The organism is Brevibacterium pigmentatum (assembly GCF_011617465.1).
GTDB classification, from domain to species: Bacteria; Actinomycetota; Actinomycetes; order Actinomycetales; family Brevibacteriaceae; genus Brevibacterium; species Brevibacterium pigmentatum.
The window spans coordinates 171,912-228,941 of the sequence record NZ_CP050153.1; the positions used below are offsets into that span (position 1 = coordinate 171,912).

Here is a 57,030-nt window from a genome sequence, read left to right on the forward strand (position 1 = left end):
AAACCCTCACTCACACGTGGAAGCAGACGAACCTGCAGGACAAGGCCTTCGTCGAACTCTGCCAGCAGGGAGCGGCGAGCCCGTTCTATGAGCAGGGACCGTATATGAAGAGCGAGTACCAGGTCGAAGCCTTCATCAACTGGTACGTGCAGCGGATGCGGGAGCACGTCGGATGAGATCCTCCGCTGTGCCCGCGCTGCCGCTGGCCCAGCGGGTGCGCGGACTGGAGATGCCCTGGAACCGCGTGCTCTCGAGCGCCTCGGAGCCGGCCGGAGCCGCCACCGCGCTGGGTCCGTGGCACCCGCAGGAATTCGCCGCCGAATGCGTGGAGACCATCCCCGAGGCGGGAGGGATGATGGTCTTCGTCTTCCGTCGCATGGACGGGGCGCCCCTGGCGTTCCGGTCGGGGCAGTACATCAACATCGACTTCCCCATCGACGGACCCGATGCCGAGCCGGTGTCGCGCAGCTATTCGATCTCCTCGGCCCCGACCGAGCCGTGGACGTTCTCGATCACGATCAAACGCGACCCCAATGGCAAGGTGTCGCCATGGGCGCATGACCACCTCCGCCCCGGCACCGTCCTCGACATGCTCGGCCCGGTCGGTGCGTTCCACCTCGCAGATTACGACCGGAGGGCACGGTTCCTGCTGCTCGCGGCCGGAGCCGGGATCACCCCGCTGATGTCGATGATCCGCACCGTGCATTCGCTGCCCGGCCAAGCCGATGTCGTCCTCCTCTACCACGGAGCCGCACCCGACTCCTTCGCCTTCTCCGAGGAACTCGACTTCCTCGCGAACGTGGATTTCCGGATCAAGGTCATCTACTGCCTCGGCGATCGGGAATGCGGCGACGAATGGGAGGGACGGACGGGACGCCTGTCGACGTCGCTGCTCGAGGAGCTCGTCCCCGACGCCAACGGTCGGCAGGTCTTCGCCTGCGGTCCGGAAGGTTACCTCAACACCGCGACCGAACTGCTGCGCGAAGTCGGCGTCGACGACACCTCGGTGTTCATGGAGTTCTTCTCCGGCGATCGTGAGATCCGTGCCGAATACGCCGAGGAAGTCGCCATCGCCGGTGAGATCGCCGAGGAGATCGCGGCGACGACCGAGGAGTACTTCGAGTCCCAGCCGGCCGCGCTCGACATGTACGAACCCGAGTACGACGCCGACGGACCGGTCGAGGCGGTCGGCGCACCGACCGAAGCCGTCGACGCCGAGGCGGTCGTGCCCGTCGACGACGATGTCGAGATCGAGGTCGTCGGCGTCACCGATGAGAACCTCGCCGAGGCGGGTCCCGATTCTTCGTCCGACGCTGGGTCCGCGGTCCCGGCTGGGGATGGGGCGGCCGCCTCGGCGAAGGATGCGGGCGAAGATGACGAAATCGCCGTCGTCGACCCGGCCGCACTGCCTACTGTGGGGCAGGGTGAGCACACGATGTCGTTCGTGCGCACCGGCCTCAACGTCTGCGTCGGGGAGGACGAAACGGTCCTCCAGGCCGCGCGGAAGGCGGGGGTGAAGATCCCCGCGAACTGTCAGGAGGGCATGTGCGGATCCTGCAAGGTCGTCAAGCTCGACGGCGACGTCGAGATGAACCACCAGGGCGGAATCCGCGCCCGCGAGATCGACGCGGGCAAGTTCCTGCCGTGCTGCTCGACGGCGAAGACCGACCTCGTCATCGACTCCTGACCCGCGGCTGAAACCGCGACATCCTCTGCAAAACAGTCCCCACAATCTTTGTAATTAAGGAGTACTCAGTGCCGATCTCATCACCACGAGTCGTCATCATCGGAGCCGGCATCGTCGGCGCCAACCTCGCCGACGAACTCGCGCAGCTGGGCTGGACCAACACCCTCGTCATCGAACAGGGCCCGCTGAACATCCCCGGCGGATCGACTTCTCACGCCCCGGGACTCGTCTTCTCCTCGAACGCGTCGAAGTCGATGACCGAATTCGCGCAGTACACGATCGAGAAGCTCACCGCGCTCACAGACGCCGACGGGCGCGGCTCGTTCCTGCCCGTCGGGGGCCTCGAGATCGCCACCACCGAGGATCGGCTGCAGGACCTGCACCGTCGAGCCGGATGGAACCGGTCGTATGGCGTCGAAGCCGACGTCATCGACCCCGAAGAATGCGCGAAGCTCTTCCCCATGCTCAACCGGGACATGGTCCACGGCGGACTGCTCACCCCAGGTGACGGGCTCGCGTTGGCGGCGAAGGGCACTCAGCTCGTCATCGACCGCGCCCGTGCCGCGGGAGTCGAATTCCGCGACCGCACCACGGTCACCGACATCGAGACCACCGGCGGGCGGGTCACCGCGGTCATCGCCGGTGAGGACCGGATCCCCGCCGATATCGTCGTCTCCTGCGCCGGCTTCTGGGGACCGAAGATCGGTGAGATGGTCGGCACTCCGATCCCGCTGCTGCCGTTGGGTCACCAATTCGCCTGGACCACCGAGGTGCCCTCCTTGGTGGGTGCGAACGAACTGCCGGCCGGGGCGAAGCGACCCATCCTGCGCTACCAGGACAAGGACCTGTACTACCGCGAATGGGGCGAGCGGATCGGCATCGGTTCCTATGCCCACCGCCCGATGCCCGTCGATCTCGATACGCTGCAGACCTACTCACCGGACGAGATCACGAGTGAACGGATGCCCTCGAGCCTCGACTTCACCCCGGACGACTTCGCCCCCGAATGGGAAGCGACGAAGACTCTGCTGCCTGAACTCGCACAGACGCAGATCCAGCGCGGGTTCAACGGCATCTTCTCGTTCACCCCGGACGGCGGTTCGCTCGTGGGACAGTCACGTCAGGTCGACGGATTCTTCGTCGCCGAGGCGGTATGGGTGACCCACGGCGCAGGCATCGCCCGCGCCGTGGCTGAGCTCATCGCCGAAGGACGGTCGAAGACCGACCTGTCTGGAATCGATCTCAATCGCTTCGAGGATGTGCAGACGAACGCCGACTACGTCAGCGAGACCTCGCAGCAGAACTTCGTCGAGATCTACGACATCATCCATCCTCTGCAGCCGCGGGTCTCGCCGCGTGACCTGCGGTCGAGCCCGTTCCGGCGGCAGCAGGAGGAGCTCGGGGCGTTCTTCCTCGAGACCTCCGGCTGGGAGCGTCCGCACTGGTTCGACGCGAACGCTGCTCTGCTCGCGGACATGCCCGCGGAATGGGCGGCACCGGAACGAGACGCCTGGGCGGATCAGTTCCATTCGCCCATCGCCGCGGCCGAGGCCTGGAAGACGCGCACCTCGGTGGCGATGTTCGACATGACCCAGCTCAAGCGCTTCGAAGTCACCGGCCCCGGTGCCGGCGAACTGCTGCACGGGATGACCACCTCGTCGATGCGGCGCTTGCCGGGAGCGGTCAGCTACACGCTGCTGCTCGATGAGGTCGGCGGAATCACGAGCGACATCACGGTCGCGATCCTCGACGAGGAGACCTACCAGGTGGGCGCGAACTCGAACATCGATCTCGCGTACATTTCGCGGGCGGCCAGGCACCAGTCGGCCGCTGACCCGTCGAAGTGGGCGACCGTGCGCGAGACGACGCCGGGAACCTGCTGCATCGGTCTCTGGGGCCCGTTGGCCAGGGACGTCATCGCCAAGGTCACCGATGAGGACTTCAGCGATGCCGGACTCAAGTACTTCCGTACGAAGCCCGCGGTGGTCGGCGGTGTGCCGGTCACAGCGATGCGCCTGTCCTATGTCGGCGAACTCGGCTGGGAGATCTACACCTCGGCGGACCTCGGTTCGCGACTGTGGGACGTGCTGTGGGAGGCCGGTGAGGAGTTCGGCATCATCGCCGGCGGACGTGAAGCGTTCAACTCGATGCGCCTGGAGAAGGGCTTCCGGTCCTTCGGCACCGATATGACCAGCGAACACGAACCGGTTCAAGCCGGCCTCGGATTCGCCGTGAAGGCTTCCAAGACCGACGACTTCATCGGCAAGGCTGCGCTCGAGTCGAGGGCGGCTGCAGCGACGACGAAACTGACCTGCCTGACTCTCGACGTGCCCTCGGACGTCGTGCTCGGCAAAGAACCGGTGTACGTAGTCAGCGGGGAACGCTCGGGTGACGCGGATGGCGGGGCCGCCTCGGCGAAGTCGGACGGATCGGCCGGGACGGTCGGCTCGGGTGTCGCGGATGGGTACGTCACCTCGGCGGCCTACGGCTACTCGATCGGGAAGTCGATCGCCTACGCGTGGCTGCCGAACACCCTGGGAGTCGGTGACGCCGTGGAGATCGAATACCTCGGGCGCCGGCTGCCGGCCACGGTCACCGCCGAGCCGCTCTTCGACCCGGAGATGACTCGCCTCAAAGGCTGAGCGGGTACGTCTTCCGGCCGGAATTCATCGACAAACGCACGGAGCGTCGAGACACGGGGGAGCGCACCCGTGCCTCGACGCTCAACGCGTTTTTCGACGGACTGGGCCTGTGGTGGTGTGTCGAAGGCCGACACCAATGTTCCATATGGTGGATTTTTTTTGACCAACTGGTGGGACCGGGAAAGTATGAGAGGACAGTGCTCGTTGTGCAGAGCCCAGTACCCGAAGGAGTGTCCATGTCCTCACCTGCGATCATCGGCTGGTCCCACGGAAAGTTCGGCAAGTCGGAATCCCCGTTGCCGCAGATGATGGCCGACGTCGCCCGCGACGCCATCGCCGAGGCGGGACTCGAACCGTCCGACATCGACGTCATCCACGTCGGCGTCTTCAACAACGGACTCTCCCGCCAAGGCTTCGAAGCCGCTCTGACGGGCACTGTGTTCCCCGAACTCGCCCGCACACCGGCCCACCGGCACGAGAACGCCTGCGCCACCGGCTCCGCCGCGATCTTCTCCGCCCACGACTCCATCGCCGCCGGCCGCCACCGCACCGCGCTGGTCATCGGTGCCGAACGGATGACTCAGGCCTCCGGTCACGACGTCAACGAGGTCCTGCTCAGTGCCAGCTACCGGGAAGAGGAAGAGCACTATAAGTCCTTCGCCGGAGTCTTCGGCGAGATCGCCCGCCAGTACTTCGACCGCTACGGCGACCACTCGGAGACCCTCGCGAAGATCGCCGCGAAGAACCACGCCAACGGCGCCCAGAACCCGCTCGCCCATATGCAGAAGGACCTCGGTTTCGACTTCTGCAACACCGTGAGCGAGAAGAACCCGTACGTCGCCGAACCCCTGCGCCGCACCGATTGCTCCATGGTCTCCGACGGAGCCGCGGCGCTGGTCCTGGCCGCCGAGGACGTCGCCGCCTCCGCGCCACTTGCCGTGACCTGGCGAGGCATGGGCAACGCCAACGACGTCCTGCCGCTGTCCCAGCGCGACCCGCTCGAGATGGCCGGAGCCCGTGCCGCCATGGACCAGGCGCTCAAGGCCGCCGGCATCGGCATCGACGACCTCGACTTCCTCGAAACCCACGACTGCTTCACGATCGCCGAACTCCTCGAATACGAAGCATTCGGCCTCGCCGCCCCGGGCCAGGGACACACCCTGCTCGACGACGGTGCCACCGAGGTCGGCGGTCGCCTGCCCGTCAACCCCTCCGGCGGTCTCAAGGCCAAAGGCCATCCCATCGGCGCCACCGGTGTGTCCATGCACGCCCTGGCCGCCGCCCAGCTGACCGGCCGCTCACCTGGCATCCAGATCGATTCCCCGGAACTCGCCGGAGTCTTCAATATGGGCGGTGCCGCCGTGTCGAACTTCGCCTCCGTGTTCGAACGCGTCCGCTGATGCGCGCCATCTCCCAGACATCCCCGGCGAAGGACTTCACGCCCACACCTCGGCGCGGGGTCAACGTCTCCCACTTCCTCACCCAGACCGCCCGCCGCATCCCCGACCGCCTCGCCGTCGTCGACGACGATCACGGGCAGCGCTGGACCTGGGCCGAACTCGACGCCCGCGCCGAAGCGCTCGCCGCCGCCCTCCAGGCCGGTGGCGTCGACCGTCGCGACACCGTCCTCCTCGTCTCGGCCAACCACGCCGAGGTGATCCAGTCCTTCTGGGGAATCCTGCGCTCCGGCGGGGTCATCGCCCCACCGAACGCGGCCCTGTCGACCGAGGAGCTGCTCGGCATCAGCGCCGAGGTAGCCCCCGCCGCCGTCATCGCCGACCGCGCCTACGCCGACTTCGTCACAGCCCTCAAAAACACCGGCTTCACCGGTCCCGTCTTCTGGATCGGCGACCTGCCTACGGCTCAGGCGGCAGCGGCACCGGCAGAGGCCGTCGACTCGGCAGTCGACGAGGACGACCCCTGCTGGTACTTCTTCACCTCCGGGTCGACCGGGCGACCCAAGGCTGCGACTTTCACGCACCGCCACCTCGGCGCGGTGCTCATGAATCACCGCTGCGACCTCTTTCCCAACGAGGACGAGACGGGGGCGTCCCTTGTGCTCGCGCCGCTGTCGCACGGCGCGGGCATCCACATGCTCGGGCAGGTCTTCGGCGGCACTCCGTCGGTCATCCACCCCGGTGGCAAGCCCAGCGTGGAGTCCCTGTGGCCGGCCATCGATGCCTACGGGATCACGAACGCCTTCACCGTCCCGACCATCCTCAACCGCATCGCCGCCGGCTACCCAGAAGGCCGCGGACCCGAGGATCACACCCTCGAGCGGGTCATCTACGCCGGAGCCCCGATGCTCGCGACCGACCAAGCCCGGGCGCTCGAGAGGCTCGGGCCCTGCCTCGTCCAGTACTTCGGACTCGCCGAGGTGACCGGAGCGATCACGATCCTCCGCCCAGAGGACCACGGAGCCATCCCCGTCGACGACGCCGGAATCGGCACCTGCGGCCGCGCCCGCACCGGAGTCGAGATCGTCATCGTCGACGAGACCGGCGCACAGCTGGCCGCAGGCGTTCAGGGCGAGGTCTGCGTGGCCGGACCGACCGTGTGCGCCGGCTACCTCGGCCGCCCCGATGCGAACGCCGAATCCTTCGCCGGAGGGCTCTTCCACACCGGTGACGTCGGCTACCTCGACGAACGCGGGTACCTGTTCCTCACCGGCCGCAAGTCCGATATGTACATCTCCGGCGGTTCGAACGTCTACCCCCGCGAGATCGAGGAGCTCCTCCTCACCGACACCGAGGTGGCCCAGGCCGTCGTCGTGGGCGTGCCCGACCCGCAGTGGGGCGAGATCGGCGTGGCCGTCATCGAGCGAGCGCCGGCGAACGGGAACGACGGAGTCGGTGTTTCCGATGCCGACGCGGATGACCTGGCCGAGCGGCTGACCGCTCTCTGCAGGTCGGGTCTGGCGAAATACAAGGTGCCCAAGGAGATCCACTTCGTCGAGACCATGCCGGTCACCGCCTACGGCAAACTCGCACGCAAGGAACTCAAGGCCGAATACTCCCAAGGACGGGGCAGCGCACGATGAACTCGACTGAGACGGCAGCCGTGTCAGTGCCGACAGGTAGGTTAGTCGGCACGACGATCATGGCCATCGGCTGCGGCACTCCGGACGGGGAGGTGAACAACGGCTTCGCCGCTGCGATCGGATTCCTTCGCGAGGGAGCGAAGGTCTGCATCGTCGACCGTGACCCAGGTGCGCTTGACGAAGCGACACGGGCCCTCGCCGAGGCAACTGCCCAGGTCGACTCGTACGGCGCGGTCACGTCTGAGCGGGGCCACCTCGGTGCGGTCGACCTCGACTCTCAGCTGACCACGGTCGTCGCCGACGTCGGCGACGAAGACTCCCTGGCTGCGGCGTTCGCGCACTGTGCCGATCGCCTCGGCGGGCCAACCGTGCTGCACTACAACGTCGGCATCGTCGTCAACGGGGGAGTCGACGAACTCGAGACCGACGGCTTCCGTCGTGCCCTCGACATCAACCTCACCGGGGCGTTCTCCGCGATCAAGCATGCGCTGCCGCATATGCGCGCGGCCGGACACGGGTCGATCATCACGGTGTCCTCGGTCGCCGGCATGCGCTACATGGGGTATGACTACCCGGCGTATGCGGCATCGAAGGCCGGACTCATCGAACTGACGAAGGTCGTCGGCGCGCAGTACGCCTCCGAGGGCATCCGCGCGAATTCGATCGCCCCGGGCCTCATCGAGACCCCGCTCATCCATCGTTCGATCTCGGGCCACTACGGCTCGGTCGAGGAGATGCTCGCCGCTCGGCATGCGCAGTCGCCGACAGGGAAGATGGGTCGGCCCGAGGATGTTGCGGACCTCGCGGTGTTCCTCGCATCAAGCGAATCGGCCTACATCAACTCCACGCTCATCCCCGTGGATGGAGGACTGACCCATTACGCGGGGATGCCGAAACGATGATGCGGACGGACGTGCACAGGGTGCGCGCCACCGCGACGAGGGAGAGCCCAGCCGAGACGGCCGGGCACGTGAACGCAGACTCGAGCGTCGCCTCGGCGAGGGAATCCACCGCGGTCGGGGCCTGACCCCGCCGAACTCAAAGACAGTGAAATAACGGAAATCAAGGAGGCAATGGTGCCGATAATACGGACGACGAGGACCATGCTCGTCTGGTCCGCCGTACTGATGGTGTGCGCCCTGCTGCTGGCAGGGTGCGGAACGAACTTCGGCACCACCGACGACGGCAAGCAGCGCTACCGGTGGAAGATGACGGTGACGACCGGATCGACCTCGACGTGGTACCTCGCGGCGGAGAAGTTCGCGAAGGACCTCGACGAGGAGACCGACGGACGGATCACCATGAAGGTCTTCGCCAACGAACGGCTGTCGGCCGGTGAGGCCACGGCCGGAGTCGAACAGCTCATGGACGGGGCGAAGGACTTCTCCTACAACTCGCCGATCATCTACGCCGGCGTCGACCCGCGCTTCGGCGCTGTCACCGCTCCCTTCATCTTCGACTCCGTCGAGGACGGCCAGAAGGCGCTCGCCGGCAAGGGTGGCGACGTCTACGCCGACTACCTCGCCGAACGCGGCGTGCATCTGCTCGGCTTCGGCGAATCCGGCATGCGGCAGCTGACGAACACGCACCGGCCCATCCACACGCCCGACGACATGAAGGGCATGAAGTTCCGCATCCCCGGCTTCGGCATGTACACCGACCTCTACCGCGGACTCGGCGCGAACCCGACGACGATGCCCTTCGGTGAGGTCTTCACGGCCCTGCAGCAGGGAGCCATCGACGGTCAGGAGAACCCGATCGACGTCATCTACTCGGCGAACCTGCAGGAGGTCCAGCCGTACCTGACGCTGTGGAACTACTCCTATGACCCGCTCGTCCTCGGCATCAACAAGGACCTCTTCGACTCCCTGACGCCTGAGGACCAGAAGCTCGTGACCCGCCTGGCCGGCGAGGCCAACGACTTCCAGATCAAGAAGAACCGCGACGGCGAAGAGAAGCTCATCGCCGAACTCGCCGACTCCGGCATGGAGGTCAACGAACTCAGCGACGAGGAGAAGGACGCCTTCCGCGCCAAGCTGGGGCCGATCTACAGCGAATACCGCAAGGTCTGGGGATCGGACATGTCCCAGGCGTTCATCCCGAAAGGACTGTGAGATGAGAGCCATCAGATTCTTCGAGGACTGGGTCGTCATCGCCTCATTTATGGTGATCGTCGTCGTCACCTTCGTCAACGTCCTCTCCCGCTACATCTTCAAGGCCTCATTGGCCTTCTCCGAGGAGATCACCATCAACCTCCTCGTCGTGCTCACGATGATGGGAGCCGTCGTCGGGATCCGCCTCGGCGCGCATCTCGGGTTCACCTATCTCGTGGAGAACGCAAAAGGCAGCGTGCGCCGCGTCCTCCTCATCACCGGCACCACCCTCATCGTCGTTTTCCTCGCCGTCCTCCTCATCTGGGGCGGGGAGATGACGATCGCACAGGGCCTGCGCGGCCGGGCGACCCCGTCGCTGGGCATCCCGCAGTGGCTGTTCACCCTGTCCATTCCCTTGGCCGGTCTGCTCGGAATCATCCGCAGCCTCCAGGCTCTGCGGACGGCTCTTCATGAGGACACCTCCGTCGAGGCGGTCGTCGAACGGCTCGCCAGCGAAGCCGCCCCGACCATCGACTCGTCCGAATTCTCCTCTGACCTCGAAGGAGGCCGGAAATGATCGCGCTCCTGCTCTTCGGCAGCTTCTTCCTCTTCCTCGGCCTCGGAATCCCTGTCGCCTTCGCCCTCGGTCTGTCCGCCGTCGTCACCCTGGTGACCACCGACGGATTCCAGGTCCTCGACGTCGTGCCCTCGGTGGTGTTCCCGTCGATGAGTTCGGGCACGCTGCTGGCGATCCCGTTCTTCATCCTCGCCGGCATCGTCATGCAGTACACGGGCATCTCGCAGCGACTGGTCGACCTCGCGTTCCTCATCTTCGGACGGCTGCGCCACGGCCTGGCCGCAGTGACGATCATCTCCGCGTTCTTCTTCTCCGCCATTTCCGGATCCGGTCCTGCCACCGTGGCCGCGATCGGTGCGATCCTCATCCCCGCGCTCGTGCGCAACGGGTACCAGAAGAAGCACGCGGTCTCCCTCGTCGCAGCCTCCGGATCGATGGGCATCGTCGTGCCGCCGTCGATCGCGTTCATCATCTTCGCCGTCGTCGCCGCCGAGTTCGGCAAGATCTCGATCTCCCGGCTCTTCATCGCCGGCATCGTGCCCGGCATCATCATGGCGCTCGCGTTCTTCATCGCCGCACTGTTCGTACCAAGGGTGCGTGAGCTCGCCGGTCTGCCGGTGAGGAAAAAGTCCGCCGCCGAGGCGGTGCCCGGGTCCACATCGACCGGAACACCGGCGTCCGGTTTGGTCGGTATTGACTCCGTTGGGAACGGCGGTTCGGGTGATGGTGCGGCAGCGGGGAAGACTCAGCTGCTGACGACGGAGGGGAAGGCCACCTCGGCGAGTTCCGGGGTTTCCGGGACTTCGGGGTCGGTCGGGTCCGGGTCGGTCGGATCGGCGGATCCGACGGTCACGGTCAACCCCGAGGGCGGGTTCGGCGAGATCATGGCCGCACTGGTCAAGGCGATCCCGGGCCTGCTCATTCCGGTGATCATCCTCGGCGGGATCTACGGCGGAATCTTCACCCCCACCGAGGCGGGAGCCGTCGCATCCGTGTACGCGCTCATCGTCGGGGTGTTCGTCTACCGGGAGCTGGGTTGGAAGGACATGCCGAAGGTGTTCCTCGAGTCCGGGGTCTCGACCGCGGTCATCATGTTCATCGTCGGCGTGGCCAGCCTCTTCTCCTACGTCATCACCGTCGAAGGCGTGGCCGACCGGATCTCGACGGCCGTGCTGGGTGTGACGGACAACAAGTACCTCATCCTCGCGGCGATCACGATCATCCTGCTCATCGTCGGCGCCTTCGTCGACGTGATCAGCGCGTTCTACCTGTTCATCCCGATCCTCGTGCCGATCCTCATCGGCGTGGGTGTGGACATGACGACGATCGGTGTGTTCATGACCGTCAACCTCGCGATCGGCCTGTTCACGCCGCCGGTCGGGCTCAACCTCTATGTGGGTGCGGGCATCGGAAAGGTCAAGCTCGAGGAGGTCGTGCGCGGGATCATGCCGTTCATCATCTGCGCGATCATCGCCCTGCTGCTCATCACCTACATCCCGGCGATCTCGAACTGGCTGCCGGACCTGCTCGGGGTCGGATAGTCGGGGCTGTTGGGGTCGGCGCCTGCGAGCACTTGTCGGCGCCGCTTCGGTGCCGGCCCGGGCAGGTCCCGGCCGTACGGTCGGGCCGGGGAATTCACGCCTTACTCAACTCTGTCGAAGGAGAATCATGGAACCGTATCTGCTCACGAACAAGACGGCCCTGGTCACCGGTGCCGCGCAGGGCATCGGCCTGGCGATCGCCACTGCACTCGCCAGGCGGGGTGCCTCGGTCGGGATCGTCGACCTCAAGGGCGCCGAAGAGGCAGCCGCCGGGCTGGCATCGGAGTACCCGGACCAGCGGTTCGCCGCGTTCTCACTCGATGTCCGGGATCTCGCCGAGGTGAGCGCTGCGGTCGGATCGTTCGTCGAGACGTTCGGGGGACTCGACATCCTCGTGAACAATGCGGGCACGGCCGCACGCATCGGCATCGACGAGATCACCGCCGAACAGTGGCAGCGCGACATCGAGACCAACCTCGGCGGGACGTTCAACTTCATCAAGGCCGCCGTCCACCCCCACATGATCGAGGCGGGCACCGGGTCGATCATCAACATCTCGTCGATCTCTGGCATCAACGGCGGAGCGGTCTCCGACGGGGAGGCCGGAGCCCGGTCGGGACCGGCGTATGCGGCGAGCAAGGGCGGGATCATCGCCCTGACGAAGTGGGTGGCCAAGGAGTACGGACGCCAGGGCATCCGCTGCAATTCGGTGGCACCCGGTCCGGTCGAATCCGCACTCACCGCCGGTCAGGACTACGACACCTCGGGACAGGCGCTCGACCGGATGGGTCGGCCGGATGAGATCGCCGAGGCGGTCGCCTACCTCGCCACGGACGGAGCCGCGTTCACGACGGGGCAGATCCTGCGTGTCGACGGCGGGGCCGTGATGTCGTGAGTCGCTGACGCAGTCGGCCGCAAGCAGACGATCCCCGCATCATCCTCAGGACGATGCGGGGATCGGTGTCTCTGCTGGCCTGTTTGTGCTGGTGCGTCTGGTCAGGGTTGGCTTGTCTGTGCTGGCATGTCTGTGTTGGCTTGTCGGGTCAGGCGAGGCGGCGGACGAAGAGTTCGAAGGTCACGGCCACGGCGTTGGCCCCGGCCTTGAGGGTGCCGGCGCAGACCTCTCCGGCGACGTCGACGACTTCCCCGGAGAGGTTGGTCTGTGGAGATCTGCCCTGTGTCCCGATCACGGTGCCGCTCAGATGGGTGAACTCGACGGCCGGCCACGGGGCGGTGCCATCGGTGAACACGGCTCCGGTCGTACTGCCGAGACTCGCGAGAACCTCGGCGGAGTCGAAGCCTACGTTGCGGCAGACAGCGAGGACCGCCTCGTCGAGGATCTCACCGGGACGGATCCGGGAGATGACGGCATCGGGGAAGTCCGGGGTCTCAGAGCGCTTTGGCGTTTCAGGAGTTTCCGACATGTCGCCTGCGCGGTCGGTGGGCGTCGGAGCGAAGGCCGAGAACCCGGTCTCGGGGTCGACCTCGCTGATCAGACGCGCATCGTGAAGGGTGAAGAGTCGGATCGTCAGCCCGGCCGGCCCCGCTAGAGTGCCCGGCAACAGGTGTCCGCCTTTGGTCTGGCCGTCCGCACCGGTCCATGAGGCGTGGACGTGGCAGAAAGGTGTGCCCTCACGAAAGCCGATCGTCGCAGATGCGTGGCGAAGTTCCGTGGTGTTGTCGACGCTGAATGCTTCGGTGAAGGACATCGGGTGATCGGCGTCCGGACCAAAGGCGGGGTGGACATAGTCGATGCGACCGAATTGTCCGGAGACGAACTCGGCCATGATGCCGTCCACTGCGAAGTCGGTCAGGGATGCTTCGAGGGCGTTGAACAGGTCCGCGCCCTCCGGCAGTTCGAGGACGTGCTCGGTCCAGCGGGTCGGGACGGAGACGATGCGGGGGTTCTGCCGTGGACCCGCATGGACGACCGCAGTTCCAGGTGCTTTCAGCGGGAAGGTCGGCTGTTGCAGTGCTGTCGTCTCGGCTCCATTGCTCATGGCTCGATTATCGTCGGCGGCCGGCGTCGGTGTCGCCGACGATCCACGTGGTGGAACGTGGGCTCAGGCGTTCGAGGCAACGGCGGCGGCCGCCTCGGCGCGGGTTCGTCTCTTCTTCTCACCGAGGTGGCCGATCACGGCTGCGGCGGCGATCATAACGGCGACGAGGGCGATGCCGATCCACTGATTGAGCATGAGCGTGGCGGCACCGGCCAGCGCACCGGTGAGGATGAGGATCACGGCGAGGAGCCGACGGACCCAGCGGACGTTGTCACCGCCGGCCAGGCTCGAATCGGCCGCGAGACCGACGATCGTCGAGGTCACGACCACGGTGGTGACGTCGGCGATCTTCATCTTCCGGGCGGCCGCGGCCTGCGCGCCCATGAGTGCGGACAGGGCTGAGGTGAAGATCGTGCCGGCGAGGCCGATCTCGGGGTCGGGGACGATCGCGACGTAGACGGACAACGCGGCACAGCCGACGGCGACGCTGGAGAAGATCACGGTCGTCCGGTGGTGCCAATTCTCGCCGATGTCGCCGAGGATGCGACCGGACAGGGCCGCGCCGACCATGAAGAAGACGAGCGCGAGGGCCGGCCGGAGGACTGGAACGCCCTCGGTGCCGGCCAAGCCCATGCCGAGGATGACGACGTTGCCGGTCATGTTGCCGGTGAAGACCTTGTCGAAGCCGAGGTAGCCGATGGCGTCGACCATGCCGGTCGAGAATGTCAGCAACAGCAGCATGGCCAGGTCGAGGCGACGTGTCATGGCATCCCTTCCAGAGTGCGAGAACGACGGAGAGCCAGCCGACTCTGGCGCCTCAGGTGTCTTCCGGTCGCGCAGCTGTCGCAGGCGAGGAGGTCCGGCAACGGCGACGAACGATCCCCGTCGATCATTTTGTATACAAACTGTACTGAGGTGGCGTTTGGTATGCAAAAAGACGCTGTCGGCCGATGCGCGGGTATTGTCGATAGCGACTGCCAACTCAGTGCCCCACGTGACACAGCGCCCGCGTGACATCGCCGAAGGACTTCGCCTCATGCCCTACACCTCGCCACCCGCCTTTACGACTCGGCCCACCCTCGAAGGGCACTTCGGAATGGCCGCCTCGACGCACTGGTTGGCGACCGCGGCAGCGCAGGCGGTGCTCGAACGCGGCGGCAATGCGTTTGACGCGGCCGTCGCCGGAGCCTTCCTCCTCCACGTCGTCGAACCCCACCTCAACGGACCCGGCGGCGATATGACCGGTATCTTCGCCACCGCCGACGAGCCCTCGAAGCCACAGGTGATGATGGGACAGGGACCCGCCCCGGCCGCCGCGACGATCGAGCACTACCGCAGCGAAGGCCTCGACATGATCCCCGGATCCGGGGCGCTGGCCGCAGCCGTGCCCGGGGCCGTCGACTCCTGGCTCAACCTGCTCGAGCACCACGGAACGTGGGAGCTCGCCGACGTGCTCGACTTCGCCATCGACTACGCCGATAACGGACACCCGATCCTCGCCCGGGCCGCCGGAGCGATCGGGAAGGTCAGCGAACTCTTCACCGAGCACTGGCCGAGCTCCGCCGAGCGGTGGATGCCGGAGGGGCGGATTCCCGAGCCCGGCGAACTTGTTTTCAACCATGCCTACGCCGAGGTGCTGCGCGGTCTCATCGCTGCTGGCGACGGACTCGACTCGCGGGAGGAACGGATCCAGGCGGCCCGGAAGGAATGGACGTCCGGGTTCGTCGCGAAAGCCATCGCCGACTTCATCGCCGCCCCTCACCGACACTCGACCGGCGGCGACCATGCCGGGGTGATGACACTCGAAGACCTCTCGTCCTTCTCCGCAGGTTTCGAAGACCCCGTCACCACCGACTTCCGCGGATATCAGGTCGCGAAGATCGGCGCCTGGGGTCAGGGTCCCGTGCTGCTGCAGGCGCTGAAGATCCTCGAGGGGTTCGACGACGAACGACTGGACCCCTCGACCGAGATCGGAGCGCACACGATCCTCGAGGCACTCAAGCTGGCCATGGCCGACCGCGACACCTATTACGGCGATGCTGACGTCGATCTCGATTGGCTGCTCAGCGAGGACTACGCGGCCGCCCGTCGGGACCTCATCACCGAGGCGGCATCCCCCGAGTTCCGGCCCGGGGCCTCTCGGGATGGTGCCGCGCCGTCGTTCACCACCCCGCTCATCCCCGAAGGAGCGGACAAAGAGGCACTCATCAAGGCCGGGATCGGTGAGCCGACCGTGCAGAAGAACGGTGTCAACAATGGTGACACCTGCCACCTCGACGTCGTTGATCGGTGGGGCAACATGATCTCGGCGACCCCGTCTGGGGGCTGGCTGCAGTCCTCGCCGACCGTCCCCGAGCTTGGATTCTGCCTCGGCACACGCCTGCAGATGATGTGGCTCGACGAGGCAGCCCCGTCGGCACTGCGTCCGGGCCGGCGCCCGCGCACCACGCTGACCCCGACGCTGATCTCCAAAGACGGGCAGCCGATCATCGCTCTCGGCTCACCCGGCGGCGACCAGCAGGAACAGTGGCAGCTGCTGTTGATCCTGCGCATGCTCGTCGGCGGATACGCCGCTCAGGAGGCCATCGACGCACCCGCACTTCACACGACATCGGTGGCGGGCTCATTCTGGCCGCGCACCTGGGTGCCGGGCGGAGCGGTCGTCGAGGACCGCCTCGGCGAGGCTGTCATCAGCGGTCTCATTGCCCGCGGTCACAACGTGACCCGGGCGGGGGACTGGGAGCTCGGCCGGCTGTCGTGCGTGACTCGCGATCCGGAAACCGGGCGGCTGAGCGCGGGCGCGAATCCGCGCGGCGCGCAGGGCTACGCGGTAGGAAGATGACGATGACCGATTCGAATGATGGCAAACCGGATGTCGGTACGCAGATCCGCACCGACATCATCACGGGAAAGCTCGAGCCGGGAAGCAAGCTGCGGGAGGTTGCGCTGGCCGAACGGTACGAGGTGTCGCGGATTCCGATTCGGGAGGCTCTGCGTGCGCTCGAGGCCGACGGGCTCGTCGAGTCCCGGAAGTACAGCGGATCGGTCGTCGCACCCTCACCGGTCGAAGACGCCGAGGACCTGTTCGAGATCCGCATCGTGCTCGAGTCGGCGACCGCGAAGCGTGCGGCACGCAGGGTAGCCGAGCGCACTGCCGGGCAGGATCCGGACTCTCGGTGGGCGGATGTCCGTGCCGAGATCGACGCCATTCTCGACGCCGGTGACGTCGTCATCGAGCAGGAACGCTTTGAGGACCTCGCAGTGCTCAACATGCGTTTCCACTTCGCGATCGCCGAACTCAGCGGCAGCCTGTCGTTCATCAGCCTGCTGCGACAGATCTCGGGCAAGATCGAGTGGCTGTACTCGCTCAACCTTATGCGCCGAGGCCCGCAGGCGTGGCCGGAACATCGCGAGATCATCGCCGCCATCGACGCCGGTCAGGTAGAGCAGGCCGCCGAGGTCATGGCCCGACACGTGCGCCGCAGCCGCGATTCCTACTTCGCCACAATGTCCGAACGCCCCCGCACTACCTGACGGCGCCCCAGCGTGGTGGCGCCACGTTGCTGGGGCCCGTCGGGTAGTTCCGGGCGCGGGAAATCATACTTTTAGGGGAGAGACCCCGATTGGATCGCTAGCTATCGTTGAGTGGTCTCACCTTGGTTTTCGACGGTATGCGCAAGCAAGAGGTGCGACGGGCAAGACAACTCGATTCGCGATCAAGGTCGGTGATCAACACGGTGCAGGAACCTGCCCATCGTTCAATTCTGCTCACAAGTGTGAGCTACCCGCTCTTCGTCTCGGGAGTCGTTCTGCTGTTCGTATCGATCACCATCCCGGGAGCCGTGCTGCTGGGGTCCGGCGTCTTCCTCATCGGCGTCAACGAACTGTGCTTCTACATCGCGAAGAGCGGCATGACACGGGATCGTGCCGCCACATAGTGTCTGCGCGTCTTCGATTCCCCGGAACTACCTGACGGCGGCTCAGCAACCTGGCGCCAGGTTGCTGAGCCGCCGTCAGGTAGCAATTAAGCTTCGGCGAGGAGGCGGTCGAGTTTGTCGTAGCCCTCGACGATGCCGTGCTCCATGCCCGAGGCGACCATGCCGTCGCGGGACTCGACCGAGTCGAAGATCGAGGTCGACATCAGTCGTGTCCGCCCGTCACCGAGGTCGGTGAGAGTGAGGATCTCGAGGTTGACCGCGTCCGCGAACCCCTCATAGGTGAAGGTCTGGACGATGCGCTCGTTCTCCCGCACCTCGTGGAACGAACCGAAGAACGCGTACTCGCCGCGGTCATCGGTCGAGACGTAGCTCCAGTTCCCGCCCGTTCTCGCATTCCATTCGCGGATCGTGTTCGTGATCGAGTCGGGCCCGCACCACTTGACGAACAGCTCAGGGTCGATGTGCGCCCGAAACACCTTGTCTGGTGTGGCGGCGAAGTCGCGGGTGATCGATATGCTCTGTACGCCCTCGGGGACGTCGAGTTGGAGAGTCGAAAAATCGGCTGCGGTGTCTGTGGTGGTCATGTCATGCTCCTTTGCGTGATTTTCTATGGGGTGACTTATCTTCGGATCCCGTCGCCGAGGCGGCGCTCGAGTCCGAATTGTTCGCTTCCTCGTCCGCGTCCATCTGTTCGAGGACAGCGTCGAGGCGTTGATAGCGTTCCTCTGCCTGTTGTCTGTATCTTTCGATCCATTTCGTCATCAGATCGAACACATTGTCTTCGAGGTGGACCGGTCTGCGCTGGGCGTCGCGAGTGCGGGAGACCAGTCCGGAGTCCTCGAGCACCTTGAGATGTTTCGATACGGCCTGCAGGCTGACGTCGTAGGGTTCGGCGAGTTCGTTCACCGTCGAGTCCGCGACGCTGAGGCGGGCCACCATGTCCCGACGGGTCGGGTCCGCCAGTGCCGCAAAGACCTTGGACAGCTGATCGGCCATGGAGCCTCCTGCATTTCGAATCCCATATTTAACCAATTGGTTGATACGGTACTGCGATCAGGATCTTTATTCAACCCTTTTGTTGAATAAAGATCTCGTTGCTTCACTTCACCGCTTTCACCTGCGGCGATGATCGCAAGGGCTGGACAGCCTCGGCGAGATTCGACGGATTTCGTACCGAAGATTTCCAGTTCTGAACGATGATTGCGGAGCTGGCTGTCGTATTGTCTCAGTAGTGGCGGACCCGGAAGGGCGTCCGATGGATGCGAGTTCGGGGCCCGTCGGCAGGTCAGTAAGACGATGATGTCTGGAGAAGAACATGCCCACATTGCGCCAGCAGCTGTTCCGGATCAAACCGGTTCCGCGGCAGAAGGAAGATGTCGAAACCGATCTCAAGCGCACCATCGGTCTGTTCTCGCTGACGATGGTCGGCGTGGGCTCGACCATCGGCACAGGCATCTTCTTCATCCTCTCCGAATCCGTTCCGGTGGCAGGCCCCGCCGTGATCTGGTCCTTCGTCATCGCCGGAGCCGTCGCTGGTCTCGCAGTCATCTGCTATGCCGAGCTCGCCGGATCCGTTCCCGTCTCCGGCTCCTCCTACTCCTACGCGTACGCGACCCTCGGCGAACTGCCGGCGATGGGTGTGGCCGCCTGTCTCCTCCTCGAATACGGAGTCGCGGGAGCCGCCGTCGCCGTCGGCTGGTCGCAGTACGTCAACCAGCTGCTGTTCAACCTCTTCGGATTCGAGATCCCGCACGCCCTGGCCTATGCGCCGGAAGAGGGCGGAATCGTCAACCTGCCAGCCATCCTGCTGCTGGCGATGTGCTGCTTCCTGCTCGTGCGCGGCACCGGCGAATCCATCGTCGTCAACGCGATCATGGTCTGCCTCAAGGTCGGCGTGCTCATCTTCTTCGTCTGCGTCGGCGTCACCGGTTGGGACTCGAACAACTTCGCCGACTTCGCCCCCTTCGGCATCTCCGGAGTCGTCGCCGGCTCGGGTCTGATCTTCTTCAGCTACGTCGGCATGGACGCCGTCGCCACGGCCGGCGATGAGACGAAGAACCCGAAGAAGACGATGCCCCGCGCCCTCATCGCCGCCCTCATCATCGTCACCTCCGTCTACGTCCTCGTCGCCGTCGCCGCGCTGTCTGCCCAGCCCTGGGAGGAATTCGAGGGGCAGACCGCTGGCCTGTCCGCCATCCTCGAGAACATCGTCGGCTCACAATGGCCCGGCACGGTCGTGGCGGCCGGCGCGGTGATCTCGATCTTCTCCGTCACCCTGGTCTCGATCTACGGCCAGTCCCGGATCCTGTTCACGATGGCCGGCGACGGAATGATGCCCAAGCTCTTCCGCGAGGTCAATCCCCGCACCCTCACCCCGGTCAAGGGCACGATCGTCGTCTCCGCCGTCATCGCGATCCTTGCCGGCTTCATCCCGCTGAACTTCCTCGCCGAGATGACCTCGATCGGCACCCTCGTCGCCTTCGTCGTCGTATCCCTGGCCGTGATCATCCTCCGCGTGCGCGAACCGAACCTCGAACGCGGATTCAAGGTCCCGTTCTATCCCGTCCTGCCGGTGCTCTCGATCGTCGGCTGCTTCTGGATCATCTCGAGCCTGCAGATCATCACGATCGTCGTCTTCATCATCTGGACCGCCTTCATCCTGGGCCTGTACTTCATCTTCGGCCGCAAGTCCTCCGTCCTCGGCAATCAGCTCGCCGAGGCGGGGCCCACCAATCCCGAATCCGCCGGAACGGACTCCACAGGAGGAGCCAAATGAGCATCGTCGTCGGTCTCGCCCCAGGTCAGGACAACCGCGCCGCAGTCGAGCTGGGTATCGTCCTCGCCCGCACCTATCGGCGCCGGATCGTCGCGACAGCCGTCGACTCCGCCGCGTTCCCGATGGCACCCGTGCACTTCGAGAGCCAGTACGAGAAGAGATTCCGCACCGTCGCCGAGGCGGCCCTCGACGAAGCGCGTGCGCTCATTCCCAGCGATCTTGAGTCCGAATGCGTCCTCCACTCCGCGCGGTCGTCACGGCGCGGACTGCTCGAGATGTGCGAGAAGACCGATGCCTATCGCCTTGTCGTCGGACCGTCGTCGGAGGGGAAGCCGGGCAAGATCGCGCTCGGATCGGTGTCGAACGGTCTGCTGCACAGCGCGAGGCTGCCGGTGGCTCTGGCTCCGGCCGGATTCGAAGCGTCGGAGGGCGCGCGGCTGAAGCGGATCACGGCCGCGTATTCCGGGTCGTCCACCTCGGCGGATCTCATCCTCGGCGCTGCGATGGTCTCGGCGGAGTCGGACGTGCCGTTCCGCATCGCCTCGTTCGCCCCGCGTTCCCGAGTCGTCGCGTCCGCGAACGTCCCCTTCGATATGGAGTCGCGCGTCATCGACGAATGGACGAAGACCGTCCAGCGCGACACGGACAAGATCCTGTGTTCGATCGAGCAGCTGCACATCAAGCCTGGTGAGACGGACGTCGTTGTGGGAACCGGCGCCGACTGGGCCGCGGCTCTCGGGGCCGTCGAGTGGAAGCACCCGGAAGTGATGATGCTCGGGTCCTCCGGACTGGGTGCGCTCAAGCGAGTGTCCCTGGGCAGCCATGCGATGCGGATCCTGCAGAACTCTCCGGTGCCGATCGTCATCGTGCCCCGCCGCGCGAAAGCCGATTACATCCGCCAGCAGACAGTGTGAGTGCTGTGTGAGCCCCGCCGGCTGAACATGCGCCGAGGGGCTTTCGGGCATCACTCACTGTTAGGGCCACAACCCCCTGCAAGTGGCTCGTCCTACAGGCTGCGAGGTATCCCTCACCCGTGGTGGCATAACCCCCTGCAGGAATGGGGTGGTGTGGCACTGCGAGTGAGGGATGGTCCTGATACGTCGTGTCTCTGCGGGGCTGCGATTGTCCAATACTTGAGCGGTTCCAAATTGGCCTCGGCAGTTTCGCTAGCGTGGCGGCAGGTCACAACGACGTGGCCTGGAGCTAGTAGAGAGGAACCGCATGGAACTGCTGCGACTGGGACCGATCGGACACGAGATTCCGGCAGTCCGCCACGATGGAGTCTGCTTCGACCTCCGTTCACTGTTCGATGACATCGATCCGAACTTCTTTGCCGCCGACGGCATCGGACGCGTACGAAATGCGCTCGCCGCCGGCAAGCTCAGCACGCTCGACGGTGCCGATGAGATGCGCATCGGCGCGCCGCTGACCAGGTCTTCTGCCATCGTGTGCGTGGGCATGAACTATGCCGCGCACGCCCGCGAAGCCGGAGCAGAACCTCCCGAGCGCCCTGTCATCTTCTTCAAGATGCCTTCGACCATCGCAGGTCCCAATGACCCGATCGAACTGCCGCCGTATGCGACGAAGGCCGATTGGGAGGTCGAGCTCGGAGTGGTCATCGGCACGCGGACCTTCAGGGGCGCCTCGGCGGAGGAAGGACTCGATCACGTCGCCGGGTACGTGCTCGGCAACGATCTGTCCGAGCGCCGACTGCAGATCGAGGAGTCCGGGGGCCAGTGGTCGAAGGGGAAGAATCTGCCCGGCTTCACTCCGCTCGGGCCCTGGATCCGCCCCGCCGCCGAGGTGGACCCCGGTGACCTGCGGCTGCGCAGTTGGGTCAATGGCGAAGCCAGGCAGGATTCGTCGACGAGTGACCTCATCTTCTCCGTCGGCGAGATCATCTTCCAGCTCAGCCAGGCGATGGCCTTCGAGCCGGGAGACGTCATCCTCACGGGTACCCCGCAAGGTGTCGCGCTGTCGGGAAAGTACCCGTACTTGGCCGACGGGGACGTCGTCGAACTCGAGCTCGAGGGCCTGGGACGGCAGCGTCAGGTCGTGACCGTCACGGAGTGAATGCACGAAGCGGCGCACCGATGACTGGTGCGCCGCTTGTGCATGTGGATCGGCGTCTCAACGACGACGGCCGATCATGTGAGGGCTGAGATCAGCGGTTCTCGTCGAATCCGCCCTGCTCGCCACCGAAGCCACCCTGGCCCTGATCCCGGCCGCCGAAGCCGCCCTGTTCCTGGCCGCCGGGCTGGCCGCCCTGTTCGCGGTCGTAGTCTCCGCCGAATCCGCCGGACTGCTGGCCTTCCTGGGACTGCTGGCCGCGGTCGTCTCCGCCGAACCCGCCGTCGTTCTGACCGCCCTGAGCCTGCTGGCCGCGATCATCGCCGCCGAAGCCGCCCTGTCCCTGGCCACCGGGCTTGCCGGCCTGCTCGCGGTCGTTGCCACCGAATCCACCGGACTGTTCCTGGCCGCCGCCGAGGCCGCCCTGCTCCTGCTGTTCCTGGCCGCCCTGGGCCTGCTGTTCCTGGCCGCCGAAGCCACCCTGCTCCTGCTGACCCGACTGGCCCTGCTGGCCGCCCTGGTCGCCGAAGCCGCGCTGCTGGCCCTCGGGACCGCTCTGCTGCTCATTGCCGAAGTCGTTCTGACCGCTGTCGTTGTTGCCTGCGAAATCGTTCGATTCCATGTCCAACTCCTCATTCGGTGACGAATCATCGCTGTCTGCGACTCGATTGCCAGTCTTCGGTACCCAGAGCCTGGCTGACAATAGAGTTCAAGGAATGTTGCGCGAAGTTCACTCAACCCGCAGCTGATGTTCAGCCAAGGCAGCTTTTCAACGCGACTTTGCTGTCAGCGGCATTTCGTCACCGTCCAGCACCGATTGTGGAGAGAAGATGGACGTGGTCGTGACCATGGTGGTCGGACCGCCGGCCGAGCAGACCGGCCGAACGAGTGCGGGAGGCACAATGAGTACACCCGATTCCGACACACGACGGGTGACGAAAGGTCGCGTCACGGTCTGGGCGGTTCTCTGTCTCATTCCGGTGATCGCCGCCTTCGTCCTCCAATGGCTGCCGATTCTCAATGGCCCACATCTGTTCCTCGGGCTGCCGACCATTTTGTGGTGGACCTGTGTGCCCGGCAGCCTCCTCGTCACCGGCATCCTCCTGATCATCGAGAAGACCCGCCCCGATCTCGAACGGCAGGGCCGCCTCGACGACCTTGCCCTCGAAGAAGCCGAGAGGCTCGAATCGGCCCAAGTCGGAGACCGACCGGAAGTGCAGGCACGCCCCGACAACGGTCGGGAGGGCTGAGATGAGCACTATCGAGATCGTCACCCTCGGCGGAATCGTCCTCGTCGCGATCCTCGGCTTCATCGGACGCAAGAAGCCCAATGCCGACCTCTCCGAGTGGACCGTCGGCGGCCGACGCTTCGGCGTGGCCACCACCTGGCTGCTTCAGGCCGGCGAAACCTTCACCACTTTCACTTTCCTCGGTACCGCGGGGCTCGTGGTCTCGGGAGGCGCCGCCGCCTTCTACTCGATGCCCTACGTACCCCTCGGCTACCTGGTCCTCTACTTCATCGGCCCGAAGATCTGGCGCATGGCCAAAGCACGCGGACACCTGACACAGGCCGACTTCCTCGAACACAGCTACTCCTCGCGCACCCTCGGAGTCATCGCCGGCATCTGCGGAGTCATCTTCCTGCTGCCCTACCTGCAGCTGCAGATCACCGGACTCGGCCTCATCGTCCAACTCGTTACCGGCAACCGAACGACGGGCGTGTGGTCAATGGTCATCGCCTTCATCCTCGTCGTCGCCTTCGTCCTGTGGTCGGGCCTGCGAGGCGTAGCCACGACCGCGTACTTCAAAGACGCGCTCATGCTCGTCATGCTCTTCGTCGTATGCATCTCGATCCCCATCCATTTCACCGGCGGATTCACGAACGTCTTCGACACCGTCGCTGCCACTATGCCCGACCTCCTGAGCGTCCACGGCACAGAGGAATACGGCATCCCCTGGTACATCTCGAACATGGCGATCAGCGCCATCGGCGTGGCCTTCGTGACTCTCCCGCACATGTGGCCGCCGATCCTCGCCGCCCGCAGCTCCGCGGTGCTTCGCCAGAACTACCTGTGGCTGCCGATCTACAACACCTTCATCGTCCTGCCGCTCATCGTCGGCTACGTGGCCGTCGTCATCCTCGGTCGGAACACCGATGCCGACTCGGCTCTGCTCCACCTGTCCGGCCAGATGTTCCCCGATTGGGTGATCGGAGTCCTCGCCGTCGCCGGAATCACCACTGCGATGGTGCCCTCGGCCGCGCTGCTCATCGGCATCTCGACCCTGGCTTCACGCAATGTCTTCCGGATCAGATCCGAACGGCATCAGTTCACTGCGACTCAGATCATCGTCGTCGTCGCCACTGCCCTGTCGCTGCTGCTGGCCATCGTCATGCCCGACCTGCTGGCGAACCTCCTGCTGCTGACTTTCTCCGGCCTCGACCAGCTCGCTCCGGCGATCGCTGCGGCTCTCTTCTTCCGCGGTCGTCTCAGTGTTCGCTCGATCATCGCCGGTCTCGCGGCGGGGCTGATCGTCGTCATCGCCTACACGTTCTGGCTGCCGTTGCCGTGGGCGATCAGCGAAGGCATCATCGGCCTCGGCGTCAACATCCTCGTCGTTGCGGTCTGTGAAGCCGTGCGTGCCGGGGTCGGTCGGTCGCAGGCTGAGATTCCGACCGAATCCATCGGTCAACGCGCGTAGGTCACGTTGCGGAACAGCTGAGCACCGCCTCGGCGAGGTGGACCGTCCGACCGCCCGGACGTCGGATATCCGCGCCGATCGCGCCGACACCTGGCACCATGGGAGAACCGAACCACGCACAACTAGGAGCATCGTCATGAGCACGCACCGACTTCCCCTTTCCGGTGTGCGAGTCCTCGAACTCGGCAACTACATCGCCGCACCCACCGCCGGGCGGATGCTCGCGGACTTCGGCGCCGAGGTGATCAAAGTCGAACGCCCCGGCACCGGCGACGAACTGCGCAACTGGCGGCTCAAGGCCGGCGACACCTCGATGCTCTACCGCACGATCAACCGCAACAAGAAGTCCGTCGTGCTCGACCTGCGCAGCGACGAGGGACGCGAGGCCGTGCTCGAACTCGTCCGCCGCAGCGACATCCTGCTCGAGAACTTCCGCCCCGGCACCCTCGAGAAGTGGGGACTCGGCCCCGACGTGCTCGAGGAGGCCAACCCCGACCTCGTCTTCGTGCGCATCTCCGCCTTCGGCCAGACCGGACCGATGTCGTCGCGCCCCGGATTCGCCGCCGTGGCCGAAGGCTATTCGGGCTTCCGCGAACTCGTCGGCGATCCCGACCGCCCACCCGTGCGCGTGGGCATCTCGATCGGCGATTCGATCGCCGGCATGCAGGCGGCCTTCGGCGCCGTGATGATGCTCTTCGACCGACAGCGGCAGAAGATCGCCGGAGCCGCCGAGGCGGTCGTCGGATCCGCGCACAGCTTCGAAGGCAAGGGCCCGCTGTCGGAGCGGACCGTCGACGTCGCGCTCAACGAGGCGATGTTCTCCGTGATGGAATCCCTCGTTCCCGACTACTCCGCTTTCGGCGAGGTCCGCACCCGCACCGGCGGTCGGATGGAGGGCATCGCGCCGTCGAACGGCTACCTCTGCGCCGGCGGGAAATCCGTGGTCATCGCCGGCAACGGGGACGGAATCTTCCCGCGGCTGATGACGGCGATCGACCGTTCCGACCTCGCCGAGGATGCCGACCTGCAGACGAATGCCGGCCGTTGGCAGCGGCGCGACGAACTCGACGAGGCGATCGGCGAGTGGTGCGCCGAGCGTTCAGTTGAGGACGTCGTCGAGGCCCTGGAAGAAGTGGGTGTTCCGGCCGGGCCCATCTACACGGCCGAAGACCTCGTCGCCGATGAGCAGCTCGCCGCACGCGGAATGATCCAGAACCTCGACGTGTCCACCGGCGAGGAGGTCCTGGAGGACGTCGCGTTCCCGGGAATCACTCCGGTCATCGGCGGTGAATCGATCGCGATCGACCACCTCGGGCCCGACTTGGGCGAACACACCGACGAGGTGCTGTCGTGGCTGGGGCTGAGCCCAGATCAGGGAGCTGCCCCGGAGTCGGACCAGGACAGCAGCGAGGACTGAGCACAGACGACCGTGCCACGGCTGTCTTCGAATACCTCTTCCGGTGAGGACCGCCCAGGTCTACTCTTATGCCATGGGCGAGCTGAGGTACTCGATCAACGTCACCGTCGACGGCTGCTGTGATCATCGCGTGGGAGTCATCAGCGATGATTTCCATCGCCATCATGCGAACAATCTCAAGCGTGCCGACGGGCTGATCTTCGGTCGCATCACCTACCAGATGATGGAAGACGCCTGGCGCCGGCCCGAAGGTGACACGACCCCGGAAGAAGACCTCGACCCGTTCGTCGCAGCCATCGACCCGGCCCGCAAATACGTCGTCTCGAGCACCTTGGACAGCGTCGACTGGAATTCCGAACTCATCCGCGGCGACCTCGCCACCGCCGTCCGCGAGCTCAAGGAACGATCCGTGACGGGACTCGCAGTCGGGGGAGTGACGTTGCCGCTCGCGCTCGCCGAACTCGGCCTCATCGACGAATTCGAATTCGTCATCCACCCCTGCATCGCCGGCCACGGACCGTACCTCTTCGCTGGCATGAGCGACGTCGTCGACCTGGAACTCGTCGACCGCACCAAACTCGAATCGGGGCACGCGATCCATACGTACCGGCCGAAGAACCTAGCGTCCCGATAGACGGGACTGAACACAGGCAATTCTCCCCGACCTCTCATATGCCGAACAAAGCTTGTTCCCTGGACTGAGCGCGTTATATAACGAGAGTGGAGTCGCGCATGGTCGCGCGGCGACGAATCGTTTCCCGTTCAGCGGGAGCCTGCGTGAAGGAGTCCCATGGTCCGGCCCACTTCCGTCGATATCCTCGACACCACTCTGCGCGACGGGCTGCAGATCGAAGAAGCCATCGTGCCCACCGATGTCAAGGTTGCCCTGGCCGAGAAGCTCATCGGCTCGGGACTCAAGCACATCGAAGTTGGCTCCTTCGTCAATCCGAAGAAGGTTCCGCAGATGGCCGACACCGACGAACTGCTGCGCCGTCTGGCACCGCACGAGGCCGACGGGGTCGAGTTCTTCACCCTCGTATTCAACCTCAAGGGCGCCCAGCGGGCCGTCGACGCAGGCGCCAAGAACATCAAACTCGTGCTCTCGGCCTCCGAGGGGCACTCGAAAGCGAACTCCGACGCCTCCATCGCCGAGGCCTCCGACCGACTCATGGACGCCGCCGTCTTCGCCCGTGACCAGGGACTGCGCTTCGACATCACGACCGCCGTGAGTTTCATCTGCCCCTTCGACGGGATCACCGAGGCGGACCACCTCGTCGAAGTCCTCCGCCCCTTCGTCGATGCCGGAGCCCACGGAGTCGGAGTCGCCGACACCATCGGCAACGCCAACCCGTCGCTGGTCCGCCGCAACACCTCGGCGGTCCTCGAGGCCTTCGCGGACAAACCGGTCAACCTCCACCTCCACGACACATATAACTTCGGAATGGCCAACGTCATCGCCGCCCTCGACCTCGGGATCGCGAACTTCGACGCGGCCATGGGCGGACTCGGCGGCTGCCCATTCGCGCCGGGCGCTGCCGGCAACATCGGCACCGACGACCTCGTCCACCTCCTCCACCGCGAAGGCGTGGCCACCGGCGTCGACGTCGACGCGCTCACCGAGGTCCGCGAGCCCCTCATCGCCGCCGTCGGGCACAACCTCACCTCGAGCCTGTCCGACATTCCCGCCACCCCCGCGGTCTTCGACGACCGGTTCGCGGCCGCCTCGGCGAAGGCCTGAAACGACCACCGAGATGACCACCGAACACGCACCCGCAACGACCCCCGAACCCCTGCCGCTCGAAGGCATCCGCGTCATCGAGTTCTCCCACATGGTCATGGGGCCCAGCTGCGGGATGATCCTGGCCGACCTCGGCGCCGAGGTCATCAAGATCGAACCCCGCGGTCCCGGCGACAAGACCCGCTACCTGCCCGGGTCCGGATCCGGTCTTTTCCCCGCGTTCAACCGCAACAAGCACAGCGTCCAACTCGATATCGCCGAGGCGGCCGACCGTGACCGCGTCCTCGACCTCATCGATTCCGCCGACGTCCTCCTCGAGAACTTTCGCGTCGGCAAAATGGACTCGATCGGATTCGGATACGAGGAGTTGTCCGCACGGAATCCCGGACTCATCTACTGCTCCCTCAAGGGGTTCCTCTCCGGTCCCTACGGGAACCGGGCCGCCCTCGACGAGGTCGTGCAGATGCTCGGCGGACTGGCCTATATGACCGGCCCTCCCGGGCAGCCGCTGCGCGCCGGCGCCAGCGTCAACGACATCATGGGCGGAATGTTCGGAGTCATCGGCATCCAGTCGGCACTGCGGGTGCGCGAGACCACCGGCCGCGGAAAACTCATCAACTCCGCACTGTTCGAGAACAACGCGTTCCTCGTCGGCACGCATATGGCGCAGGCACAGATCAGCGGCGAACCGCCCCGACCGATGCCGACCAGGCAGGCCACCTGGGCCGTCTATGACATCTTCCGCGACGCCGCCGACAACCAGGTCTTCGTCGCCGCCGTCTCCGACGGGCAGTGGCGCGACCTCTGCGACGAATTCGGGCTGACGGGGCTCGCCGCCGACCCGGACATGCTGACCAACCAGGGCCGAGTCGACCAACGCGACCGCATCCATTCAGAACTCCAGCAGGCACTGTCCCAGCTGAGCCTGGCCGAGATCGAAGAGAAGTGCACCCGGCGCGGACTGCCGGTCGCCCCGGTCAATACTCCCGCCGACCTCACCGACGATCCGCACCTCGTCGCCTCCGGAGCGCTCGCCCACACCGGGCTGCCGACGGGCGTAAGCGTCGATGTGCCGCTGCTGCCGCTGACCTTCGACGGGAACCGGCTCGGCCTGCGCAGCGATGTGCCGGAACCGGGCCGCCACAACAGCCACTACCGGGACGGCCCGGCAGTGCCGACGGGCCCACCGGTCGACGGACCTCAGCCCGACGAGGGCCGCCTGGGCTGACGACCAGCGAGCATCAGATCACCCGCCGGCACCAGCAACCCGCTTCACCAACCACCACCGATAACCGAACACACAAAGGGACAGCTCATGCGATCAACGACGATCACACGCACACGGACGGCCGCCTCGGCGAAGGAAAAGACGACGCGTGCCCGCAGGCGCGCGGCGACGATCGGGGCCGTGCTCGCCTCGGTCGCCCTCGTCGCCACCGCCTGCGGAAACAAGGCACAGCCCCCGGGCGAGGGCGGCGACTATCCGAAGGGGCCGGTTTCGGTCACCGCTCCGGCCGAACCCGGATCCGGCTGGGACACCACCGCACGTGCCCTCGTCGAGGCGCTGCAGAAGGAAGACATCGTCTCCACCCCGCTGCCCGTGCAGAACAAACCCGGCGGCACCGGCTGCTCCTGGCTGACATCGATGATGCAGCAGGAGAAGGGCAAGGACGACCAGATCGCCATCACCTCCCTGGCCAGCCAGACGATGAAGGCTCGCAACCTCTGCGAATACGGCCCCGAGGACGCAACCCTCATCGCCACCCTCTACGTCGAGGACTTCATGGTCGTGACCCCGAAGGACGGGGACTTCAAGGACCTCGACTCCCTGGTCAAGGCACTCAAGGACGACCCGCAGAAGGTCACCGTCGCGGCCGCCGGAGACGACACTCTGCCCTTCGCCCTGTTCGCGAAGGAAGCCGGCGTCGACCCGGCCGATATCAACTTCGTCAACTACGACGGCGGCGGAGAGCAGACGACCGCGATGCTCAACGGCGATGCGAAGGTCGCCATCGCCGGAATGAGCGAGTTCCGTTCCGTCATCGAAGCCGGTGACATCGAACCGCTCGTCACCTTCGCCCAGGAACCGCTGGCGGCTCCCTTCGACAAGGTGCCCACCGCGAAGGACTCCGGCTACGACGTGACCCTGGGCAACTGGCGCGGAGTCTACGGACCCGCCGAAATGCCGCAGGAAGCCGTGGACTTCTGGGCCAAGGCGCTCGAAGACGTGAGCAAGTCCGGCGCCTGGCAGGAGACGCTGAAGAACAACCAGTGGGCCACCGAGTTCCACACCGGTGACGACGCCCAGGCCTACGTCGACGACGCGGCCAAGACGGTTGCCGAAGGCGTCAAGGAGACCGACCTGGGCAACAGCAAATGACCGCTCACCGCACCGACCTCATCACCGGCGGCGCCATCGCCGTCATCGGCGCGGTGTACTACATCGCGACGTTCTCCATCCAGGAGACCGCGAACATCGTCACCCCTCGCACCTTCCCCGCCATCGTCGGGATCGGGCTCATCGTGCTCGGGCTCTTCCTCGCCGGGCAGGCCATCGTCCGGCACCGGAGGGACACCCTCGCCGAGGCGGGGCCCGGGTCCGCGGAATCCGCTGAGTCGGCAGGATCCGCACGCACGAGCGCGGCGGGGGATGGGGACGGTGCGGCCGCCTCGGCGGGGGAATCCTCCGTGGAAACCGCGGGCCGATCCTCCGGTGAGGACGGGGTCGGCGGGATCGTGCTCGAAGCGCCGCCGGAACCGCAGCTGCGGAAGGTCGTGTTCCAGTTCGCGCTCTTCTTCGTCTACCTCGCGATCCTCATCCCGGTTGGATTCCTGCTGTCGACGGCGGCGTTTCTGATGGGGCTGACCAGCATCTATGCGCCGGAGAAGTGGATCCGCAACCTCATCTTCTCCGTCGTCTTCGCCGGCGTGGTCTACGCGGCGTTCGTCTACGGGCTCGCGGTGTACCTGCCCGTCGGGATCCTGGGTTAGGGGGCGGACATGGACACTCTCATCGATCTGGGAGGCGGCTTCGCCTCGGCGCTCGAGCCGGTCAGTCTTGCCTTCGCCCTCCTCGGCGTGCTGCTCGGCACAGTCGTCGGAGTGCTGCCGGGAATCGGTCCGATCTCTGCGATCGCGATCCTCATTCCGGTCTCCTTCGGCATGGAGCCGGTGCACGGGCTCATCCTGTTGTGCGGAATCTACTACGGGTCGATGTACGGCGGCTCGATCACCGCCACGCTCATCAAAACCCCTGGTGAGGTCTCCAGCGCGGTGACCGCGATCGAAGGCTACGAGATGGCTCGCCGTGGACGGGGCAAGGCGGCCCTGGCGACCGCGGCGATCGGATCGTTCCTCGCCGGAACCCTGGCGATCATCGGTTTGACGTTCCTCTCGCCCGTCCTTGTCAAGCTCGCGAACGTCTTCGGCGCCACCGAATACTTCCTGCTCATGGCCACGGCTCTGCTGCTCGCGTCGACGATGTCGGCGGGTTCGCGGGCCAAGGCGCTCATCTCGATCTTCATCGGTCTGGCCGTGGGCCTCATCGGCCTCGACTTCCAGACCGGGCTGCCCCGGCAGACGTTCGGGATGAGTCTGCTCTCCGACGGAATCGACTTCACGATCTTCGCGATGGCGCTCTTCGCTATCCCCGAGGCGATCCGGAACCTCGCGCTCGGACGTGGGGCCAAGGACGAGATCCAGAGCTTCGGCAACGACAAGTGGATGACGAAGCAGGACTGGCAGCGGTCGGCCGGGCCCTGGGCCCGCGGTTCCGTCGTCGGGTTCATCATCGGCATCCTGCCCGGAGTCGGTCCCTCGCTGGCTTCGTTCATGTCCTACATCATGGAGAAGCGGATCTCGAAGCGACAGGACGAATTCGGTCACGGCGCCATCGAAGGTGTGGCCGGTCCGGAGGCGGCGAACAACGCCGGTGTGGGCGGTGCGATGATTCCGCTGTTCAGCCTCGGCATCCCGGGATCGGCGACGACGGCGCTGCTGCTCTTCGTGTTCACGATGTATGGTCTGCAGCCCGGGCCGCTGATCTTCCGTGACGAGACCGGTCTGATCTGGACGATCATCGCGAGCATGTACATCGGCAACCTCGCGCTCATCATCCTCAACCTGCCGCTGGTCGGGGTGTTCGTGAAGCTGCTGAAGATGCCCAAGGAGATCCTCTTCTCGTCCATCCTCGTGCTCGTGGTCATCGGCGCCTACGCCATCGAATTCAGTCTGTTCGGGCTGATGATGCTCGGCATCTTCGGCGTCATTGGCTACCTCATGGAGAAGGGCGGGATCCCTTTGGCCCCGGCGATCCTCGCGCTCGTGCTCGTGCCGCTGCTCGAGGACAACTTCCGGCGCATGCTGCAGATCTCCGGCGGATCGTTCGCGCCCCTGGTCACCAGGCCGGTGTCGCTGTCGATCATCATCCTCATGGTGGCAGGCATCATCGGACCCATCATCTTCCGGTGGTGGGTGTCGAGGCGGAAGCTGCTCGCCGACGTGACGGTGTCGTGAAGGACGAAATGAAAGCAACGACTGACAATCCACCGCCGGAGATCGGCGTCATCGACCGCAGCGCGGCCATCCTCGCAGTCCTCCAGGACTCGCCGATGACGGCTGCAGAAGTGTGTCGCCGCCTCGGCTATTCGAAGTCGACGACCTACCGGCTGCTCACCGACCTGCGGGCGCACAAGTTCATCATCCGTGACTCCTCGGGGCTGTTGCGGTTGGGGCCGTTCCCGGGCCGGCGCAATATCGCCACGACGAATTCAGTGCTCGAGCATCTGCGGACGATGACCGGGGAGTCCGTGCAGCTGTGGGTCCGGGTCGGTGAGGACCGCGTGTGCGTGCGCAACGTCGAAGCCGATCATGAGCTGCGCGTCTCCCGCGGAGTCGGGGCAGTGCTCCCGCTCGTCGACGGCGGCTCGGCGGCCCTGGCGCTGTGCGGGCCGGGAAACCCAGCGGAGTTCTACGCGACGAAGCAGGCACGGGTGGCCGGGACCGCCTCGGCGAGCGTGGCGTTCACCGTCGGGGCGATCGTGTTCGCCCTTTGCGTGTCCTACCCGCTGACACGGGAGCCGGACAACGTCGCCGGCGCCTATCGCAGCCTGCTCAGCCGGGCCGCCGTCGAGCTGCGGGCGCTGCTCGACGGCAGTGAGGAGCTCGAAGTGCTGCGCGATATCGCCCGGTTGGCGCTGGGCGCGCGGAAGCAGGCGGGGGAGTAAGGCTGTTCCCTCCTGCCGGAGGGTGCGAGTGCCCGCTCAAGCGCCGATACCTGTGGGGAGAGCAAGCATTTCCGGTGGGGGCCTGGGCATCAGCGGGAGAAGAATGTCGGTTTCAGCTCGGAATCTCTGCATTCTTCTCCCTAGAAATCCTGAAGGATCTGCCTGACGACCCGGTTCTGGCGGGAAGTGCAGGTGGCGTCACTCGTGCGTTGAAGAACTGTGGACGGATCCGGACTCGCGTATCGGCGCCCTGTGGAGACGTCAGCGGCGTCCACAGTGCGGAAGCCGCTGCCTTGCGGTCGGGAGCGTATCCGACTCTCCTACTGGTCATGGACCTCCTCATCGAGCATCGCAGCTACCCGTCACTCTTCAGAACCAGTGAGGCCGAGGAACGGGGAATCAGCCGGCATCATCTGCGGTATGACCCGCGTTTCAGCGCCGTCACGGCGGGCATTCACCGGGATGAGGTGAGATGTGTCGAGCACCCGACTCCGAGCTGGGCCGACGAGAAGTGGATGGAGGAGAGCCTTCGGCTCAGGGCGATGACCATGGTCGTTCCCAGGATCGTCGCAGGGGGTGCCACGGCCGCGCGACTGTTCGGTTTGCCACTGCCGCACAGACTCATCGATGAGCACCTGCACCTGGTCACTTTCGACCCGGACAGGAAGGTGGCGCGGAAGGGGACGACCGTACGCCGACACGCGCGTGAGGAAGCCGGGTACTGGCTTGAACTGCCGATGCATTCGCCTGTCGGGGTCTTCCTTGATCTCAGCGCCGAGCTGACCCGCGACGAGCTCGTTGCCCTCGGTGATGCGATCGTCGGCGGATGGCACGGTCCGCCGCTGTGCAGCCTCGAGTTCCTGAGGACGAAGAGCACACAGCGGAATTACCTGAGGCAGCGAGCGCAGGTCGCATCAGCATTGTCACTGATCAGGGAAGACGTTGACTCGCCGCAGGAGACGAACCTTCGACTGTGGGCAATGAGCCGTGGGCTGCCGGAACCTGTGGTCCATCCACGGGTCTACTGTCGTCTGCTCAACCGCACGGTCGAGCCGGATTTGGGCTATCCCCACGTGAAGTTGGCGCTCGAATACGAAGGTGAACACCACCTGCTGTCCAAATCACAATGGGCAAGTGACATCGCCAGGGACGAGGCTCTGCGGCACGAGGGCTGGGAGGTGCTGAGGGTGACGAGCCAGATGAGCAGGGCGGAGCTTGAGCGGAAGATTCGGTATCACCTTGAGCAGAAGGCTGGCCGTGGCGGCAGGTAGCAGGTGGTTCTCCGGAGCCGAAGGGGTCCGATTCTGCGGGAGCAGAATGTAGATTTTCGAGCCGTGAAACGACAATCTGTTCCCGCTGATTCGGGGAACCATGTGTGCGACCCCGAGCGTCGCTACGATGACGCCAAATGAACGGCAACGCTTTCGCAGCGGCTGACCGCTTCTAGTGTGGGTATCTGGGCGCAATGACCCGGTGAACACTCGAGGAGAGGACCCCCTTATGACCACACGCATCGCCGTCGTCGTCGGCAACCCGAGCCCAAATTCGCGAACCCGCCAAGTTGCCGAAGACCTCGCCGCCAAGATCGCCGAGGTGACCGGATCCGAGATCGACGAAACCATCGAACTCGCCGAGGTGACCGACCAGATCTTCGAGTGGAAGTCCGACCGCCTCAACACACTCACCGAGCGTCTGGCCACCGCCGACTACGCCGTCATCGCCACGCCGACCTATAAGGCCAGCTACACCGGACTGCTCAAAGCCTTCCTCGACCGGTACGACGCTGGCGGTCTGCATGGGCTGACCGCGATCCCGGTCTTCACCATCGGGTCCCCGGCGCACACGCTCGCGGTGGAGACGACCCTGCGTCCGCTGCTCGTCGAACTCGGCGCCAGCGTGCCGACGAAGGGCCTCGCGTTCCCGACCGCGAAGTTCGATGAGCGTTCGAGTGTGCTCGACGAATGGGTCGACAGCCAGAAGGCGTACCTGCCGCAGAGGTGAGCCTTCAGCTTGGCGAACCTGCAGCGGCTCAGTGCAGGGGCCGAGCTATTGCAGGTTCACCAAGCTGGTGAGTTGGCCGGCGCCAGGAACGTGGTGCGGGCCCGCTGAACGCATCAGCGGGCCCGCACGGCTGTCTCGGCGGATGAGGTCGTCCCGATCGGGGACGGCCGCCTCGGTGGGGGATCAGTCGATCTGCAGCTCGCCCATCGCATCCCAATCGTCGCCGTCGATCTGACGGGAGATGATCTTCGGGGTCGCTGTCAGTGCTGAGTGCATCGGCCCGCCCGTGGCGGTCGCGGCCTGGAAGTGGTCGGACTTCACATGCGCTTCGGCGGCATCGTCGTCGAAGGCTTCGACGAGGACGTACTCGTTCGGGTCATCGAGGCTGCGCGACCAGTCGAACCATTTGTTGCCCGGTTCGGCACGGGTCGCCTCAGTGAACTCGCGGGTCAGCTCGGGCCACTGGTCGGCCAGTTCGGGCTTGACGGGGAACTTTACGACGATGAAGATCATGTCTTCTTCCTTCTCTCTGTGGTTGTTCTCTCGGGTGGAGATGTGGGTGTGGCGGTGTCGGTTTCTGCTCTCAGCGACAACGTTACGAGAACTGCATTCCGCCGTCGACGAGCATGGTCTGTCCGGTGATGTAATCGGAGTCCTCGCTGGCGAGGAACGACACGAGGTTCGCGACGTCCTCGGGCACGGACACCCGACCCATGAGGATGTCACCAGCATATTTCTTGATCGCCTCACCTTTCGCCAACCCCTCCTCGGCGGCGAGTTTCTCATCGATGAGATCCCACATCGCGGTGCCGACGATGCCGGGCCCGTAGGCGTTGACGGTGATGCCGTGCTTGGCCCACTCCATCGCCGCGCCCTGGGTCAGTCCGCGCACCGCCCATTTCGTCGCCGAATACGGTGACAGCAGCGCGAAGGGACGGAACGCGACGATCGAGGCGGCGCCGATGATCTTGCCGCCGTTGCCCTGCTCGATCATCTGCTTCGCCGCAGCCTGATAGGACAGGAAGACGCCGGTGAGGTTGACGTCGACGATCTTCTCGAAATCGGCCTTCGAATAGTCGATGAGAGGTTCGACCTGGGCGATTCCGGCGTTCGCGACGAAGACGTCGAGCTTGCCTCCAGCGTCCACGGCAACCTCGACGAGGCGGCTCAGCGATTCCTCGTCCGTGACGTCCACCTCGGCGGCGGTGGCCTTCCCACCTGCGCTTTCGATCGTGGTGACGGTCTCCGCCACGCTGTCGTGCATGGTCGGCAGGTCGGCGACGATGACAAGATGCCCATCGGCTCCGAGCCTCTGGGCGATGCCCTGACCAATTCCCCGACCGGATCCCGTCACCACCGCGACGCTGTTGTTCGTGCCCATTTCTCCTCCTTGAGTTCTCAACTGTGAGTGAGCACGATCATTCTCAGCTCAATCGCAGTCAGTAAGACACGGTTCTTCTCATATGGCGATAAAGTGACAGTTCACCCATGTGTTCACGCGTGTTCGGCGGCGGGGAATGCGCGGCTCCAACGTGCTCGACTCACGGGTGTTCGGCGACGGGGACGGTGACCGAACCGCCGCGCAGGTAGCTCGACGCCAGGCCCGCATGCTCTCGCAGGGTCGACTCGACCAACTTCGCCCGTCCCGTCATCTTCGATGAGGGAGTGCTGACCGCCATCGCCCCGACCTGCATCCCCGTGCCATTGCGCACCGGCACGGCCGCGCAGGTCTGACGCGGCAGGAACTCCTCGTGCTCCCAGGCGATTCCGCGGGTGGCCACCTCGGCGAGATGGGGATCGAGAGCCTCCCGACTGATCATCGTCTGCGGAGTCAGCACCTGCATTCCCCGCGCCTCGAGGTAGTCGGTGCGCTGAGGTTCGGGCATTCCGGCCAGGAGGATCTTGCCGAAGGCGGTGGCGTGCGCCGCCTCGTGGAAGCCGAAGCGCAGAGGCCGCAGGCGCGGATGCTTCTCACAGTCGGAGCAGTAGGTGAGGATGATGTCCGAACCGCGATAGATCGCGAAATAGGCGGCGGTGCCCAACGACCGATGGAGCTGATCGGTGATCTGCCGGATCGGATGCGGAGCAACGAGGCGCTGCTGGAACGACAGCCCGAGCTCGAAGCACTTCGGGCCGAGCTCGAACCGTTTGGAGTCCTTGAGGTAGACGAGATACCCCGCTGAGGCGAGCTCGTTGAGGAGCCGGTAGACGGTCGGCAGCGGGATCTCGAGACGGGAGGCCACGGTCTTCGCGGCAGCACTGCCCGAAGCGGCGACGGCTTCGAGAACGGAGAAAGTTCGTTGGATCACGGCACTGTTGGACACGCGGTCTCCTGACTGTGCGATCGCCTCGGCGGTGGGCATCCGGCCGCGGCCGCCGGACCGGTGACGGAGACGGCCGGGCGGGAACGGTTGTGGGTGCGGGACGGTGGGGCCGCCTCGACGATCGACTTTTTCATGTGGTGAGAATGAGGATAGTCCATGGTGTCGCCGGTTACATAGGTTGCTCATGTCAGGACAGTGGCGGGCGTGCGTCGATGCCGCCGGCCGAGTGGAGCAAAGGAGCATCCGATGGCATTCCCTGCAAAATACCCATCGCTGAATGCGATGGAGATGACGGACGAGGCGAAGCAGACCCTCATCCGAGTGCTGCGCGTGGCGTTCCCGCACGCAGACTTCCCCGACGGGCCGTATGTGCGCACCGCGGAGAAGATCCTCATCGCCGCCGATGAGGAGACCTGGTTCCGGGTGGCCCTCATCCAAGGGCTGTTGTCGTTGGATCAACTCTCCGACGGGGACTTCTGCGGACTCGACGACGATTCCGCGCTCAAGGTGCTGCGCCGGGTCGAGTCCACCGAGTTCTTCGGCTTCGTCCGGCGCACCGCCGTGCTCAACCTCTATGACGATGTCGAGGTGTGGGAGACGCTGGGCTATGAAGGGCCGTCGTTCGACAAGGGCGGCTACATCAACCGTGGTTTCGACGATCTCGACTGGCTGCCCGAACCGAGGATCCTCTATCCCGAGGACGAGCCGATTCCCGAACTCGGTGACGGGGCCACAGGTGTTCGCAGCGGCGGTTTTGCCGGTGACGAATCGACCAATCAGCCCGCGCCGCAGAGCGTCGAGATGGGTGAGGTGAAGAAGTGATGGCACAGAACCAGAACGCAGGCCGCAGCGTGACCGGATACAGCGTCGATCCGGACGAGGAGGCCGTCGTCATCGTCGGCTCCGGCGCCGGTGGGGGAACGCTGGCCTACGAGCTCACCGCGAAGGGCATTCCCGTCGTCGTGCTCGAGGCCGGGCCGTATCTGCGCAACGAGGACTACGTCAATAACGAATGGGAAGCCTTCAACCAGATGGCCTGGCTCGATCCCCGGACGACGACGGGATCGTGGCGGATCGCCCGCGACTTCCCGAACCTGCCGGCCTGGATCGTCAAGGCCGTGGGCGGGACGACGACCCACTGGTCGGGCGCGACCCCACGCTTCAAGAATCACGAGTTCAAGGCCCGCAGCGTCTACGGCCGCATCGACGGCGCCAACCTCCTCGACTGGCCGATCACGCTCGAGGAGATGGCCCCGTACTACGACCGGGCCGAGAAGGCGATGGGATCGACCCATGTCCACGGGCGCCCACCGCTGCCGGCGAACAACAACTACAAGGTCTTCGCCGGAGGGGCGAAGGAGGTCGGCTACAAGTTCTACGCCACCGGCCCGTACGCCACGAACGCCGAAGAGTACGACGGCCGGCCCGCCTCCATCCAGGACGGCTTCAACTTCCAGGGCGATAAGAACAGATCCAAATGGTCGACCCTGGTCAGAGAGCTGCCGCGGGCTGCGGACACCGGTCTCCTCGACCTTCGACCCGAGTCCCAGGCAGTGCAGATCACACACGATGCGAACGGTCGCGCCGACGCCGTCCTCTACCTCGACAAGGACGGCAGCCTGCACCGTCAGGCTGCGAAGCTCGTGTGCGTGGCCGGCAACTCGATCGAGACGCCGAGGCTGCTTCTGCTGTCCGGCACACCGTCCTTCCCCGACGGGTTGGCGAATTCCTCCGGCCATGTGGGACGGAACTATATGCGCCACCTGACCGGCACCGTCTGGGGTCACTTCGACAAGCCCGTTCGGATGTACCGCGGGGAGACGATGGCCGGAGTCATCGCCGACGAGTCGATCCATGATCCCGACCGCGGATTCTCCGGTGGTTACTACATGGAGACGATCTCGCTGGGCCCGGCATTCATGGCCTCCTTCGTCGAACCCGGCGGGTGGGGACCGGACTTCGCGGCACTGCTCGACCGGTACCTCAACACCGCGGGAATGTGGATCGTCGGTGAGGACATGCCGCAGGAGAACAACCGGGTGACGCTGAATACGACGGTCAAGGACACGAACGGACTGCCCGTGCCCAACGTCCACTATGACGACCACGCCAATGACCTCGCGATGCGCGAACACGCCTACGCCGCAGGTCAGAGAGTCTACGAGGCGGTCGGAGCGCAGACCTCCCACCACACTCCGCCGTACCCGTCGACACACAACCTCGGCACCGCGCGGATGAGCGAACGCCCCGAAGACGGAGTCGTCGACAAGTGGGGCCGGACCCACGACGTGAAGAACCTCTTCATCTCCGACGGATCTGTCTTCACCACCGGCGCCGCGGCGAACCCGACCCTGACGATCGTAGCGCTGGCGATCCGGCAGGCCGAATACATCGCCGAGGCGCTGCGGACCGGGGAGGTGTGAGGCTAGGTTTCGGCTGATCGTCTGGGTGGTTGCCACTCCGCGGCCGGCCTCGGCTTGGTGAAACTACAGCAGATTGGCCCAGGGGCCGAGCTGCTGCAGTTTCACCGAGCTGGTGAGAGGCACTCACCTGCATCGGCCTGCGCTGCAAAAAGTGCCCTGCCGCGCGGCACCCTCGGCAGGAGGCCCCATAGGATGAAAGGGAGACCGACTCAGGAGGAGACTGCCCGTGGCACGTACCGTCTACTACACCGCGACCACGCTCGACGGGTTCATCGCCGACCCGAATGACTCGCTCGAATGGTTGCTGCGCCAGACCGAAGAACCGCCGGACGACGGGTTCATCGACGGAGTCGGCGCAATCGTCATGGGGGCCACGACGTACGAATGGGTGCTGCGCAATCTCGACGGGCCGTGGCCCTATGAGGTTCCCGCGTGGGTGATGACCCACCGGAAGCTCGGCCTGCCCGAAGCCGGGAAGGACGGGATGACACCCGACATCCGGTTCGCCAAGGGATCGGTCTCCGACCACTACTTCGAAATGTGCACCGCCACGGGCGACCATGACCTGTGGGTGATGGGCGGCGGCGACCTCGCCGGACAGTTCGCCGACGAAGGCCTTCTCGACGAGATCATCACCTGGACCGCACCGGTGGTTCTCGGCAAGGGACGTTCACTGTTGCCGCGCCGCCTCGACCTCGAACTCATCGAGGTCGGGTCCAGCGCCCCGTTCGTCATCGCCCGCCACCGAGTCATCGGCCCCCTCCTCGAAGACAGCCCTGCCGAATGATTCCCCTCGCCGAGGTGGGACGACGTTCCGTGCGGGAGGATCCCTAGTACGGATGGTCGGGGCCGCCTCGGCGAAGGAATCGATGAATCGTTCGTAAGGGTGGGCCGCCTCGACGAGGTTCATCCGGATATCGGGCACCTCTGGTGGGCGGTCGGATTCCGTGATTCGATGCAGTCATGACTGCTGCGATTGAGAATCATCGGGCCCGCCTGCGCGCGGGCGAGATCTACAACGGACTGTGGATGATGTCGACGAGTCCGGAGCTGGCGAAGGCCGGGGCGGCGGTCGGGTTCGACTATGTCTGCCTCGATCTGCAGCACGGGCTGGTGCGGCCGACCGACGTGCTGCGGCTGACCGATGCGGTGCGTGCCAGCGGGGACGCGCTCGTCACGGCGCGGGTCGCGGCGAACCGATTCACGGAGATCGGGGCGCTCGCCGACGCCGGAGTCGAGGCGATCATCGTCCCGCTCGTTTCCTCGGTCGACGAGGCGCAGGCCGCCGTGGCTGCGCTCGACTATCCCTCGCGGGGCGGGGATCGTTCGTGGGGGCCGACGTACGAGATCATGCACGACGCCGTGCAGGACACTCGGGACGAGAGGCCTCTGCTGTTCGTCATGATCGAGAACGAGGAGGGCCTGGCCGCGGTCGAGGACATCTGCGCCGTGCCGGGAATCGACGGAGTCTATGTCGGTCCGGCCGACCTCGCGTTCGCCGTCGGCGCACTGCCCGGCCAGCCGAACGAGGCCCACGCCGAGGCGCTCGTGCGGATCCGCACTGCCGCCGACGCTGCCGGAGTGGTCCCGGGAATCCACTGCGGAAACGGCGAGGAGGCGAAGCTGCGCAAGGAACAGGGCTTCCGTTTCATCACCTCATGTGGTGATTTGGGTGCGGCGGGCCGAGCCTTCCGCGAGGACCTGGGCGCAGCCCGGGGATGAAACTTTCCCCAATTACTACCTGACGGCGGCTCAGCAACCTCGCGCGAGGTATCTGGGCCGCCGTCAGGTAGTAAGAGGGGTTAGGAGCGGAGGAGGGAGATGACCTGCTGCAGGGCGGGGTTCTTCGATTGGGTGTTCCACATCGCCTTGAGCTCGACGATCTCCTCGGGCAGATCCTCAAAGGGTCGGAAGTGCACTCCGGGCACACTGACGAGCGATGCCGATTCCGGGACGAAGGCCAGCCCGTGGTTGTCGGCGACGAGGTTGATCATCGTCAGCACCTGACTGATCGAATGCCTCACCATGTGATGGTCGATCGGGAAGTGACGAATGATGAGGTCGTAGAAGGAAGTCGCCTTCGTCGCCGAATGCATGATCAGCGGCTCCCCGGTCACATCGTCCTTGCGCAGCGGCCGTTCCAAGTCCATCAGACGGTGCCCGTCCGGGATGGCGAGCAGCAGCCGTTCGGCCAGCAGCAGTTCTGAGTTGATGAAGCTGGGGGTCGTATCTGACCGACCCAGTCCGAGGTCGATGCGGCCCTCCGCGAGATTCTCCAACTGTTCGCCGGTGACCATCTCATAGAGGTCGAGGTCGATGCCGGGGAAGTTCTCCTCAATGGCGGTGACCAGACTGCCGAGGATGCCGAAGCCGCTCGCGGCCGTGAAGCCGATGCTCAGTCGTCCCCACTGGCCCGAGGCGATACGACGTGCGTCCTGCGGAGCTCTGTCGGCCATGGCCAGCAGCACCTGCGCATTGTCGAGGAACGCTTCCCCAGCTGCAGTGAGGGTGACGCGCTTGTTGTCTCTTTCGAGCAGGTCGACCCCGACGAATCGTTCCAGCTTTTGGATCTGCCGACTCAACGGAGGCTGCGTCATCGAGAGGGCCTCAGCGGCTTTGCCGAAATGCAGGTGTTCGGCGACCGCGACGAAGCACCGAACCTGGTCCAATGTGTACATGGAACGACAATACCTTTCGAGCATTACTTCATGCAGATATCATCATAGACAATATTATTGACGCTTCTTAGGCTCATTCCGAAGTGCTCAACAGATACGCAGAAGTATCGAGTGAGCTGGAAAAGGAGTGGACCAGAAAATGCAGAACATCTCCAAACGAGTTGTCGGGCCGCTGGCCCTCGGCTCCGTGGTGGCCCTCGCTCTCTCAGCATGTGGTGGCAACGTCACCGCAGGTGGCGGCGGTGAAGAAGACTATCCGACGAAGGAAGTCTCCATCACTGTCGGAGCGGCAGCAGGAGGTTCCACGGACCTCATCGCCCGTGCGTTGGCCGACAGTGCTTCGTCCGACCTCGGTCAGGCCATGCCGGTGATCAATAAGCCCGGTGCCAACGGCACACTGGCGGCCAAGGAAGTCCAGGCAGCCAAGCCGGACGGCTACAACCTCGCAACTCTCAACGCTTCGCTCATTACGATCACGCCGCTGGCTGTCGGTGAAGATGAAGCTGTGAGCATCGATGACTTCGAGGTCATCACCGGTGTCTCTCAGGATGACTACGTCCTGGTCGCCAACCCCGATGCCGGCGTGAAGTCCGTCGATGACATCAAGAAGAGCGACAAGAAGCTCTCCTTCGGCACGGCGGGCGTCGGTACCGGCTCGCAGCTGGCGCAGAGCCTTCTGCTGGCGCAGATCGACACCGACTTCAAGGAGGTTCCGTTCGACTCCGGGGCACCCGCTGTGACTGCGACTCTCGGAAACCAGGTGAATGTCTCGACGGTCCAGCTTGGTGAGGCGAAACCGCACATCGACGCCGGCAAGCTCGTGCCGATCATGGTCTTCTCCGAGGAGCGGAACAAATTCCTCAAGGACGTTCCGACGGCTACAGAAGAAGGCTATGACATCCCGGTCTCCCAGTATCGGGCAGTAGTGGCACCGAAGGACACCCCGGACGCCGTCGTGGAACGTCTCGACAAGTCGTTCAAGGCCACCTTCGAAACGGACGCCTACAAGGAGTTCAACGAGAAGAACCTGCTGACGCCGAAGGAGATCCCCGGCGACGAGGTGGCCGCCGAATGGGCAGACCTGGCAGACCGCTACAAGAAACTGGTTGACGAATATGACATCGACCTCGCAGACTGATCGGCTGACCGTGGACACGTCCGATAGCAGTGACGCCCGGTCAGACATTCAGGCCGTAGGTGATGACGCAGAGACCCCCGAGGAGCTCCTCGCGCTGTGGGAGGAAGAGGCTCCGGAACCCGCCGGAGGGATCGCCAACCTCGTTGCCTGCGTCCTGACTCTGGTCTTCGGCATCGCCGGAATGGTGCTGTCGGTGAACCTCTCCCTCGGCAGTCTGACTGATCCGGCTCCGGGCTTCTTCCCCTTCGTCGTCTCGCTGATCACAACAGTCCTCTCGGCGGCCCAGATCGTACTGGGCCGCCGGGGCGGCGACGGTGAGAAGTTCAGCCGCTACTCGGTCACGGTCGTGTGGGGAGTCATCAGTCTCCTCGTGTTCGTCGCCGTGCTTCCCCTGATCGGATTCGAGATTCCCGCGCTTCTTCTGTCCTTCGTCTGGATGAAGTGGCTGGGCGGGGAATCCTGGCGATCGGCAATCCTCTACTCGGTCCTGACCGTCGTAGTCTTCTATCTCATCTTCGTCGTGGCACTCCGCACCCAGCTGCCGCATCTCTTCTGAGGAGGACGAACACATGGACATATTCACTCCAGTCCTCGAAGGGTTCGGCACCGTCCTCGAACCCGGAAACCTTCTGTACTGTTTCATCGGCGTCCTCGTCGGCATGCTCATCGGTGTGCTTCCCGGACTCGGACCTGCCGCGACAATGGCCATCCTTCTGCCGATGACCTTCGGTATCGAACCGGTCACTGCCATCATCATGCTCGCCGGCATCTTCTACGGGGCACAATACGGCGGCACGATCACCTCGGTGCTGCTGCGACTGCCCGGTGAAGCCAGCGCTGTCGTCACTGTCTTCGATGGCTTTCAAATGGCCAAACAGGGACGTGCCGGAGCGGCCCTCGGAGTCGCCGCCATCGGTTCGTTCATCGGCGGTACCGCAGCTATCCTCGGGCTGACCTTCCTGGCGCCGCTGATCGCCGGTTTCGCGCTCGATTTCGGACCGCCTGAGTACGCAGCACTGTCGCTTCTCGGCGTCACCTTGGTTGCCACCATCAGTTCCGGCAACAAGGTCAAGGCGCTGATCGCCGCTTCCATCGGAGTGTTCCTTGCGATGGTCGGCCGCGATGTCTTCACCGGAACCGAACGGTTCACCTTCGACAACCTCAACCTCAGTGACGGCATCGACTTCGTGACCGTGGCCATGGGACTCTTCGGCCTCGGCGAGATCCTCTACAACCTCGAAGAACGCCACAAGGCGATGGCCACGCCGGAGAAGCCCAAGCGGGTGTGGCCGACGAAGGGCGAACTCAAACAGTCCGCCCCGGCGATCGGACGCGGCTCGATCCTGGGCTTCCTGCTGGGCATTCTTCCCGGTGGCGGCGCCACCATTTCCTCCTTGGCCGCCTACGGTGTGGAGAAGAAGGTCGCCAAGGATCCTTCGCGGTTCGGCAAGGGCGCCATCGAAGGCGTGGCCGGACCCGAATCCGCGAACAACGCCGCCGCGACCTCGTCCTTCATTCCGCTGCTGAGCCTCGGCATCCCTGCCAATGCCACCATGGCGCTGATGTTCGGTGCTCTTCTCATCCAGGGCATCACCCCAGGACCGCTCTTGGTCTCTGACGAACCCGAGCTCTTCTGGGGCGTCGTCAACTCGATGTACATCGGCAACATCCTGCTGCTCATCATGGCGATCCCGCTGATCGGCGTCTTCGTCAAGATCCTCAGCGTCCGACCGGCGATCCTCGCCCCGATCACCGTGCTCATCACATTGATCGGCGCCTATACGATCAAGAACTCGGTCTTCGACGTCGGACTCGTCGTTCTCTTCGGGATCATCGGGTACCTCATGAAGAAGACCGGATTCGAGCCGGGACCGCTCGTCCTGGCCTTCGTGCTGGCCGAACTGCTCGAATCGAGTGTGCGCCGTTCGCTCATCCTCTTCGAAGGCGACCTCGGCGGGGTATTCAGCCGCCCGATCACGGTCACTCTGCTCTTCGTGTTCCTGGTCGTCATCCTCCTGCCGATCATTCAGAAGATGCTCGGCAACGCCAAAGCCAAGTCAAAGAGCAAGGAGCTCGTGTCATGAGCATTCTGGTCGGATACGTTCCGTCCCCGACGGGAGAGGCCGCCGTCGACGCGGCCATCAAAGAGGCGAACTGGAGGGGAGTGAAGCTGCGGATCGCGAACTCACGCAAAACCGGCCCGCTCGTCGAAGGCACAGTGGCAGATGACGCTGACCTCGAAGCGGTGAAGTCCAGGGCGGAAGAAGCGGGAGTCGATGTCGAAGTGTTCACCCTTGCCCACGAGGATGACGTCGTCGACTCGCTGCTGGAAGCTGCGGACGCCTGGTCCGTCGACCTCGTCGTCATCGGAATGCGCAAGCGGTCGCAGGTCGGAAAGTTCATTATGGGCTCCTCCGCGCAACGGATTCTGCTGCAGGCGGACGTGCCCGTCATGGCCGTCAAAGTCAGCAGCTGAATAACTTCTCTCAAGGCCGGTACCAGCAACGTTGGTACCGGCCTTACGCCTGCGAGGCCCACAACTGTGCCAACCAACCGAATATGGAGCTGAAATGACTCTCAAAGTGGCAGTACTGCCGACGTCGAATACCTACCTCGACAATGCGCTGCAATCAGCAGGTGCCGTCGTCACAGCGCTCGACGATGCCCAAGCACTGGTCTGGACGGGTTCGGACCAGACCGGCTTCCCTCAAGACCTGCCGAGCACTATCGAGTGGGTCCAGCTCAAATCGGCTGGCGTCAGGCCATGGATCGAATCAGGGCGGATCGATTCGCAGCGCACGTGGACATCAGCGGTGGGTGCGTACAGTGCCGATGTCGCCGAGCATGCAGTGGCTCTGCTCCTCGGCTGTCTGCGCCAATTCGCACTGCACGCTCGGGCAGGCTCCTGGTTGAAAGAACAGACCTGGGGCACAGTCCGCTCCTTGTGTGGGCGCAATGTTGCGATCGTCGGTGCCGGCTCCATAGGACGGTCGATGATTCCCCTGCTCACGGCACATGGGGCCACAGTGATCGCCATCAACCGTTCGGGTCGAGAAGTCTACGGCGCAGAGCGGACAGTGACCTCGCGAGAACTCGATGAAGCACTCGCGGCTGCCGATGACGCCATACTGGCAGGAGCGTCGACGGATGAGACGCAGCACCTCATCGGCGCAGAACAGCTGGCCGCGTTGGGTGCCGACCCACGAGACGGATCGCCCGGAGTGCTCGTCAACATCGCCAGGGGAGACCTCGTCGATACTGCAGCGCTGACCGATGCGCTGCGTCGTGGGATCATCGGCGGAGCAGGACTGGATGTCTTCGATCCCGAACCGCTGCCGTCCCAGGATCCGCTGTGGGGCATGGACAACGTGCTCATCACTCCGCATGTCGCCAATCCGCGGAATCGGATGCTGGAGAATTTTGCGTGCCTCGTCGAGGAGAATCTGCGCAGATTCGCATCCGGGACGACGCTGAAAGCCGAGATCGATCTGAACCGCAGCTACTGAACCTGCGTCAGCGCGGTCACTTCGTCAGCGCCATCCAAGCGAACAGCAACAGCAGTTCGGCCTCGACATCGTCGAGACGATGTCGAGGCCGAACTGTTTATGCGCGTCGATCGGGTCTAGAACCAGCCGATCACGACCTGGACCGTCACCCAGATCGTCAGCAGGGTGGTGAGTACGAGGATGATGTTCTCGAAGAGGTTCGCTTTATGCTCTCCGAAGTGACTCTTCTTATTCGCCAGGATGAGCAGACCGATCGCGACGAGCGGGACGACGACCGCCTGGAGTCCGGTGACGAAGACTGCCATCGTGACGAATCCGGGCATTCCGGGGAACGCCCAGATGATCGGAGAGACGAGGATGAAGAGGCTGAACCACTTGAAGGACGGGTCGTCTTCGAAGTGATCGCCGTAGCGTTCGCGCCTGGCAGGCACGATGATGTGCAAGCAGTCGACGATGATCTTCGGGAATCCGTTGGCGAAGCCGACGACGCTGCTGTAGAGGATCCCGAATGCGCCGAGGTAGAAGATGATTCCGCCGACGGCGCCGAGGTGGATCGTCAGCGCCTGCGAGATGTCGTCGAGGTTGGTCACCTGGATGCCGTTCGGGCGAAGGATCTCGGCACCGACGACCCAGATTGAGAGGCTGATGACGATCGCCGAGGAGATTCCGAACAGAATGTCGTTGCGCTGCAGCTTCTTGAAGCCGACCCCACGCCATCCCTTGTCGCGAACATAGTAGGGGTAGAGGAAGTTCGCCATCGAACCGGCGACCGCGCCGATGAGGGAGAGTGCCACGGCGAAGACGCCGATCGCCCCGGTATTGTCCGGGATGCCGAAGCCGATGGTGCCGCGGACGATCTCACCGACGTCGGGCACGCTGTAGATCGCGAGCCCGAGGAAGACGACGGTCATCATCGCCAGGAGCAGCTTCATGATGCTTTCGATCGTCTTGTAGACGTTCTTTCCGATGACGAAGATGCTGCCGACCACGAGGATGCACGACCACAGGAATGGGTCCCCGACTGTGAAGATGCTGGCCAGAGCCTCGCCGGCTCCGCGGACCATGTAGCCGTTGAGCAGGTGTCCGCTGATGACGGCGGCGATCCCGATCGCCCATGGATACCACCGGGCGACATCACGGTAGCCTTCGATGATGGACTGGTTCTTGAGGTTGAGGACCTGGTAGCGGCCCATGATGTTGACGATGACGAAGCGGATGAGCAGAGAGGCCGCAAGCAGCCACATGAGGTTGTATCCGTAGTTCGACCCCGACACCGAGGCGGTCACCAGGTCGCCCGCGCCCATCATGGCGAGGACGGCGATGATCCCGGGTCCGACTTCGCGGAGGCTCCCGAGGATTCCGCGCCGCTTCGGTCCGGTTGTGGGTGAACTGTCTGAGCTGACTGTGCTGGCAGCGTCGTTGCTATTCGCACTCATTGTGAGATGTGTCCTTTCGGCGGCCTCGGCTGTTACCAGCGTGGAGCCACGGCACTGTAGTCGGGGTTGAACTTCTGCATGTATCCCGTGTCGTCGCGATTTCTGATGCCGCAGTCGAGGTATCGCTGGTGCAGCTGAGCAAGTCGATCGCGATCCAATTCGACTCCGAGTCCGGGCCGCGTGGGCACCTCGACGCTGCCGCCCACGAAGCTGAACGGGTCGCCGACGATGACGTCGTCCTCTGGGTTCTTCCACGGCCAGTGCGTATCGCAGGCGTAATCGATGTTCTTCGTCGCTCCGGCCAAGTGCAGCATGGCTGCGAGACTGATGCCCAAGTGGGAATTCGAATGCATCGACAGTGACATTCCGAAAGTCTCGGCGATGCCGGCCAGCATCGTGGACCGGCGCAGACCGCCCCAGAAATGGTGGTCGGAGAGGATGACGTCGATGCTGCCTGCGGCCACGGCGTCCGGCAGCTGAGCGAATGCGACCACGCACATGTTCGTCGCCAGCGGCATCGATGCCTTGGAGCGGACTTCCGCCATGCCTTCGACGCCCGGCGTCGGATCCTCGAGGTATTCGAGAGTGGAGTCGAGGCGTTCGGCGATGCGAAGCGAGGTCTCGACCGTCCACGCCGCATTCGGGTCGATACGCAGGGGAACATCTGGGAAACGTTCCGCGAGAGCTTCGATCGCTGCTGCCTCCTCGTCCGGGTGGAAGACGCCACCCTTGAGCTTGAGCGCTGTGAACCCGTACTCGGCGATCATCTTCTCGGCCTGGCACACGATGCCCGCCGGGTCGAGTGCCTCGCCCCACCTGTCATCGGGGTCTCCGGGGTGACCGGCCCACTTGTAGAACAGGTAGCCGCTGAAATCGACTCGATCGCGGACCCGGCCGCCGAGGAGGTCCGAGACCGGAACCCCGAGGATCTTTCCCTGCAGGTCGAGCAGCGCGACTTCGAACGGGGAGAAGACCCGGTCGAGGGTCGATGAATCGGTGATCATTCCGCTCATACCGTGGCCGCCGGCGGTGGAATCGTCGGCCATCGCCTCGTCGACGGCGGCCCGAGCTCGATTGGTGTCGAAGACGTCGGTGCCGTTGAGAGCGTCGGCGGCGAGTTGGAGACGGTTCTGATGAGCTTCATCGCCGTAGGTTTCGCCCAGGCCGTACATGCCCGAATCGGTGACGATCTCGATGATCGTGCGGATGGCGAAGGGTTCGTGGACTCCCACGGCGTTGAGCAGTGGGGGATCAGCGAAGGCGACGGGAGTGAGATTGATGTCGACGATGTGGGTGCGCTTGGCAGCAGACATGGTGGTCGGAATCCTTCAGCCGATTGTCACGGTGTCGACGGTCCAGGCCCGAGCCTGATCGCTCAGGGTGATGCCGAGTCCCGGGCGGTCGGGGACGATCATCCGACCGTCCTTGGTCTCGAGACGTTCGTTGAACAGCGGATCGAGCCAGTCGAAGTGCTCGACCCAGGTCTCGCGCGGGTAGCAGGCCGCGAGGTGGAGGTGGATCTCCATAGCGAAGTGCGGAGCGATATCGAGGCCCGCTTCATCGGCGAGGGTGAGCAGGCGCATGAACTGGGTGATTCCTCCGACTCGTGGGGCATCGGGCTGGACGATGTCGCAGGCCCGAGCGTCGATGAGTGCCCGATGCTCAGCCACCGAGCTGAGCATCTCACCAGTGGCGATGGGAGTGTCGAGGGTTCTCGTCAGGCGGGCATGGCCCTCGACGTCATAGGCATCCAGCGGCTCTTCGATCCACACCAGTCCGAGCTCGTCGAGGGTTCGGCCCATGCGCAGAGCCGTCGCTCGATCCCACTGCTGGTTTGCGTCGACCATGAGGGGAGCATCGCCGATGTGCTCGCGCACTGCGCTGACTCGGCGGAGATCTTCGGCGCTGTCGGGCAGGCCGACCTTGATCTTGATTCCGCCGATGCCATCTTCCAACGACTTCGATGCACGCTCCTTCACCTCGTCGATCGAGGCGTTGAGGAACCCGCCGGAGGTGTTGTAGGTGCGCACGGCATCGCGATGGCTGCCGAGGAACTTCGCGAGCGGCAGCTCTGCCCGCTTCGCCTTGAGATCGTAGAGTGCAACGTCGATCGCGGCGAGTGCCTGAGTGGCCAGGCCCGACCGTCCCACCGAAGCGCCGGCCCACAGCAGTTTCGTGTAGAGCTTGGCGATGTCATTGGGATCCTCGCCCAGGGCCGCCTCGGCGATCTCCTTCGCATGAGCGTACTGAGCGGGACCGCCTCCGCGCTTCGAATAGCTGAACCCGATCCCCGAATGTCCCTCGGTCGTGGTGATCTCGGCGAAGAGCATCGCCACTTCGGTCATCGGTTTCTGTCGACCCGTGAAGACCTTGGCATCGGAGATCGGCACCGCCAACGGCAATCGAATCGATGACAGGGTGATCGTCTTGATCGCGTCAGGGGTGTACGCCATTGAAGCTCCTCATTCGTGCCGATTCGGATGTGCACTCACCCAGTCATCGGCCGACGTCAGGTGAGTCAAGTGCCGAGTCAATAACATCGGTCTTTGCCACATCTGACCAATACCTTTAGTGCATGAGTCGATATCGTATGGGCCTTAGACAGGCATCATCGGGCGACCTAGAGTCGCTTCCGAATCACTCCATCGAAGTAGTCAGCAAAGGAACCACAATGGCTCAATTCTCCCCACAGGACCTGGCAGCTCACCTCAAGAACGGACTGCTGTCATTCCCTGCGACGGCGTTCAACTCAGACCTCAGTCTCGACGAGGCCGGCTACCGCAGCCACATCGAATGGCAGTCCAGCTACGACGTCGCCGGTCTCTTCGCCGCGGGCGGCACCGGTGAGGGATTCAGCCTCAGCCCCGACGAGGCAGCCCGCGTCGTCGAACTCGCCGTCGCCTCCTCGCGTCCCGAGGTTCCGGTCCTGGCCTCCGCGAGCGGTCCCACCGTCCAGGCCGTCCGCAACGTCCGCGATGCCGAAGCCGCAGGAGCTGAAGGCGTCCTCGTCCTCCCGCCCTACCTCACCGAATGCGACCAGGACGGTCTCTACGAACACGTCGCCGCGATCTGCGAAGCCACCAACATCGGCGTCATCGTCTACAACCGCGCCAACGCCATCTACTCCGCCGACACCGTCGCCCGGCTCGCCGACAACCACGCGAACTTCATCGGGTTCAAGGACGCCATCGGCGACATCGAACACCTCACGAAGGTCTACGCGAAGAACGGCGACCGCCTCTTCTACCTCGGCGGACTGCCCACCGCCGAGACCTTCGCCCTGCCGCTGCTGCAGCTGGGCATGAGCACCTACTCCTCGGCGATGTTCAACTTCGTCCCCGAATTCGCCCTCGACTTCTACGCCGACGTCCGCGCCCAGAACCGCGAGGCCGTGACCGAGAAGCTCAACCGCTTCGTCCTGCCCTACCTCGACATCCGCGACCGCGGCAAGGGCTACGGAGTCTCCATCGTCAAGGGCGGGCTCAAAGCCATCGGCCGCGACGCCGGACCCGTGCGCCCACCGCTGCACAGCCTCAGCGACCAGGACGTCGCCGACCTCGCCGGCCTCATCGACGCAGCGAAGATCCGCCCCAACACCGAGATCAAGATCGGAGCCTGACACTCATGACCGCGCTCACTGGACTCTCCCTCATCGCCGGGGACCCGGTCACCGGCAACGGCGCCACCACCAACGCCGTCGACCCGAGCACCGGGCAGACCCTGACCCCCGACTACACGTTCCTCGACGAAGCACAGGTCGACGCCGCCGTCGATGCCGCTGCGCAGGCATTCGCCAGCTACCGGGCGACCACGCCGACCCAGCGCGCCGCCTTCCTCGAGACGATCGCGGACAACATCGAAGCCGTGCGCGAAGCGATCGTCGACCGTGCCATGTCCGAGACCGGGCTGCCCTCGGCACGGCTGACCGGTGAAGTCGGCCGTACAGTCGGACAGCTGCGACTCTTCGCCGAGGTGGTCCGGACCGGGAACTTCCACGCCTCCCGCATCGACCCCGCCCAGCCGGACCGTACCCCGGCACCGCGGCTGGACATCCGGCAGCGCAAGGTCCCCGTCGGCCCTGTCGTCGTCTTCGGCGCCAGCAACTTCCCGCTCGCCTTCTCCGTCGCCGGCGGTGACACCGCCTCCGCGCTCGCCGCCGGCTGCCCCGTCGTCGTCAAAGCCCACAACGCCCATCCCGGAACCGGGGAGATCGTCGGCCGGGCCATCGCCGAGGCGGTCACCGCCAACGGTCTCCACCCCGGAGTGTTCTCCCTCGTCTTCGGACCGGGATCCTCGGTCGGTCAGCGACTCGTCGCCGATTCCCGGGTCGCCGCCGTCGGCTTCACGGGTTCCCGCTCCGGCGGACTGGCCCTGCAGTCGACCGCTCAGGCACGGAAGGTCCCCATTCCCGTCTATGCGGAGATGAGCTCGGTCAACCCGGTCATCCTGCTCGACGGTGCCCTGGCAGGCGACGGGGCACGCGTCGTGGCCGAACAGTTCATCACCTCGCTGACCGGCTCGAGCGGCCAGCTGTGCACCGCACCCGGGCTCGTGCTGGTGCCGACCGGTGCCGACGGAGATGCCTTCGCCGAGGCGGTCGGTCAACTGATCGCCCAGCAGACCGGGCAGACCATGCTCACTCCTTCGATCGCCGAGGCGTTCGACCGCGGCGTGGCCGCGCTCAGTTCACAGGACGACGTGTCCACGGTGGGTACGGGAACCGTGGGGGAGGGCCAGAACGCCCCCGCCCCGGTCGTCTTCACCGCCACCTCGGCGGCCGTGCGGGAGAACGAGGTGCTCAGTGAGGAGATCTTCGGAGCCGCCTCGGTGCTGGTCCGCTATGACGGAATCGATGATCTGCTCGACACCCTCACCGGGATCGAAGGCCAGCTGACGACGACGATCCATGCCACCGACGCCGACACCGAGGCGGCCGGACGGCTGCTGCCCGTCCTTGAGGACCTGAGCGGTCGGATCCTGTTCAACGGATGGCCCACCGGGGTGGAGGTCGGACACGCTATGGTTCATGGCGGACCGTTCCCGGCCACCTCTGCACCGGGCACGACGTCGGTGGGGTCGCTTGCCATCGATCGATTCCTCCGCCCCGTCGCATACCAGTCGGTGCCGGTTGGACTGCTGCCCGAACCGATCGCCGACGACAATCCGTGGTCGGTCGTGCAGATGGTCGACGGTGTGGTGACGACTCCGGACCAGGCTGGAGCCGTCCTCAGCGGGACGGGTGCGGCCGGATCATGAGGGGAACGTCGATGACGATACAGACGCAGTTCGCCACCCCGACCATCGCATCGGTGCGGGTCGTGCCGGTCGCAGGCCGCGACTCGATGCTGCTCAACCTCTCCGGTGCACATGGGCCCTACTTCACCCGCAATATCGTCCTCATCACCGACAGCGATGGTCGGACGGGGCTCGGTGAAGTGCCCGGCGGCGAGAACATCAAGGCCGCCATCGAAGAGGCCGGGCGTGAACTCGCCGGGCGCCGGGTGGCTCAGGTCAATCGGATCGTCTCCGAGCTGCACCAGCGATTCGCTGCCGTCGACGCCGGTGGGCGGGGCAATCAGACCTTCGACCTGCGGGTGGGCGTCCATGCCACGGCCGCAATCGAATCGGCGCTGCTCGACCTGCACGGTCAGTTCCTCGGCCTGCCGGTGGCGGACCTGTTGGCCGCCGGGCAACAGCGGGATGCTGTGCCGATGCTCGGCTACCTCTTCTATGTCGGCAATCCCGATGCCACCGATCTCGACTACCTGCGCGAACCGGATGCGGACGGGTGGGATCGTCTGCGTCGGGAGGAGGCGCTGACCCCGTCAGCAGTCGTTGAATTGGCGAGGGCCGCCTCGGCGAAATACGGATTCAAGGACTTCAAACTCAAGGGCGGAGTGCTCGCCGGCGAGGCCGAGGTCGAGACCGTCACGGCACTGGCCAGGGAGTTTTCGGACGCACGGATCACCCTCGACCCGAACGGCGGTTGGCTGCTCGACGATGCCATCGAATACGGCAAGGCGATGAACGGCGTCGTCGCCTATGCGGAGGACCCTGTCGGTCCCGAGGGTCGGTTCTCCGGTCGGGAGACCATGGCGGAATTCCGCCGAGCCACGGGCCTGCGGACGGCGACGAACATGATCGCCACCGATTGGCGGGAGATGGCGCACGCGATCCGGACCAACGCCGTGGACATTCCGCTTGCTGACCCGCACTTCTGGACGATGTCCGGCTCCCACCGGGTCTCGCAGCTGTGCCACGATTTCGGGTTGACGTGGGGTTCGCACTCGAACAACCACTTCGACGTGTCCCTGGCGATGTTCACCCATGTCGGAGCCGCGGCTCCCGGCAAGATCACGGCACTCGACACGCACTGGATCTGGCAGGACGGCCAGGAGCTGACGACGAATCCGCTGAAGATCGTCGACGGCGAGATTCAGGTGCCTAAGGCGCCGGGACTCGGCGTGACCATCGACGAGGACCGATTGGCCGAAGCGCACGAACTCTACGTCGAACACGGCTTGGGTTCGCGCGACGATTCGGTTGCCATGCAGTACCTGGTCCCCGGCTGGACCTTCGACGCGAAGAAACCCGCCCTCCTCCGCTAATTACTCCTCTTGCTACCTGACGGCGGCCCAGCAACCTCGCGCGAGGTTGCTGGGCCGCCGTCAGGTAGCAATTAGAGGGAGACTATTGTGCGGAGGGATTTGGTCGGGGACGCGAATTCCTTTGCCAAGTCAGCCAAGGGGATCGGGCCGCCTAGGATGTCCTCCCACGGCAGGGTCCCGCCGTCGGCTGCCAAGAAATCCACGGCTTCGGCCAAGTGGTGGGGTTCGAAATTGTGGACTCCGGTGATCGTGCGCCATCCGCGCACCACCTGCTCGGGATCGATCGACACCTGCGGCCCCGGCGTCACGCTGCCGGCGAGGACCACAACGCCCCCGACACCCAACGACGAAATGCAGGAGCGCACCCCTGACTCGGCACCCGAGAGCTCGAGAGCGACGTCGACATCAGCGATCTCCACACCCGGCTCAACGGACCGAGCAGCCCCCGCCCGGTCGGCCAGAGAGCGGCGGTCCGGATGGGGATCGGCGGCGATGACCTCGGCAGCAGCGCGGGCCAGAGCTGCCCCGACCGCGGTCAACCCGAGCATCCCGATTCCATTGACGAACACCCGGCGTCCCCGCAGGTCACCGGCGGCTTCACACATCGCCATCACCGTGGCTACGGCGCATCCCGCAGTCGCCGCCACCCCATCGGGCAGCGAATCCGGCACCGGGACCACGGCCACCCCGGCCGGCAGGTGGATATGGCTGGCGTAGGTGCCCGACAGTGCCCAATCCGACTCGGCCGATTCGTGGCCGACCTTGCGCACCGAGGTGCATTTCGCGCTCAGCCCGCGTCGACAGTTCCGGCACTGACCGCACACCGAGGTGACCGAGAAGACCACGCGCGTGCCGACGGGCACATCCCCACGCGTCTCCTCGACGATGCCGACACCCTCGTGGCCGAGCACCGAGGGGCACGCCCCCGGACGACGTCCGTTGACGGTGTGCCGATCGGACCCGCACACCGTCGCCGCAGTCAGCCGGATGAGGCTCTCGCCCGGTGCCAGCCGCGGCCGGTCGAACGTGCGGAGCTCGAATTCCGATCCTCCGGTCCACACCTGGGCAAACGGCTGAGCGGTTGCGTGGCCGCGATCGGTCGCCTCGGTGCCTGTCATCGTCGAATCGGGGACGGTCGATATCACTTCGCGAACACCGCTGTTTCCTGCTCGGCGAGGACCGCAGGCAGATCTGCCACGGAGTCAAGGACGAGGTGCGCGCCCTCGGCCGCGAAATCCTCCCGGCTCAGGTGCCCGGTGAGGACCCCCACGGCCGTGACCTCGGCGTTGAGTGCCGATTCCACATCCGCCGAGGTGTCTCCGACGCTGACGACGGCAGCGCGGTCGGTGACTCCGACCGTGTCCATGACCTTGTTGATCAGGTCCGGCGCCGGACGGCCGGCGGGCACCTCGTCGCCGGTGACCGCGACGTCGAAGGTCTCTCCCGGCGCCCAGCCCATGGTGGAGAAGATG

Annotated in this window: 54 protein-coding genes (2 of these 54 running past the window's edge); 40 read left to right on the forward strand and 14 right to left on the reverse strand. The window is 65.0% G+C overall.

Annotation, left to right across the window (positions count from 1 at the left end; all coding sequences use genetic code 11):
* The 10 genes from GUY30_RS00755 to GUY30_RS00800 all read left to right on the forward strand — a co-directional run.
* Positions 1-176, forward strand: the end of a protein-coding gene (locus GUY30_RS00755) for an aromatic ring-hydroxylating oxygenase subunit alpha (protein ID WP_228281913.1). The gene continues 1,045 nt to the left of window position 1, outside the view; the window shows 176 of its 1,221 coding nt (coding positions 1,046-1,221); its start codon lies beyond the left edge, outside the window; the stop codon is at positions 174-176.
* Entirely contained in the window at positions 173-1,687 is a 1,515-nt protein-coding gene (locus tag GUY30_RS00760; RefSeq protein WP_167193251.1) for a flavin reductase family protein, read from the forward strand. The genes GUY30_RS00755 and GUY30_RS00760 overlap by 4 nt, the downstream gene beginning before the upstream one ends.
* 68 nt (positions 1,688-1,755) lie before the next feature.
* Positions 1,756-4,329 carry a GcvT family protein gene (locus tag GUY30_RS00765; protein ID WP_167193253.1) on the forward strand — a complete coding sequence of 858 codons (2,574 nt, stop codon included), beginning with the start codon at positions 1,756-1,758 and terminating at the stop codon, positions 4,327-4,329.
* A gap of 236 nt (positions 4,330-4,565) precedes the next feature.
* Complete coding sequence (locus GUY30_RS00770; protein WP_167193255.1) at positions 4,566-5,729, forward strand: thiolase domain-containing protein; 1,164 nt, start codon at positions 4,566-4,568, stop codon at positions 5,727-5,729.
* Entirely contained in the window at positions 5,729-7,369 is a 1,641-nt protein-coding gene (locus GUY30_RS00775) for an AMP-binding protein (RefSeq protein ID WP_167193257.1), read from the forward strand. Before GUY30_RS00770 ends, GUY30_RS00775 begins: the two co-directional genes overlap by 1 nt.
* Positions 7,366-8,271, forward strand: a complete 906-nt coding sequence (locus GUY30_RS00780; protein ID WP_208091457.1) for an SDR family NAD(P)-dependent oxidoreductase — start codon at positions 7,366-7,368, stop codon at positions 8,269-8,271. Before GUY30_RS00775 ends, GUY30_RS00780 begins: the two co-directional genes overlap by 4 nt.
* A gap of 171 nt (positions 8,272-8,442) precedes the next feature.
* On the forward strand, positions 8,443-9,483 hold the full coding sequence (locus GUY30_RS00785; RefSeq protein ID WP_228281570.1) for a DctP family TRAP transporter solute-binding subunit: 1,041 nt from the start codon (positions 8,443-8,445) through the stop codon (positions 9,481-9,483).
* A 1-nt stretch (position 9,484) separates the two neighbouring features.
* On the forward strand, positions 9,485-10,039 hold the full coding sequence (locus GUY30_RS00790; protein ID WP_167193259.1) for a TRAP transporter small permease: 555 nt from the start codon (positions 9,485-9,487) through the stop codon (positions 10,037-10,039).
* Positions 10,036-11,580, forward strand: a complete 1,545-nt coding sequence (locus GUY30_RS00795; RefSeq protein WP_167193261.1) for a TRAP transporter large permease — start codon at positions 10,036-10,038, stop codon at positions 11,578-11,580. Before GUY30_RS00790 ends, GUY30_RS00795 begins: the two co-directional genes overlap by 4 nt.
* A gap of 127 nt (positions 11,581-11,707) precedes the next feature.
* Positions 11,708-12,475 (forward strand): SDR family NAD(P)-dependent oxidoreductase, encoded by a 768-nt coding sequence (locus GUY30_RS00800; protein ID WP_167193263.1) that lies wholly within the window; start codon positions 11,708-11,710, stop codon positions 12,473-12,475.
* A gap of 148 nt (positions 12,476-12,623) precedes the next feature.
* Here the strand turns inward: GUY30_RS00800 and GUY30_RS00805 are convergent, their stop codons facing one another.
* Entirely contained in the window at positions 12,624-13,580 is a 957-nt protein-coding gene (locus tag GUY30_RS00805; protein WP_167193265.1) for a PCC domain-containing protein, read from the reverse strand.
* A 63-nt stretch (positions 13,581-13,643) separates the two neighbouring features.
* Positions 13,644-14,345: a YoaK family protein gene (locus GUY30_RS00810; RefSeq protein WP_167193267.1), complete on the reverse strand. Its 702-nt coding sequence runs from the start codon at positions 14,343-14,345 to the stop codon at positions 13,644-13,646.
* A gap of 271 nt (positions 14,346-14,616) precedes the next feature.
* Here GUY30_RS00810 and GUY30_RS00815 point away from each other — a divergent pair, with 271 nt between their 5' ends.
* The 3 genes from GUY30_RS00815 to GUY30_RS00825 all read left to right on the forward strand — a co-directional run bounded on the left by GUY30_RS00815 (position 14,617) and on the right by GUY30_RS00825 (position 17,518).
* Entirely contained in the window at positions 14,617-16,422 is a 1,806-nt protein-coding gene (locus tag GUY30_RS00815) for a gamma-glutamyltransferase family protein (RefSeq protein WP_167200574.1), read from the forward strand.
* Between the two features lie 2 nt (positions 16,423-16,424).
* Positions 16,425-17,114 carry a GntR family transcriptional regulator gene (locus GUY30_RS00820; protein ID WP_167193269.1) on the forward strand — a complete coding sequence of 230 codons (690 nt, stop codon included), beginning with the start codon at positions 16,425-16,427 and terminating at the stop codon, positions 17,112-17,114.
* Between the two features lie 242 nt (positions 17,115-17,356).
* Positions 17,357-17,518, forward strand: a complete 162-nt coding sequence (locus GUY30_RS00825) for a hypothetical protein (protein WP_167193271.1) — start codon at positions 17,357-17,359, stop codon at positions 17,516-17,518.
* Between the two features lie 86 nt (positions 17,519-17,604).
* Here the strand turns inward: GUY30_RS00825 and GUY30_RS00830 are convergent, their stop codons facing one another.
* Both GUY30_RS00830 and GUY30_RS00835 read right to left on the reverse strand, forming a co-directional pair.
* Positions 17,605-18,102 carry an SRPBCC family protein gene (locus tag GUY30_RS00830; RefSeq protein ID WP_167193273.1) on the reverse strand — a complete coding sequence of 166 codons (498 nt, stop codon included), beginning with the start codon at positions 18,100-18,102 and terminating at the stop codon, positions 17,605-17,607.
* A gap of 1 nt (position 18,103) precedes the next feature.
* Positions 18,104-18,514 carry an ArsR/SmtB family transcription factor gene (locus GUY30_RS00835; RefSeq protein ID WP_062240004.1) on the reverse strand — a complete coding sequence of 137 codons (411 nt, stop codon included), beginning with the start codon at positions 18,512-18,514 and terminating at the stop codon, positions 18,104-18,106.
* Between the two features lie 319 nt (positions 18,515-18,833).
* Between GUY30_RS00835 and GUY30_RS00840 the strand changes: the two genes are divergently transcribed.
* From GUY30_RS00840 to GUY30_RS00850, 3 genes are all read left to right on the forward strand, one after another.
* The gene (locus GUY30_RS00840; RefSeq protein WP_167193275.1) at positions 18,834-20,294 is read left to right on the forward strand and encodes an APC family permease; all 1,461 of its coding nucleotides are present in this window, start codon (positions 18,834-18,836) and stop codon (positions 20,292-20,294) included.
* Entirely contained in the window at positions 20,291-21,208 is a 918-nt protein-coding gene (locus tag GUY30_RS00845) for a universal stress protein (RefSeq protein ID WP_167193277.1), read from the forward strand. Before GUY30_RS00840 ends, GUY30_RS00845 begins: the two co-directional genes overlap by 4 nt.
* 307 nt (positions 21,209-21,515) lie before the next feature.
* The gene (locus GUY30_RS00850; RefSeq protein ID WP_167193279.1) at positions 21,516-22,367 is read left to right on the forward strand and encodes a fumarylacetoacetate hydrolase family protein; all 852 of its coding nucleotides are present in this window, start codon (positions 21,516-21,518) and stop codon (positions 22,365-22,367) included.
* A gap of 91 nt (positions 22,368-22,458) precedes the next feature.
* On the opposite strand, the gene GUY30_RS00855 is transcribed toward GUY30_RS00850, so the two are convergent.
* Positions 22,459-22,986 (reverse strand): hypothetical protein, encoded by a 528-nt coding sequence (locus GUY30_RS00855; RefSeq protein WP_167193281.1) that lies wholly within the window; start codon positions 22,984-22,986, stop codon positions 22,459-22,461.
* Between the two features lie 280 nt (positions 22,987-23,266).
* Here GUY30_RS00855 and GUY30_RS00860 point away from each other — a divergent pair, with 280 nt between their 5' ends.
* The 12 genes from GUY30_RS00860 (at position 23,267) to GUY30_RS00915 (ending at position 35,445) form a co-directional block, all read left to right on the forward strand.
* Positions 23,267-23,614, forward strand: a complete 348-nt coding sequence (locus GUY30_RS00860; RefSeq protein WP_167193283.1) for a hypothetical protein — start codon at positions 23,267-23,269, stop codon at positions 23,612-23,614.
* A 1-nt stretch (position 23,615) separates the two neighbouring features.
* Positions 23,616-25,064 carry a sodium:solute symporter family protein gene (locus GUY30_RS00865; protein WP_208091458.1) on the forward strand — a complete coding sequence of 483 codons (1,449 nt, stop codon included), beginning with the start codon at positions 23,616-23,618 and terminating at the stop codon, positions 25,062-25,064.
* Between the two features lie 136 nt (positions 25,065-25,200).
* Positions 25,201-26,481: a CaiB/BaiF CoA transferase family protein gene (locus GUY30_RS00870; RefSeq protein ID WP_167193285.1), complete on the forward strand. Its 1,281-nt coding sequence runs from the start codon at positions 25,201-25,203 to the stop codon at positions 26,479-26,481.
* A gap of 73 nt (positions 26,482-26,554) precedes the next feature.
* Positions 26,555-27,115 (forward strand): dihydrofolate reductase family protein, encoded by a 561-nt coding sequence (locus tag GUY30_RS00875; protein WP_167193286.1) that lies wholly within the window; start codon positions 26,555-26,557, stop codon positions 27,113-27,115.
* A 156-nt stretch (positions 27,116-27,271) separates the two neighbouring features.
* The gene (locus tag GUY30_RS00880) at positions 27,272-28,219 is read left to right on the forward strand and encodes a hydroxymethylglutaryl-CoA lyase (RefSeq protein ID WP_167193296.1); all 948 of its coding nucleotides are present in this window, start codon (positions 27,272-27,274) and stop codon (positions 28,217-28,219) included.
* 13 nt (positions 28,220-28,232) lie between these two features.
* Entirely contained in the window at positions 28,233-29,447 is a 1,215-nt protein-coding gene (locus GUY30_RS00885) for a CaiB/BaiF CoA transferase family protein (protein ID WP_167193297.1), read from the forward strand.
* A gap of 87 nt (positions 29,448-29,534) precedes the next feature.
* Complete coding sequence (locus tag GUY30_RS00890; RefSeq protein WP_167193299.1) at positions 29,535-30,599, forward strand: Bug family tripartite tricarboxylate transporter substrate binding protein; 1,065 nt, start codon at positions 29,535-29,537, stop codon at positions 30,597-30,599.
* Positions 30,596-31,210, forward strand: coding sequence for a tripartite tricarboxylate transporter TctB family protein (locus tag GUY30_RS00895; RefSeq protein WP_167193302.1), 615 nt, complete (start codon positions 30,596-30,598; stop codon positions 31,208-31,210). Before GUY30_RS00890 ends, GUY30_RS00895 begins: the two co-directional genes overlap by 4 nt.
* Positions 31,211-31,219: 9 nt before the next feature.
* Complete coding sequence (locus GUY30_RS00900; RefSeq protein ID WP_167193303.1) at positions 31,220-32,734, forward strand: tripartite tricarboxylate transporter permease; 1,515 nt, start codon at positions 31,220-31,222, stop codon at positions 32,732-32,734.
* Positions 32,735-32,742: 8 nt separating this feature from the next.
* A complete protein-coding gene (locus GUY30_RS00905; RefSeq protein WP_167193305.1) occupies positions 32,743-33,444 on the forward strand; it encodes a helix-turn-helix domain-containing protein in 702 nt (233 codons plus the stop codon).
* Between the two features lie 329 nt (positions 33,445-33,773).
* Positions 33,774-34,715, forward strand: a complete 942-nt coding sequence (locus tag GUY30_RS00910; protein WP_167193307.1) for a putative endonuclease domain-containing protein — start codon at positions 33,774-33,776, stop codon at positions 34,713-34,715.
* Between the two features lie 229 nt (positions 34,716-34,944).
* Positions 34,945-35,445, forward strand: coding sequence for an NADPH-dependent FMN reductase (locus GUY30_RS00915; RefSeq protein WP_167193309.1), 501 nt, complete (start codon positions 34,945-34,947; stop codon positions 35,443-35,445).
* A 183-nt stretch (positions 35,446-35,628) separates the two neighbouring features.
* Here GUY30_RS00915 and GUY30_RS00920 read toward each other — a convergent pair whose 3' ends face one another.
* The 3 genes from GUY30_RS00920 to GUY30_RS00930 all read right to left on the reverse strand — a co-directional run bounded on the left by GUY30_RS00920 (position 35,629) and on the right by GUY30_RS00930 (position 37,769).
* The gene (locus GUY30_RS00920; RefSeq protein WP_167193311.1) at positions 35,629-35,958 is read right to left on the reverse strand and encodes a putative quinol monooxygenase; all 330 of its coding nucleotides are present in this window, start codon (positions 35,956-35,958) and stop codon (positions 35,629-35,631) included.
* An 82-nt stretch (positions 35,959-36,040) separates the two neighbouring features.
* Positions 36,041-36,826, reverse strand: coding sequence for an SDR family oxidoreductase (locus tag GUY30_RS00925; RefSeq protein ID WP_167193312.1), 786 nt, complete (start codon positions 36,824-36,826; stop codon positions 36,041-36,043).
* Positions 36,827-36,986: 160 nt separating this feature from the next.
* On the reverse strand, positions 36,987-37,769 hold the full coding sequence (locus GUY30_RS00930; protein WP_167193314.1) for an IclR family transcriptional regulator: 783 nt from the start codon (positions 37,767-37,769) through the stop codon (positions 36,987-36,989).
* 246 nt (positions 37,770-38,015) lie between these two features.
* Here GUY30_RS00930 and GUY30_RS00935 point away from each other — a divergent pair, with 246 nt between their 5' ends.
* The 4 genes from GUY30_RS00935 to GUY30_RS00950 all read left to right on the forward strand — a co-directional run bounded on the left by GUY30_RS00935 (position 38,016) and on the right by GUY30_RS00950 (position 41,914).
* On the forward strand, positions 38,016-38,591 hold the full coding sequence (locus GUY30_RS00935; protein ID WP_167193316.1) for a hypothetical protein: 576 nt from the start codon (positions 38,016-38,018) through the stop codon (positions 38,589-38,591).
* Positions 38,591-40,192 carry a GMC family oxidoreductase gene (locus GUY30_RS00940; protein WP_167193318.1) on the forward strand — a complete coding sequence of 534 codons (1,602 nt, stop codon included), beginning with the start codon at positions 38,591-38,593 and terminating at the stop codon, positions 40,190-40,192. The genes GUY30_RS00935 and GUY30_RS00940 overlap by 1 nt, the downstream gene beginning before the upstream one ends.
* A gap of 226 nt (positions 40,193-40,418) precedes the next feature.
* Positions 40,419-40,979: a dihydrofolate reductase family protein gene (locus GUY30_RS00945; RefSeq protein WP_167193320.1), complete on the forward strand. Its 561-nt coding sequence runs from the start codon at positions 40,419-40,421 to the stop codon at positions 40,977-40,979.
* Between the two features lie 176 nt (positions 40,980-41,155).
* Complete coding sequence (locus GUY30_RS00950; RefSeq protein WP_167193322.1) at positions 41,156-41,914, forward strand: HpcH/HpaI aldolase family protein; 759 nt, start codon at positions 41,156-41,158, stop codon at positions 41,912-41,914.
* A gap of 80 nt (positions 41,915-41,994) precedes the next feature.
* Here GUY30_RS00950 and GUY30_RS00955 read toward each other — a convergent pair whose 3' ends face one another.
* A complete protein-coding gene (locus GUY30_RS00955) occupies positions 41,995-42,870 on the reverse strand; it encodes a LysR family transcriptional regulator (protein ID WP_167193324.1) in 876 nt (291 codons plus the stop codon).
* A gap of 139 nt (positions 42,871-43,009) precedes the next feature.
* Here GUY30_RS00955 and GUY30_RS00960 point away from each other — a divergent pair, with 139 nt between their 5' ends.
* From GUY30_RS00960 to GUY30_RS00980, 5 genes are all read left to right on the forward strand, one after another.
* Positions 43,010-44,008 (forward strand): Bug family tripartite tricarboxylate transporter substrate binding protein, encoded by a 999-nt coding sequence (locus GUY30_RS00960; protein ID WP_167193326.1) that lies wholly within the window; start codon positions 43,010-43,012, stop codon positions 44,006-44,008.
* 10 nt (positions 44,009-44,018) lie between these two features.
* Positions 44,019-44,564, forward strand: coding sequence for a tripartite tricarboxylate transporter TctB family protein (locus GUY30_RS00965; protein WP_228281571.1), 546 nt, complete (start codon positions 44,019-44,021; stop codon positions 44,562-44,564).
* A 13-nt stretch (positions 44,565-44,577) separates the two neighbouring features.
* Complete coding sequence (locus GUY30_RS00970; RefSeq protein WP_167193328.1) at positions 44,578-46,092, forward strand: tripartite tricarboxylate transporter permease; 1,515 nt, start codon at positions 44,578-44,580, stop codon at positions 46,090-46,092.
* Positions 46,089-46,484, forward strand: a complete 396-nt coding sequence (locus GUY30_RS00975) for a universal stress protein (RefSeq protein WP_167193330.1) — start codon at positions 46,089-46,091, stop codon at positions 46,482-46,484. Before GUY30_RS00970 ends, GUY30_RS00975 begins: the two co-directional genes overlap by 4 nt.
* 94 nt (positions 46,485-46,578) lie before the next feature.
* Positions 46,579-47,514 carry an NAD(P)-dependent oxidoreductase gene (locus GUY30_RS00980; RefSeq protein ID WP_167193332.1) on the forward strand — a complete coding sequence of 312 codons (936 nt, stop codon included), beginning with the start codon at positions 46,579-46,581 and terminating at the stop codon, positions 47,512-47,514.
* A 116-nt stretch (positions 47,515-47,630) separates the two neighbouring features.
* On the opposite strand, the gene GUY30_RS00985 is transcribed toward GUY30_RS00980, so the two are convergent.
* Genes GUY30_RS00985 through GUY30_RS00995 form a run of 3 tightly spaced genes read right to left on the reverse strand, consistent with a single transcriptional unit; the run spans position 47,631 to position 51,403 of the window.
* Positions 47,631-48,950, reverse strand: coding sequence for an Nramp family divalent metal transporter (locus GUY30_RS00985; RefSeq protein WP_167193334.1), 1,320 nt, complete (start codon positions 48,948-48,950; stop codon positions 47,631-47,633).
* Positions 48,951-48,982: 32 nt separating this feature from the next.
* Positions 48,983-50,263, reverse strand: a complete 1,281-nt coding sequence (locus GUY30_RS00990) for a glucarate dehydratase family protein (protein WP_167193336.1) — start codon at positions 50,261-50,263, stop codon at positions 48,983-48,985.
* A 15-nt stretch (positions 50,264-50,278) separates the two neighbouring features.
* The gene (locus GUY30_RS00995) at positions 50,279-51,403 is read right to left on the reverse strand and encodes an L-talarate/galactarate dehydratase (protein WP_167193338.1); all 1,125 of its coding nucleotides are present in this window, start codon (positions 51,401-51,403) and stop codon (positions 50,279-50,281) included.
* A gap of 218 nt (positions 51,404-51,621) precedes the next feature.
* On the opposite strand from GUY30_RS00995, the gene GUY30_RS01000 reads away from it, so the two are divergent.
* From GUY30_RS01000 to GUY30_RS01010, 3 genes are read left to right on the forward strand one after another with little or no spacing between them, the layout of a single operon-like run.
* Positions 51,622-52,569 (forward strand): 5-dehydro-4-deoxyglucarate dehydratase, encoded by a 948-nt coding sequence (locus tag GUY30_RS01000; protein ID WP_167193340.1) that lies wholly within the window; start codon positions 51,622-51,624, stop codon positions 52,567-52,569.
* A gap of 5 nt (positions 52,570-52,574) precedes the next feature.
* Entirely contained in the window at positions 52,575-54,206 is a 1,632-nt protein-coding gene (locus GUY30_RS01005) for an aldehyde dehydrogenase (NADP(+)) (protein ID WP_062239926.1), read from the forward strand.
* Between the two features lie 11 nt (positions 54,207-54,217).
* Complete coding sequence (locus tag GUY30_RS01010) at positions 54,218-55,558, forward strand: enolase C-terminal domain-like protein (RefSeq protein ID WP_167193342.1); 1,341 nt, start codon at positions 54,218-54,220, stop codon at positions 55,556-55,558.
* Positions 55,559-55,629: 71 nt separating this feature from the next.
* Here GUY30_RS01010 and GUY30_RS01015 read toward each other — a convergent pair whose 3' ends face one another.
* Positions 55,630-56,703 (reverse strand): alcohol dehydrogenase catalytic domain-containing protein, encoded by a 1,074-nt coding sequence (locus tag GUY30_RS01015; RefSeq protein ID WP_228281572.1) that lies wholly within the window; start codon positions 56,701-56,703, stop codon positions 55,630-55,632.
* On the reverse strand, positions 56,700-57,030 hold the 3' portion of the coding sequence (locus GUY30_RS01020) for a phosphonatase-like hydrolase (RefSeq protein WP_167193344.1). Its footprint extends 362 nt past the window's final position; the window shows 331 of its 693 coding nt (coding positions 363-693); its start codon lies beyond the right edge, outside the window — the gene reads right to left on this strand; it ends in the stop codon at positions 56,700-56,702. Before GUY30_RS01020 ends, GUY30_RS01015 begins: the two co-directional genes overlap by 4 nt.

Bases quoted from the DNA above. Each gene is read 5' to 3' on its own strand.
- GUY30_RS00870 (WP_167193285.1), top strand. From the start codon at position 25,201: ATGAGCACGCACCGACTTCCCCTTTCCGGTGTGCGAGTCCTCGAACTC.
- GUY30_RS00805 (WP_167193265.1), bottom strand. From the start codon at position 13,580: ATGAGCAATGGAGCCGAGACGACAGCACTGCAACAGCCGACCTTCCCG.
- GUY30_RS00975 (WP_167193330.1), top strand. From the start codon at position 46,089: ATGAGCATTCTGGTCGGATACGTTCCGTCCCCGACGGGAGAGGCCGCC.
- GUY30_RS00850 (WP_167193279.1), top strand. From the start codon at position 21,516: ATGGAACTGCTGCGACTGGGACCGATCGGACACGAGATTCCGGCAGTC.
- GUY30_RS00955 (WP_167193324.1), bottom strand. From the start codon at position 42,870: ATGTACACATTGGACCAGGTTCGGTGCTTCGTCGCGGTCGCCGAACAC.
- GUY30_RS00820 (WP_167193269.1), top strand. From the start codon at position 16,425: ATGACCGATTCGAATGATGGCAAACCGGATGTCGGTACGCAGATCCGC.
- GUY30_RS00910 (WP_167193307.1), top strand. From the start codon at position 33,774: ATGGACCTCCTCATCGAGCATCGCAGCTACCCGTCACTCTTCAGAACC.
- GUY30_RS00920 (WP_167193311.1), bottom strand. From the start codon at position 35,958: ATGATCTTCATCGTCGTAAAGTTCCCCGTCAAGCCCGAACTGGCCGAC.
- GUY30_RS00925 (WP_167193312.1), bottom strand. From the start codon at position 36,826: ATGGGCACGAACAACAGCGTCGCGGTGGTGACGGGATCCGGTCGGGGA.
- GUY30_RS00915 (WP_167193309.1), top strand. From the start codon at position 34,945: ATGACCACACGCATCGCCGTCGTCGTCGGCAACCCGAGCCCAAATTCG.
- GUY30_RS01010 (WP_167193342.1), top strand. From the start codon at position 54,218: ATGACGATACAGACGCAGTTCGCCACCCCGACCATCGCATCGGTGCGG.
- GUY30_RS00935 (WP_167193316.1), top strand. From the start codon at position 38,016: ATGGCATTCCCTGCAAAATACCCATCGCTGAATGCGATGGAGATGACG.
- GUY30_RS00885 (WP_167193297.1), top strand. From the start codon at position 28,233: ATGACCACCGAACACGCACCCGCAACGACCCCCGAACCCCTGCCGCTC.
- GUY30_RS00830 (WP_167193273.1), bottom strand. From the start codon at position 18,102: ATGACCACCACAGACACCGCAGCCGATTTTTCGACTCTCCAACTCGAC.
- GUY30_RS00775 (WP_167193257.1), top strand. From the start codon at position 5,729: ATGCGCGCCATCTCCCAGACATCCCCGGCGAAGGACTTCACGCCCACA.
- GUY30_RS00810 (WP_167193267.1), bottom strand. From the start codon at position 14,345: ATGACACGTCGCCTCGACCTGGCCATGCTGCTGTTGCTGACATTCTCG.
- GUY30_RS00890 (WP_167193299.1), top strand. From the start codon at position 29,535: ATGCGATCAACGACGATCACACGCACACGGACGGCCGCCTCGGCGAAG.
- GUY30_RS00785 (WP_228281570.1), top strand. From the start codon at position 8,443: ATGGTGCCGATAATACGGACGACGAGGACCATGCTCGTCTGGTCCGCC.
- GUY30_RS00880 (WP_167193296.1), top strand. From the start codon at position 27,272: ATGGTCCGGCCCACTTCCGTCGATATCCTCGACACCACTCTGCGCGAC.
- GUY30_RS00940 (WP_167193318.1), top strand. From the start codon at position 38,591: ATGGCACAGAACCAGAACGCAGGCCGCAGCGTGACCGGATACAGCGTC.
- GUY30_RS00790 (WP_167193259.1), top strand. From the start codon at position 9,485: ATGAGAGCCATCAGATTCTTCGAGGACTGGGTCGTCATCGCCTCATTT.
- GUY30_RS00980 (WP_167193332.1), top strand. From the start codon at position 46,579: ATGACTCTCAAAGTGGCAGTACTGCCGACGTCGAATACCTACCTCGAC.
- GUY30_RS00795 (WP_167193261.1), top strand. From the start codon at position 10,036: ATGATCGCGCTCCTGCTCTTCGGCAGCTTCTTCCTCTTCCTCGGCCTC.
- GUY30_RS00900 (WP_167193303.1), top strand. From the start codon at position 31,220: ATGGACACTCTCATCGATCTGGGAGGCGGCTTCGCCTCGGCGCTCGAG.
- GUY30_RS00855 (WP_167193281.1), bottom strand. From the start codon at position 22,986: ATGGAATCGAACGATTTCGCAGGCAACAACGACAGCGGTCAGAACGAC.
- GUY30_RS00835 (WP_062240004.1), bottom strand. From the start codon at position 18,514: ATGGCCGATCAGCTGTCCAAGGTCTTTGCGGCACTGGCGGACCCGACC.
- GUY30_RS00860 (WP_167193283.1), top strand. From the start codon at position 23,267: ATGAGTACACCCGATTCCGACACACGACGGGTGACGAAAGGTCGCGTC.
- GUY30_RS00815 (WP_167200574.1), top strand. From the start codon at position 14,617: ATGCCCTACACCTCGCCACCCGCCTTTACGACTCGGCCCACCCTCGAA.
- GUY30_RS00760 (WP_167193251.1), top strand. From the start codon at position 173: ATGAGATCCTCCGCTGTGCCCGCGCTGCCGCTGGCCCAGCGGGTGCGC.
- GUY30_RS00770 (WP_167193255.1), top strand. From the start codon at position 4,566: ATGTCCTCACCTGCGATCATCGGCTGGTCCCACGGAAAGTTCGGCAAG.
- GUY30_RS01000 (WP_167193340.1), top strand. From the start codon at position 51,622: ATGGCTCAATTCTCCCCACAGGACCTGGCAGCTCACCTCAAGAACGGA.
- GUY30_RS00875 (WP_167193286.1), top strand. From the start codon at position 26,555: ATGGGCGAGCTGAGGTACTCGATCAACGTCACCGTCGACGGCTGCTGT.
- GUY30_RS00895 (WP_167193302.1), top strand. From the start codon at position 30,596: ATGACCGCTCACCGCACCGACCTCATCACCGGCGGCGCCATCGCCGTC.
- GUY30_RS00995 (WP_167193338.1), bottom strand. From the start codon at position 51,403: ATGGCGTACACCCCTGACGCGATCAAGACGATCACCCTGTCATCGATT.
- GUY30_RS00840 (WP_167193275.1), top strand. From the start codon at position 18,834: ATGCCCACATTGCGCCAGCAGCTGTTCCGGATCAAACCGGTTCCGCGG.
- GUY30_RS00950 (WP_167193322.1), top strand. From the start codon at position 41,156: ATGACTGCTGCGATTGAGAATCATCGGGCCCGCCTGCGCGCGGGCGAG.
- GUY30_RS00865 (WP_208091458.1), top strand. From the start codon at position 23,616: ATGAGCACTATCGAGATCGTCACCCTCGGCGGAATCGTCCTCGTCGCG.
- GUY30_RS00845 (WP_167193277.1), top strand. From the start codon at position 20,291: ATGAGCATCGTCGTCGGTCTCGCCCCAGGTCAGGACAACCGCGCCGCA.
- GUY30_RS00985 (WP_167193334.1), bottom strand. From the start codon at position 48,950: ATGAGTGCGAATAGCAACGACGCTGCCAGCACAGTCAGCTCAGACAGT.
- GUY30_RS00970 (WP_167193328.1), top strand. From the start codon at position 44,578: ATGGACATATTCACTCCAGTCCTCGAAGGGTTCGGCACCGTCCTCGAA.
- GUY30_RS00960 (WP_167193326.1), top strand. From the start codon at position 43,010: ATGCAGAACATCTCCAAACGAGTTGTCGGGCCGCTGGCCCTCGGCTCC.
- GUY30_RS00905 (WP_167193305.1), top strand. From the start codon at position 32,743: ATGAAAGCAACGACTGACAATCCACCGCCGGAGATCGGCGTCATCGAC.
- GUY30_RS01005 (WP_062239926.1), top strand. From the start codon at position 52,575: ATGACCGCGCTCACTGGACTCTCCCTCATCGCCGGGGACCCGGTCACC.
- GUY30_RS00800 (WP_167193263.1), top strand. From the start codon at position 11,708: ATGGAACCGTATCTGCTCACGAACAAGACGGCCCTGGTCACCGGTGCC.
- GUY30_RS00780 (WP_208091457.1), top strand. From the start codon at position 7,366: ATGAACTCGACTGAGACGGCAGCCGTGTCAGTGCCGACAGGTAGGTTA.
- GUY30_RS00990 (WP_167193336.1), bottom strand. From the start codon at position 50,263: ATGTCTGCTGCCAAGCGCACCCACATCGTCGACATCAATCTCACTCCC.